Source organism: Pseudomonas fluorescens (genome assembly GCF_902497785.1).
GTDB classification, from domain to species: Bacteria; Pseudomonadota; Gammaproteobacteria; order Pseudomonadales; family Pseudomonadaceae; genus Aquipseudomonas; species Aquipseudomonas fluorescens_BO.
Map to the genome: position 1 here is coordinate 56,500 of NZ_CABVHK010000006.1, position 57,297 is coordinate 113,796.

The following is a 57,297-nucleotide window of genomic DNA, read 5'->3' on the forward strand; positions in this document are numbered from 1 at the left end:
CGGCCGAAACGGTGGTGAAAACCCCTGAAGGCAAATGTGGCGAAGGCAAGTGCGGCGATGCCTCGATGGCAAAAACCGATACCGACGGTGACGGCAAAGTGTCCCGCGCCGAATTTGTGAAAGTCGCGCCGAAGTCCAATTTCGACAAGATCGACACTAACCATGACGGCTTCATCGACGAGCAAGAGGCATTCGATAACGTGAAGGCCAACTACGAAGCCAACGGCAAGAAAATGCCAAAAGGCCTGTTCGAGCACTTGAAAGACCAAGACGGCGCCTAAGCTTCCGCGCATCAGGCCGCGCTTCTCTCATCGAGAGGCGCGGTTTTTTTTCGTCTGGCGCAAACGTAAAAGCGGTTTTTGACAGGCAAAAAAAATCCCCGCATCTTTCGATGCGAGGATTTTTAATATGGTCGGGGTAAGGGGATTCGAACTCCTGACATCCTGCTCCCAAAGCAGGCGCGCTACCGGACTGCGCTATACCCCGGTAAAAAAAAGGCGACCTTTGCAAGTCGCCTTCTTCGATCAGTGCTTTTGGCCTCTGATCTTAAGATCTGATCCCAGCGTTAACTGGTTTCAAAAATGGTGGGTCGTGTGGGATTCGAACCTACGACCAATTGGTTAAAAGCCAACTGCTCTACCAACTGAGCTAACGACCCAAAAATGGTCGGGGTAAGGGGATTCGAACTCCTGACATCCTGCTCCCAAAGCAGGCGCGCTACCGGACTGCGCTATACCCCGGTAAAAAAAAGGCGACCTTTGCAAGTCGCCTTCTTCGATCAGTGCTTTTGGCCTCTGATCTTAAGATCTGATCCCAGCGTTAACTGGTTTCAAAAATGGTGGGTCGTGTGGGATTCGAACCTACGACCAATTGGTTAAAAGCCAACTGCTCTACCAACTGAGCTAACGACCCAAAAATGGTCGGGGTAAGGGGATTCGAACTCCTGACATCCTGCTCCCAAAGCAGGCGCGCTACCGGACTGCGCTATACCCCGGTAAAAAAAAGGCGACCTTTGCAAGTCGCCTTCTTCGATCAGTGCTTTTGGCCTCTGATCTTAAGATCTGATCCCAGCGTTAACTGGTTTCAAAAATGGTGGGTCGTGTGGGATTCGAACCTACGACCAATTGGTTAAAAGCCAACTGCTCTACCAACTGAGCTAACGACCCAAAAATGGTCGGGGTAAGGGGATTCGAACTCCTGACATCCTGCTCCCAAAGCAGGCGCGCTACCGGACTGCGCTATACCCCGGTTTGAAATTGGCTCCGTGACCAGGACTCGAACCTGGGACCCAATGATTAACAGTCATTTGCTCTACCGACTGAGCTATCACGGAACTACATATTTCAATTTACAACTGTGAAGCTTGCTTCACCTCTTCGACCCGTTCGCATCGCTGCGTTCGTGTGTCTGAGGCGCGCTATTCTACAATCTTAAGCACCTCTGTCAACCCTTTAAATTGCATTCAAGTTAATGATTTGCAACTTATTTCAGATTCCTGCTTGGGGAGCAGAAACCCTTCCGGGTGACTTACTGCGGGGCGCACTTTACAAGCCTTTTCCTTTCAGTTCAACAACCTGACGAAAAAAAGGCCCCGCGATGCGGGGCCTCTTGCAGGAGCGAGCTTGCTCGCGAAAAAAGCCGGAACAACGCGTTCATCCAGACAGCGTGCGTTATCGTTGACGTCCATCGCGAGCGAGCTCGCTCCTACCGTAGTAAAAGTGCATCAGACGAAGACGATTTCGTCGTTGACCACGGTGCCTTTGGCGATATCGCCCGCCATGAACCGACCCGAAAGAATCAGCTGCGCCAGCGGGTTTTCGATCCAGCGCTGGATCGCTCGTTTCAGCGGCCGTGCGCCATAGACCGGGTCGTAACCCACCGCAATCAGCTTGTCCATGGCCTCAGGGCTGAGTTCCAGTTTCAGCTCGCGCTCAGTCAAACGACTGCGCAGACGACCCAACTGGATCTCAGTGATGCCCGCGATCTGATCCCGCGCCAGTGGCTCGAAGATCACCACTTCGTCGACCCGGTTGATGAACTCCGGCCGGAAGTGCGTGGAAATCGCATCCATCACCGCTGCACGCTGAGCCTCACGATCACCGACCAGTTCCTGGATCTGAACCGAACCCAGGTTGGAGGTCATGACGATGACCGTGTTTTTGAAATCCACGGTGCGACCATGACTGTCCGTCAGGCGGCCATCTTCCAGCACTTGCAGCAAGATGTTGAACACATCCGGGTGGGCCTTCTCGACCTCATCCAGCAGGATCACCGAATAAGGCTTGCGACGCACCGCCTCGGTCAGGTAACCGCCTTCTTCATAACCTACGTAGCCTGGTGGCGCGCCAATCAGTCGGGCCACGGAATGTTTCTCCATGAACTCGGACATATCGATCCGCACCATCGCCTCTTCGGTATCAAAGAGGAACTCGGCCAGTGCCTTGCACAGCTCGGTTTTACCGACACCGGTCGGGCCGAGGAACATGAACGAACCGCTCGGACGATTCGGGTCGGACAACCCGGCCCGCGAGCGACGCACCGCGTTGGAAACGGCGATCACCGCTTCGTCCTGGCCGATCACGCGTTGGTGCAACAGGCTTTCCATCTTCATCAGCTTGTCGCGCTCGCCTTCGAGCATTTTCGACACGGGAATGCCGGTCCACTTCGACACGACTTCAGCAATTTCTTCCTCGGTCACCTTGCTGCGCAGCAACTGGTTTTCACTTTTGCCGTGCTGGTCGACCATTTGCAGGCTGCGCTCCAGGTCCGGAATCACCCCGTATTGCAGCTCGGCCATGCGGTTCAAGTCGCCTTTACGGCGGGCGGCTTCCAGTTCCTGACGGGACTGCTCGATTTTCTGCTGGATCTGCGCAGAGCCCTGAACTTCGGCTTTCTCCGCGTTCCAGATTTCTTCGAGGTCCGAATACTCACGTTCGAGCCGAGCGATTTCTTCCTGGAGTTTTTCCAGACGCTTCATCGCCGCTTCGTCGCTTTCTTTTTTCAGCGCCTGGGATTCCACCTTCAGCTGAATCAGACGACGCTCCAGACGGTCGAGCACTTCCGGCTTGGAGTCGATCTCCATGCGGATACGGCTGGCGGCTTCGTCGATCAGGTCGATGGCCTTGTCCGGCAACTGACGATCGGTAATGTAGCGGTGGCTGAGCTTGGCCGCCGCGATGATCGCGCCGTCGGTGATCGCCACTTTGTGGTGAACTTCATAGCGTTCTTTCAGGCCACGCAGAATGGCGATGGTGTCTTCTTCGCTCGGTTCGTCCACCAACACTTTCTGGAAGCGCCGTTCGAGGGCCGCATCCTTCTCTATATATTGGCGGTACTCGTTGAGCGTGGTCGCGCCGACGCAATGCAACTCGCCGCGAGCCAGTGCGGGCTTGAGCATGTTGCCCGCATCCATCGAGCCTTCGCCTTTACCGGCGCCGACCATGGTGTGCAGTTCATCGATGAACAGAATGATCTGCCCTTCCTGCTTCGACAGTTCGTTGAGCAGGGATTTCAGGCGTTCTTCGAACTCGCCACGGTATTTGGCACCAGCAATCAACGCCCCCATGTCGAGGGACAACAGGCGTTTGCCTTTCAGGCCATCCGGCACTTCGCCGTTGATGATGCGTTGGGCCAGACCTTCGGCGATCGCGGTTTTACCGACGCCAGGTTCACCGATCAGTACCGGGTTGTTCTTGGTGCGGCGTTGCAGCACCTGAATGGTCCGGCGAATTTCGTCGTCCCTGCCGATCACCGGATCGAGCTTGCCGTCTTCGGCGCGCTTGGTCAGGTCGACAGTGTATTTATCCAGCGCCTGACGCGACTCTTCGTGGTTGGCGTCGTTGACGGCTTCGCCACCGCGCAGGTTGTTGATCGCGTTTTCCAGGGCTTTCTTGCTCACGCCCTGGCCGAGCAACAATTTGCCGAGCTTGCTGTTCTCGTCCATGGCGGCGAGCAACACCAGTTCGCTGGAGATGAACTGATCGCCTTTCTGCTGGGCCAGTCGATCCGCCTGATTGAGCAGGCGCGCCAAATCCTGCGCCATGTTGACGTCGCCGGTCGGGTTCTGGATTTTTGGCAGCTGGTCGAGCTCTTTGGTCAGCTCTTTACGCAGGCTGTTGACGTCAAAACCGACCTGCATCAACAGGGGTTTGATCGAACCACCCTGCTGTTCAAGCATGGCTTGCATCAAGTGCGCCGGCTCGATGCCGGGATGGTCAAGGCCGACGGCCAGCGATTGGGCGTCGGATAGAGCTAACTGTAATTTGCTGGTTAAACGGTCTATACGCATGGGTCACCTTCCTTTTGAGCAGGCCGGACCTATAAAACATCCTGAATGAAGAAACCTGCCAGATACCTCATAAGATGTGGTCGATTCTGGGAGTTTCAAGCGTCATGACGTTGATGCAGATCAGGAGAGTCTAGCGTTCCAGCCAGACCAGGGAGGCGAACCGACCGGTGCGAGGGCTGCGGCGGTAAGAAAAGAATCGAGGATCGGTCACGGTACAGAAACCGCCACCGTAAACAGCGGTGACACCGCGAGCCGCCAGGCGCAAACGCGCCAGCTCATAGATGTCAGCCAGGAACTTGCCGGCGTTTTGGCTGGGCGCGAAGGCTTTGGCAGCTTCGGGCAATTGCTCGACGAAGGTTTCCCGCACTTCCGGGCCGACTTCAAAGGCTTGCGGGCCAATGGCCGGGCCGAGCCACACCAGCACCTCTTCGGGCGGTACGGCCAGCGTATCGAGGGTCGCTTCCAGCACACCCGACGCTAACCCGCGCCAACCGGCATGAGCGGCCGCGACGCGCGTGCCGGCACGGTCGCAAAACAGGGCAGGCAAACAATCGGCGGTCATCGCCGCACAGGCAATGCCCGGTGTCGCGGTCCAACTGGCATCAGCGGTCGCTGTCACGCCCGGGTCCGCGTGAGCCACGGCAATGCCGTGAACCTGCTGTAACCAAGCCGGTTGAATAAAAAAATGATCGTTAAGACGCCGACGATTTTCGGCAACAGCCTCAGGGCTGTCATCGACGTGATCGCCGAGGTTGAGGCTGTCGAACGGCGCCAGACTGACGCCGCCCGAACGGGTGGTGACGCAGGCTTTCACCCCGGCAGGCGCAGGCCAGTCGGGAATCAGCCAGTCACTCATCCGATGAACGCCTCGCGGTCTTGCTTGAGCAGGGTCAGCAACCAGACGAAATCGTCCGGCAATGGCGATTCCCAGCTCATGCGTTTACCGGTGGTCGGATGATCCAGCTCCAGGAACCGCGCATGCAGGGCCTGGCGCGGGAACGCCTTCAACGATTCGACCATGGTCACACTGGCCGCCGGTGGAATGCGGAAGCGACCGCCGTAGGCAGGGTCTCCGACCAACGGGTAGTTGATGTGAGCCATGTGCACACGAATCTGGTGCGTACGACCGGTTTCCAGCTTGACCCGCACATGAGTGTGCGAGCGGAAACGCTCGAGCACGCGGTAATGGCTGACGGCTTGCTTGCCACCTTCCATCACGGCCATGCGCTGGCGTTGCTGGCCGTGACGACCGATGGGCGCGTTGATCTTGCCGCCCGCCGTCACCACACCGATCACGATGCATTCGTAGATCCGGCTGACGCTGCGGCTCTGCAACTGTGTTACCAGCTGCGTCTGGGCCTGAATGGTCTTGGCCACCACCATCAGACCGGTGGTGTCCTTGTCCAGGCGATGCACGATACCGGCGCGGGGCACATTAATAATGTCCGGCACGTGGTGCAGCAAGGCGTTGAGCAAGGTGCCATCAGCGTGACCGGCAGCCGGGTGCACCACCAGGCCCGCAGGCTTGTTGATCACCAGGATGTCGTCATCTTCATAGACGATGTCCAGCTCGATGTCCTGAGCGATCCATTCGCCCTGAGCTTCCTGCTCGGCAGTCAGCTCAAGAATGGCGCCACCGTGAACGATGTCTCGCGGGCGGATTACCGCCCCATCCACAGTCAGGCGGCCGTCTTTGATCCAGGCGGAAAGGCGCGAGCGCGAGTGCTCAGCGAATAATTGTGCGGCGACTTGATCGAGGCGTTGGCCGCCCAATTCGGACGGCACCTCTGCGCGAAGTTCAATTTTATCGGACATGCTCGGACTAGGCGTCGGCACAGCCTTTGGTTTCGGCTGCGCGCTTGTGGTTAAATACGGCGTCTTTTGCCCCGAGGCTATTCAACGGGGCGCTCATCATAACAGGACGGCCCCGCCCAAGACAGCGGCCGTCATAGGGACGCAAGCCGCCATGCAAGTGAAACACCTGCTGCTGATCGCCATCCTCGCATTGACCGCTGCTTGCTCATCGAAGGAAGTCGTAGACGAAAACCTTAGCGAAGTCGAGCTGTACCAGCAGGCTCAGCAAGATCTGGACAACAATAGCTACACCGCTGCCACAGCCAAGCTGAAGGCACTGGAGTCGCGTTATCCGTTCGGTCGCTACGCTGATCAGGCTCAACTCGAGCTCATCTACGCCAACTACAAGAACACCGAGCCTGAGGCTGCGAAGTCTGCTGCCGAGCGATTCATTCGTTTGCACCCACAGCATCCGAACGTGGATTACGCGTACTACCTCAAGGGTCTGACCTCCTTCGACCAGGACGTGGGCCTGCTGTCGCGTTTCCTGCCGCTGGACATGACCAAGCGTGACCCGGGCGCTGCCCGCGACTCTTACAACGAGTTCGCCCAGCTGACCAGCCGCTTCCCGAACAGCCGCTACTCGCCGGACGCCAAGCAGCGCATGATTTATCTGCGCAACCTGCTGGCGGCCTACGAGATTCACGTCGCCGACTACTACCTGACGCGTCAGGCTTACGTCGCTGCCGCGAACCGTGGTCGTTACGTGGTGGAAAACTTCCAGGAAACACCGGCAGTCGCTGACGGCCTGGCGGTGATGACCGAGGCGTACCAGCGTCTGCACCTGGACGAACTGGCCAACACCAGCCTCGAAACCCTGAAGCTCAACTACCCGAACCACCCAAGCCTGGTGGACGGTCAGTTCGTGCCGTCGGTGGATGAAGCCGACAACCGTTCGTGGCTGAGCAAGGCTACCCTGGGCCTGATCGAGTCCCGTCCGCCGCTGCCGCCGGGCGAAACCCGCGCCAACCAGGACGTGCAGAAGCAATTCCAGGACGCCAAGGACGCAATCCCGAGCGATCTCAAGCCTAAAGACGAAAATGGCGACGTGATCGAAGAAGAGGAACACGAAGCGGAAGGCAACAACAGCGACCGTTCGTGGTTCAGCTACATGACCTTCGGCGTGTTCGACTGACACCTTGGGTTGTGCAAAAGGGAGACGCTTGCGTCTCCCTTTTTATTTCCGCGATTTATTACGCTGTGCTCCCGTCATGTCCTTGGCTAAACTGCTGAATCACTCGTCATAAAGCAGCTCGCCATGCTTCGTTTATTGTTCTGGATCGCCCTGATTGCCGCCGCGGTATGGTTGTGGCGCAAGTTCAAGGGGCAGGCCTCCGCGCCCAAATCCTCTGCCGAACCCGAATCGGCACCCATGGTTCGTTGCGCCCATTGCGGCGTACACCTGCCCCGCGACCGCGCGCTGAACCTTCAACAACAGTGGTATTGCAGCCAGGCTCACCTTGAGCAAGGCCCGGGCTCCAGTGATCGCTGAGACCTCCAGTCCCGGCAGAAAACAGGCCCAGCGACTGCTGCGCCTCTATCATTTCTACCGCTTGAGTGTCGGCATCACCCTGGTGCTGCTGATCTCCAGCAACCTCGACAATCAGTTGCTGACGTTCACCAACGACGACCTGTTGCGCGGTGGCAGCTGGCTGTATCTGGTGCTGAACCTTTTATTGGTGGTGTTCCGCGAAAACACCCGCCGCCCGGCGCAGTTGTTCAGCCTGGCATTGATTGACGTCCTGCTGCTGTGCGTCCTGTTTTACGCCGCAGGGGGTGTCGCCAGCGCCATCGGCAATCTGCTGATCGTCTCGGTTGCCATCAGTAATGCCTTGTTGCGCAGGCGCATCGGCCTGCTGATCGCCGCCGTCGCTTCACTTGGCATCGTCGGGCTGAGCTTTCTCCTGAGCTTCAGCCATGCCGCCAGCCCTAACGATTACCTGCAAGTCGGCACGCTCGGCGCCCTGTGCTTTGCCGCGGCATTGCTGGTGCAAGGCCTGATCCAGCGCCTGGAAGTCAGCGAGACCCTCGCCGAGCAACGGGCCAGCGAAGTGGTGAGTCTAGAGGCCCTTAATGCGCTGATCTTGCAGCGCATGCGCACCGGCATTCTGGTGCTCGACGACCAGCGGCGGGTGCAACTGGCGAACCACAGCGCGTTCGCCCTGCTGGGCCAGGACACGCTGGAAGGCCAACGGATCGACGACTGCTCGCCCGCCCTGGTCGAGCGCCTGCAATTGTGGCTGAACAACCCGACGCTGCGCCCCCAAAGCCTGAAAATCAGCGGCAGTGGGCTGGAACTGCAGCCCAGCTTCATTGCCCTGGACCAAAGCACCCACCGCCAGACCCTGGTCTTCCTCGAAGACCTTGCGCAAATCGCCCAGCAGGCCCAGCAACTCAAGCTCGCGGCCCTGGGTCGCCTGACCGCCGGCATCGCCCACGAGATACGCAACCCGTTGGGCGCCATTAGTCATGCCGCCCAGCTATTGCAGGAATCCGAGGAACTGAACGGCGCGGATCGCCGTCTGACCCAGATTATTCAAAATCACTCTCAGCGCATGAATCGGGTTATCGAAAACGTCCTGCAACTGTCCCGCCGCCAGCAAACCGTACCGCAACGGCTCGATCTGAAGCCGTGGCTGGAACAGTTCGTCGCCGACGTTCGGGAAGCGGCAATCGAGCGCCAGCAGATTCATCTGCGCATTGGATCAGGCAACTTCAACACCCTGATGGACCCGAACCAACTGACGCAGATTCTCGACAATCTGTTGCGAAACGCCTGGCGCCATAGCGCTCAGATCCACGATCAGGCGCAGGTCTGGCTCGATTTATTTATCGACCCCGACAGCCAACTGCCCATCATCGAGGTGCTGGACGATGGCCCCGGTGTGGCGCCGGATCAGCAGGTGCATTTGTTCGAACCGTTTTTTACCACCAGCGCCCAAGGAACGGGGCTGGGGCTTTATCTGTCCCGTGAGCTGTGCGAAAGCAATCAGGCCCGCCTAGACTTCAAGCCACGCCAAGACGGCGGTTGCTTTCGCATCACCTTCGCTCACGGACGGAAACACGTTTGAACAACAGCTCACGGCAAAAAGTTCTGATCGTCGACGACGAACCGGATATCCGCGAACTCCTGGAAATCACTCTGGGACGGATGAAACTCGACACCTTCAGCGCCCGCAATATTGCCGAAGCGCAGGCCCTGTTGAAGCGCGAGACGTTCGATTTGTGCCTGACCGACATGCGCCTGCCCGACGGCACCGGTCTGGAACTCGTGCAACATATCCAGCAACGCTACGCCCAAGTGCCCGTCGCCATGATCACGGCCTATGGCAGCCTCGACACCGCAATCAATGCGCTCAAGGCCGGCGCGTTCGATTTCCTGACCAAACCGGTGGACCTCGCCCGCCTGCGCGAACTGGTCACCAGCGCGCTGCGTATGCCCGCGCCGGGCGGCACCACTGATCGTCTGTTGCTGGGCGACTCGTTGCCCATGCGCAGTTTGCGCAAGCAGATCGACAAGCTCGCCCGCAGTCAGGCGCCGGTGTACATCAGCGGAGAGTCCGGTAGCGGCAAAGAGTTGGTGGCCCGGCTGATCCACGAGCAAGGCTCGCGCGCCCATCAGCCGTTTGTCCCGGTGAACTGCGGGGCCATCCCTTCAGAACTGATGGAGAGCGAATTTTTCGGCCATCGCAAAGGCAGCTTCACCGGCGCCATCGAAGACAAACCCGGACTGTTCCAGGCGGCCCATGGCGGCACGCTGTTTCTCGATGAAGTGGCGGATTTGCCGCTGGCGATGCAGGTCAAGCTGTTGCGGGCGATTCAGGAAAAAGCCGTTCGCAGTGTTGGCGGGCAACAGGAAACCGTGGTCGACGTGCGCATCCTCTGCGCGACCCACAAAGACCTCGACGGCGAAGTCGCCGCCGAACGTTTTCGTCAGGATTTGTATTACCGGCTCAACGTCATCGAACTTCGGGTGCCACCCCTGCGCGAGCGCCGTGACGACATTGAGTCATTGGCCGGTCATGTCCTCCAGCGTCTGGCAGCCGGCAGCGGCCAGCCCGCCACGACACTCCACTCGCAAGCCCTTGAAGCGCTGAAAAGCTACCGTTTCCCGGGCAATGTACGGGAACTGGAGAACATGCTCGAACGGGCTCACACGCTGTGCGACAACCATCAAATCGAAGCCAGTGACCTGCGACTGGCCGAAGGCAACTGCTCCGCCGACAGTGGCGTGCCGGACCTGACGCAGATCGACAACCTGGAAGATTATCTGGACAACATCGAACGCAAACTCATCCTCCAGGCGCTGGAAGAAACCCGCTGGAACCGCACGGCGGCGGCTCAGCGGTTGAATTTGTCGTTTCGCTCGATGCGGTACCGGCTGAAGAAATTCGGGTTGGATTGAAGCCCTCTTCGCGAGCAGGCTCGCTCCCACAAGGTTTAGTGTGAACTCTGTGGGAGCGAGCCTGCTCGCGATAGCGATCCGGCGGGCACCCAGCATCTAACGGTCAGAGCCGCCCGGCCGGTGCATACGGCGCCGGATCAATGATCGGCGCCCTGCCCAGCAACACATCCGCAAACAACTGACACGACGCCGGCGCCAACACCAGGCCGTTACGGTAATGCCCGCAGTTGAGCCACAGCCCCTCAAACCCCGGCACCCGGCCAATATACGGAATGCCTTCCGGCGAACCCGGTCGCAGGCCGGCCCAGTGCCCGACCACTTCGGCCTCCGCCAGCGCCGGAATCAATTCCACCGCAGATGCCTTCAGGCTCTCCAGCGCAGAATCGGTCGGCGTCTTGTCGAAGCCCTCATGCTCCAGCGTGCTGCCAATCAGAATGTGTCCGTCCCGGCGAGGAATCGCGTATCGCCCCTTCGCGAGCACCATGCTCGGCAGGAAATCCGCCGCGCACTTGTAGAGAATCATCTGCCCTTTTACCGGCTCGACCGGCAATTCCAGCCCCAGGCCTTTCAGTAAATCGCCGCTCCAGGCGCCCGCAGTCAGCACCACCTGATCACCGCGGATAACCCCCGTCGGCGTCTGCACACCGACAACCTTATCGCCTTCGCGAACAAAACCACTGACTTCACATTGTTCATGCAGGGTCACATTCGGCAACGCCAGCAGAGCAGCCTTGAGGGACTTCACCAACCGCGGATTGCGCACATTGGCCACGTCAGCCATGTAGATCGCCCGGGAAAAACCAGAGCCCAAAACAGGCACGGCATCGTGCGCCGCCGAGATATCCACAGCCCGCAACGGACGGTTTTCACGCTCGGCCCACGCCAGCGCTTCGGCCTCATCCTCCAGATCCAGCCAGTACAGGCCGGTGGTGTGGACTTCGGGATCAACCCCGGTCGCGGCGAACAGGCGCTCGCCGAGCTGTGGATAAAAGTCTTGGGACCAGTGGGCCAGCGCAGTGACCGCCGGGCTGTAACGCCATGGGTAGAGCGGTGAAACGATGCCGCCACCGGCCCATGACGATTCCTGACCGACGTTCGCACGGTCCAGCAGCACAACGCTCTGTACTTCGGACGCGAGATTGAACGCTGTCAGCAGGCCAATCACACCGCCGCCGACTATCACCACTTGCTGTTGCAGGCTCATGTTCTGATCCAACCGTTAAATAGACAGAGGGCGCAAAAGGCGCCCGAAAAACAAACTCAGCGACCCCAGCAATCTTTGTTGGCAACGCCGGCCGCCGCACTGCCCAGGGTTCTGACGCCGGTGTTGGTGATGATGAAATCGCCACACTTGTCGGTTGCCATGGCACTGCCGGCCTTGCGCGTGGCGGTCAGCACAAAGGTCTGGTCAGTCAGGGTCGGGATGATGGTGTAGTAGTCATTGCCGGCACTCAGGCCGGTGGCCGCGGTGTAAACATTGTTCTTCGAGTAGAACCGTTCGAGAATTTGCGCCTGCTCGGACAGCAGACCGGCCACTTCTGCCCGTCGCCCCTTCTTCACGTATTCGGTAAGGCTCGGGTAGCCAATGGTGATGACGATCCCGATGATCGCAATCACAATCAGGATTTCGATCAGGGTAAAACCTCGGCTGGATCTGCGCATGGATCAACTCTCACTTACTGAATTTGTCGCCACATGATGCGACGGCTACCACTGCCGCTGCCGCCACCAATCGGGAATGATTTGATGTTGCCACTGGAGTCGCTCGCTACGACGATCCTGCCGCCATTGACGCTAGCGTTTAGCGTCGGAATACCGCCAGAAAAGACTACGCCGCTGGATATCGTGTCAATGTTGGCGACCACACCATCATTATTGGTGTCGAGCACCGCATAGTTGAGCATCTTACCGCTGAACGCTTCGAGCACGACCAGCTTGCCGGTGCCGAAGCTGGCGCACGGGTCCGTGGTGTCCACACTGGCAGTGGTAAACAAGATTCGCCCCAGCGACAGGATGGCCTGGTTGATCACCCGCTCGCCGGTCAATACGCTGTTGTAACTCAGTGGCAGATACCAGCCCTTCTTCGCCGGATAGGTCACTTCGTTCTGGCTGGTGGTGATGAATTGCCCCGCGCTCCCCGAAAATGTGCCGGTGACCGACTGAGCCTGCAAACTGGCCGTGGTGATCTGGCCCGAGCCTCCGTCCGCGTCCCACACCGCATAAAACGCCTGCAGATCCTTGTTGGTCTTGTCGGCGGTCTCGTTGAACTTGCCGGTGCCGAAAAATACCACCTTGCCACCCAGGGTATTGTCCGCCAACAACGGCTGCGCGGTAATCGGCTGTGTTGCACCGCCCGCGGCCGTGAACAAAGGCTTGCCGGAAAACGCCACGCCCCACTTGTCCGGGCTGGAGGCGCTCAAATCGAACTTCCACAGCCGTCCCTTCAGATCTCCGCCATAAGCAGCCTGCACCACATTCTGCGAGTTGACCTTGAGTTTCACCGATGACAGGCCATTGCTGGTATCCGTGCTGTCGACGACGATTTTCTTGATCAGTGATCCGTCTTGCAGATTCACCACATACAACGCCGCCAGACCCGAACTGCTGCCATAGCCGTTGGAAATGAACGCCGCCCAACTACCATCGTTCAAGCGTGCCACTTCCGGACGCGCGTAGGCATAACCCAGATCATTGAAAACGTTCGCCGGATTTGCCGGCACCGGCGCACTGATCTCCCAAAGCGCCTGGATCGCGTTGCTGGGCGAAGCGTCAAACAGCTGAAGCGCGTAGAACGTTTTACCACCCGCGCCTGTCCCGCCGACCGCCAGGGTTTTCCAGACATTGTCGAGCCGGGCGTCGAAAACGCCGACCTGGCCATCGACCAGAAATTTGTGGCCGACGCCGTTGATGTAATTGGTGTCGGCGATGGTGCGCAACGATGGCAGCACGCTGGAGGGCATGTAGGCGTAGCGTCTGGCACCGTTGCCAGGGTTGATGACGCTGACAAAACCATCGTTGGCGTTGACCACCAGATTGCTGTCCATTTTGCTGGCCTTGAGGGCCAGATAGGTGCTGTAGCTGATGTCATTCACCAGATCAGCCGCGGTTTGTTCGGTTGGCGAGGCCAGCACCAAGGGTGAGTTGATGATGTCGCCGAGCAACGCACTGCGTACTCTCAAGCCGTTCTTGTTGGTGCCTTTGCTCCACTCCACCAGATCGGCACCCTTGATTCCGTTGGGCAGCCCCTGATTCAGAACGCTCTTCTGCGCGGATGAGAAATTGCCGTAAGCCAGGGAGATGGCCGTATTGCTTTCGCTTTGCCACGACTGGTAAATCGGCGCCGTCGCGCCGGGTACGATGGCGGTGTCAGTGCTCCAGAGCACCGAGGCCGTATTCACCTGACCTGTGGCGGTGAATCCAAATGATTTGATGGTGCCGCGCCAGTCCTTGGGGTCGTAAGTAGTCTGGTAGAAAGCGGAACCCACGCCGACTATCGGGCCGCTCGTGGTGCCGCCTCCCCCTGACCCGGCTTTCGAGGTGATGTCGCTCAGGGCAGATGCCAGCGCGATATTGAGCCCGGTGCTGTCGGTCGCCTGGTAGTACTTGCCCTGACCGTAGGTCGCGGCGCTCGATAACATTTGGTTCGCGGCGGTGAAACCGACGGTGTAGGTGTTCATGTTCTGGACGGGGAAATCCACGTCCCAGTTTTTGCCGCTGGCATCTGTACCGGTACTGCGCATGTCGATGTCGAAGGCGAATTTGGCAATGTCATCCAGGTACAGCGTGTCGCCCTCACCATCACCGTTGAGGTTGTCACCGTCGTTGGCGCTGTTGCCGTCCCAGTTCGGCAAGCGGGTGCCACCGAGCGGATCGTTGGTCGGGAAGGTCCGGTCAAACGTCGGCAAGCCGTCGGTGACCACCACGCCGTAGTTTTTCTGGCAGCGATACTGGATCGGGCTGGTGTAAGTCGTCGGCGAGGAGTTGTAGTACGGCGCCATGCCGCGCATGTACCGCGTAATTTCGTAATAGGTTTCTGCCAAGGGCGTATTGGCGATTGCACTCAAACCGTTGATCGAGGAAATCAACGCGTTGTAGTTGCTGTCGGCCTGGGCCTGGGTGACGCTGCCACTGACTGGAGAAAGGTCACTGACCGCGCGGGCGATAAAACCGCCCGGCCCCGAGTTATTGCCGGTGGGCGGATTGAAGGTCGCCAGGCCTATGCGCAACGAGCGGTTACTGGTGACCAGCGAGGTGGAGACGTCTTGCGCAACACTCATGCGGTAATCATTGGGAATCGCATTATTACCGTTGGTGTAGTCCCTGTTCGAACCGTTCGCCTCTTTCACCAGGTATGACAGGTAGTTCGCCGTATAACGCGTGTTTTCATTACCCACAGGGTCGGGCAGTTTCAGGCATATAGAGGACAGCCCCAGGAACCCGCGATAAAAACCGTACCAGTTGCCGTTGCTGGAGCAGCCTCCCCGATTGAGGCTGGACAAGGCGATATTGGTATCGCTCATGTCCAGACCCTGGCCGCTGATGCATGAGAAGTTGGAGCTGCAATTGGCAATTTGCGGGTAGTTGTCCGCCGGTTTGAAATCCGCCGCCCAGATGATGTTGTTCATGCTCCCCGAATCATCGATCAGCAGCACAACGTTGGGAGGGACTGCTGCCGCACTCAACAGCGGAGATTCCGAAGGTGCGAATGCGTAGGCCGGCGCCGCCAGATAAAAGCCAAGCACAACGCCCATCAACCATTTCCACACCCCGCAGCACCTATCAATACTTGGCATAGATGCTCTCCACCACGCTGCGAACGTTATTGCCGACGATGGCCACTGCCGTGACCCGATAAAGCGTCGCAGAGGTGTTGCTCGGCACATTCACCGCGTTCAAGGTGGTGCCGATGTTTTGCACGCCGTAGAAGCCGTTGCCGGCCGCGACCCAAGTGACACCCGAGGTGGCATTGAAACCCGCGCCGGTGATTAACGCTGACTCGGCCGGCGGTGCACACTGCGTGGTGCCACTGCAAACCGCCAGCGTATAGGTGCCCTGTTGCACTGCACTTTCGCCCATGCGCAACGCGGCCTCGGCGTTCTGGAACGACTGATTGCGCAGGGTCACGCTGTTGGCCATTTTTTCCTGCAAGGTGGCGTTTTGCATCGATGAAAGGCCGATCAGCGTCAGCAACAGCAGAAATACCAGGCTGACCAGCAACGCCATGCCGCGCTGGCCCTTAGAGTTTGCAGAAGCAAATTTCATCAGCCCTTCCCTCATGGCAAGCGGTTGCGCAAGGCGGCAACTACGTTGAAGGTTTGATCGCGCACCCGGCTGTTCGGGTCTCTCAGGGTCAACGTCAGGCGCACGCTGCGGATACGCGCCGGGTCGGTGGGATTCGTGCTGTAACTGGAAGCGGAGGCTTCCGAGGCCGAACTGGCGAGGCCGAAACTGACGCTGAAGGCACTGACGTTGTCGACGAGTACCGCTTGGGCGGGCGTGCCGACGCCGACGCCCATCGTCAGCTGGTTGTTCTTGAGGCTGTAGATCAATCGTCGAATCGGAAACGCCACCTGCCCCGATGTCAGCGCCGGTGGATTGGAGTACGCCGTTGCAGTGGTTCGGCAATCGGAAACTACCGTCCAGGTCGGCGTCCCGCCGCCCGTTCCGACATCGGCGGATACCAGGGTGAGCTTGAGATTGGCATTGTCCCAACTGATCGGCGTGGTATGGCTGGCATTGAAACTGCCCCCGATGCTGGCGTCAGTGATCGTCCCCAGACACCCGAACATCCCCACCATACGGATTTCCTGAATCATTTTGCTCAGCACGAAACGCGCATCTTCCTGCATGTTCGCCGATGCGTTCTGACTGATGTAGGTGTTCTTCGCCGCAATAAATATCTGCGCCACGCCCAGCACCACGACCAGGCTCAATGCCAGGGCGATGAGCAATTCGATCAGACCAAAACCCCGGTTGCGCCGGATCATGGTTTCGCCACCGGATCGACGGCGGCGCGACTGGTCAGCACAAAGCTGCGACGGGAATTGGCGATGTTGGCGGCACGGGAGTCGTCCCAGGTGATGGTGACGGTGTACACCCGCTGATTGAGGGTGACGCTGCCGGTGGCAGTGGTGCCCAGGATATTGACGATGTTGGAAGTGAAGTCGTAGAGATCCTGATCCCGGGCGACGTTGAGATTGCCCGACGTCGGTGGCGTGACGGTGTAGTCGGCACCGGAGTTGGCGCGGATACGGTCCATCATGTCGTAGGCGATAAAACTCGCCTGGCTGGTCATCCGCGAGCTGTCGGTGTACTTCAGCGCATTGAGCTGAAATGCCGCCGCCCCCAACAGACCCACACTCAGAATCAACAACGCAACCAGCACCTCGATCAGCGTCATGCCCTCCTGTGCACGTTGGCTCCATCCCCTCATCCGCAACTTCCACCCAATAGAATTCGTCCGTTCAAACACACATTCAGCGTCCTGCTTTGCGCCCCCAGAACGTAGCTGATCACCACCGCCGTGGACGGTGCCGCCAGACCGCCCAGATTGTTGAAATCAATGGGGGTCACTCCTGAGGTTAGCGTCAGAGTCGCGCCGCTGCTCATGGCGGGAACAACCCGCAATACATTGGCCAGAGTGCCATTACCGTCATAAACCGCCAACTCCCCGCTCCAGACGCCGCCGACCGTCGTCGGACGTACACGGGTGGTAACGCCTCGGTTGATCGCTTCCAGCCTGGCGTAATTCAGCGCCCGCTGCAGGTCGTTGATTTCGGTGTCAGCCTTGGAGCCTTGCACCGAACGGGTAAACGCCGGCACCGCCATTGTGATGAGTATCAGAAAAACCGCGAGCGCGACCAGCAACTCGATCAGCGTGAAACCTTTTGTACGATGATCCATCGGTGCCCTCCGTCGCCGTCGGCTATACCTGTTGTTACACGCTAAAACATTCGACCGACAGATGTACGGTTGTTTTGCCATCACTTGCGCAAGGATTGCGCGGGCTGCTGCATTCCAGGGAGGGATATTTCATGCGCCAGCAAGGTTTCACGCTGATTGAACTGCTCATGGGACTGATGATTGCCGGGATTGTTCTGCATCTGGTCAGTCCGGCTTATGCAGCGCTAACGGAATCGAATCATCGCGAGGTGACGGCGCAGTCGTTGGCCAGCGCTATACGCAACGCCAGAACTCTTGCCCTCTCGCGCAACCAGAGCGTTGTGATTCACAGTATCAACGGCGACTGGAGTAAAGGCTGGAGAGTCATTCTCGACATCAGTGGCAAAGGACCGGAGGACTTGAATAATCCGATACTGGTCGAGCACGCGAGCGCCACCAGAGTGCCGATAGTCGGCAATTGGTTGGTCAAGCGTTACATACGTTTCAGCAGTCTCGGCGAGCCGCTGATGCCCAAAAAAAACTTTCAAGCCGGCACGCTGCACCTTTGCGATGTTCGTGAGCCCATCAGCCAGCTTCAGGTGGTGCTGGCCGCAACCGGTCGCGTCAGCCTGCGCAGCGACAAGGCTGCACAGGCGCTGTGCGAGAAAGGAACTCAATCAAAGCAACGAACGAACACGTAACTCTTTCGGCATGGAGAACGTGATGTTCTCCTCGCGACCGGCCAACTCATCGGCGCCGGTAGCGCCCCACGCCTGCAACTGCTGAATCACCCCACGCACCAGCACTTCCGGTGCAGAGGCGCCTGCGGTGATGCCGATACGCTCGACGCCATCGAACCAGCTCTTTTGCAGGTCTTCGGCGCCGTCGATCAGGTAGGCCGGGGTGGCCATGCGCTCGGCCAGCTCACGCAGGCGATTGGAGTTGGAGCTGTTCGGGCTGCCGACCACCAGCACCACGTCGCACTCATCAGCCAGGGTCTTGACTGCGTCCTGACGGTTTTGCGTGGCGTAGCAGATGTCGTCCTTGCGCGGGCCACCAATGGCCGGGAAGCGCGTACGCAGGGCGTCGATGACGCGACTGGTATCGTCCATGGACAAGGTGGTCTGGGTCACGAACGCCAGTTTTTCCGGGTTGTTCACCTGGAGCGCGGCAACGTCTTTCTCGTCTTCCACCAGATAGATCGCACCACCATTGCTGCCATCGTACTGGCCCATGGTGCCTTCGACTTCCGGGTGACCGGCGTGGCCGATGAGGATGCATTCACGGCCATCGCGGCTGTAGCGCGCGACTTCGATGTGCACCTTGGTCACCAGCGGGCAGGTCGCGTCGAACACTTTGAGGCCACGGCCGGCGGCTTCGGTGCGCACAGCCTGGGAAACGCCGTGGGCACTGAAGATCACGATGACGTCGTCCGGCACCTGGTCCAGTTCTTCAACGAAGATCGCCCCGCGAGCACGCAGGTCTTCGACGACGAATTTGTTGTGGACCACTTCGTGGCGCACATAAATCGGCGGCCCGAAGACTTCCAGGGCGCGGTTGACGATTTCAATCGCCCGGTCCACACCGGCGCAGAAGCCACGGGGGTTGGCGAGTTTGATTTGCATGCTGTGCCTCGTGTCTTGCGCGCGAAAACAATGAATAACCACTGTGGGAGCGAGCTTGCTCGCGATGGCAGAGTGTCAGTCAACATCAAGGTTGAATGTCAGGCACTCATCGCGAGCAAGCTCGCTCCCACAGGGTCCGGTGGCAACAGGAGCGGCCCCGTAATGCCTCAGAGAGATTTGACGCTGATGATCTCGACGTCAAAGGTCAATGTCTTGCCCGCCAACGGGTGGTTGAAGTCGATGGTCACTTGCTCTTCATCGAACTCTTTTACCACGCCCGGCAGCTCAGTATTCGCCGCATCGTTGAAGATCACCAGCAAGCCCGGCGACAGGTCCATGTCCTTGAACTGCGAGCGCGGGATGATCTGCACGTTCTGCGGGTTCGGCTGACCGAACGCGTTTTCCGGCTGAATCGTCAGCGTACGCTTGTCGCCCGCCTTGAAGCCGAACAGTGCCGCTTCGAAACCTGGCAACAGGTTACCGTCACCGACCTTGAAGGTCGCCGGGGCTTTGTCGAAGGTGCTGTCGACGGTGTCGCCGTTCTCCAGGCGCAGTGCAAAGTGCAACGTGACTTCCGTGTTCTGGCGGATGCGTTGCTCAGCCAATACCTGTTCAGTCATGAACGGCTTCTCCGGTTTTCTTGCTTTTGAACATGTCCAGCGCAAGCATCACGGCGCCGACAGTAATTGCACTGTCGGCAAAGTTGAACGCCGGGAAATACCAGCGGTTCTGCCAATGCACCAGAATGAAATCGATCACATGGCCGTAGGCAATGCGGTCGTACAGATTGCCCAGCGCGCCGCCGAGCACCAGGGCCAGCGCGATGGCCAGCCAGGTTTCGTTGCGCCCCAGACGCTTGAGCCACACCACCAGCACCGCACTGACCACCACCGCGATCAGGGCGAACAACCAGCGCTGCCAGCCGGAGCTGTCGGCCAGGAAGCTGAACGCCGCGCCAGTGTTGTAGGCCAGGGTCCAGCTGAAGTAATCGGGGATCACCACGATCTGCTGGTACATCTTCAACGAGCCTTCGAAGTAGAACTTGCTGGCCTGGTCAATGACCAGCACCAGCAAGCTCAACCAGAGCCAGCCCAGCCGTCCGAAACGGCCAATGGCATTAGGCATAGTGACGAACCTCGCCAGCGCCGCTGATGTTATCGACGCAACGACCGCAGATTTCCGGATGCTCCGGGTTCACGCCGACATCTTCACGGCAGTGCCAGCAACGGGCGCACTTGGCGAAGGCCGACTTGACGATTTGCAACTTCAGGCCGCTGACTTCAGTGACCACCGCATCAGCTGGCGCCTGCACGAAGGGTGCAACGCTGGCCGTCGAGGTAATCAGAACAAAGCGCAGTTCATTGCTCAGCTTGGCCAGGTCGGCGCTCAGCGCTTCTTCGGCGAACAGCGTCACTTCGGCTTGCAGGTTGCCACCGACAGCCTTGGCTGCGCGCTGGATTTCCATTTCCTTGTTGACCGCGACCTTCACCGCCATGATCCGCTCCCAGTAGGCGCGGCCCAGTTCGACGTTGTCCGGCAGTTCGGTCAGGCCTTCGTACCAGGTGTTGAGCATCACCGATTCGTTACGCTCGCCCGGCAGGTATTCCCACAGTTCGTCTGCGGTGAACGCGAGGATCGGCGCGATCCAGCGCACCAGCGCTTCAGAGATGTGGTACAGCGCGGTTTGCGCCGAACGGCGGGCCTTGCTGTTGGCGCCAGTGGTGTACTGACGGTCCTTGATGATGTCGAGGTAGAAACCGCCCAGCTCCTGCACGCAGAAGTTGTGGATCTTGGAATAGACGTTCCAGAAACGGTATTCGCCGTAGTGCTCTTGCAACTCGCGTTGCAGCAGCAGCGTACGGTCCACGGCCCAACGGTCCAGCGCGAGCATTTCTTCAGCGGGCAGGATGTCGGTGGCCGGGTTGAAGCCGGTCAGGTTGGAGAGCAGGAAACGCGCGGTGTTACGGATGCGCCGGTAGGCGTCCGCGCTGCGTTGCAGGATCTGCTCGGAAACCGCCATCTCGCCCGAGTAATCGGTGGAAGCGACCCACAGACGCATGATGTCGGCGCCCAGCGTGTCGTTGACTTTCTGCGGCGCGATCACGTTGCCCAGGGACTTGGACATCTTGCGGCCGGACTCATCGACGGTGAAGCCGTGAGTCAGCAACTCGCGATACGGCGCGTGGTTGTCGATGGCGCAACCGGTCAGCAACGACGAGTGGAACCAGCCACGGTGCTGGTCCGAGCCTTCCAGGTACAGGTCGGCACGCGGACCGGTCTCGTGGCCCATCGGGTGCGAACCGCGCAGGACGTGCCAGTGCGTGGTGCCCGAATCGAACCAGACGTCGAGGGTGTCGCTGATCTTGTCGTACTGCGGCGCTTCGTCACCGAGCAGTTCGGCAGCGTCCATCTTGAACCAGGCTTCGATGCCTTCGACTTCGACGCGCTTGGCCACTTCTTCCATCAGCTCGGCCGTGCGTGGGTGCAATTCGCCGCTTTCCTTGTTCAGGAAGAACGGGATCGGCACGCCCCAGTTGCGCTGACGGGAGATGCACCAGTCCGGACGGTTGGCGATCATCGAGTGCAGGCGCGCCTGGCCCCAGGCCGGGACAAACTTTGTTTCTTCGATGGCTTTGATCGCCCGCTTGCGCAGGGTATCGCCAGTGACGGGCTCTTTGTCCATGCCGATGAACCACTGCGCGGTGGCGCGGTAGATCAGCGGGGTCTTGTGACGCCAGCAGTGCATGTAGCTGTGTTCGATGATCGTGGTGTGCAACAGCGCGCCGACTTCGGTCAACTTGTCGACGATGGCCGGGTTGGCCTTCCAGATGAACTGGCCGCCGAAGAATTCCAGCGAGGTCGCGTAAACGCCGTTGCTTTGCACTGGATTGAGGATGTCATCGTTGACCATGCCGTATTTCTTGCAGGTCACGAAGTCGTCCACGCCATAGGCCGGCGCGGAGTGAACCACGCCAGTGCCAGCGCCCAGCTCAACGTACTCGGCCAGGTACACCGGCGACAGGCGATCGTAGAACGGGTGACGGAAATTGATCAGTTCCAGCTCTTTACCGGTGGTGGTCGCGATGACCGAGCCTTCCAGGCTGTAGCGGGCCAGGCACGACTCGACCAGCTCTTCAGCCAGTACCAGCAGTTTGTCGCCGACATCTACCAGCGCGTAGTTGAATTCCGGGTGAACGTTCAGCGCCTGGTTGGCCGGGATGGTCCACGGGGTGGTGGTCCAGATCACGATCGAAGCCGGCTTGGCCAGCGTCGCCAGACCGAAAGCGGCAGCCAGTCTGGCTTCATCGGCAATCGGGAACGCTACGTCGATGGTGGAGGACTTTTTGTTCTCGTACTCGACTTCCGCTTCAGCCAGGGCCGAACCGCAGTCGAAGCACCAGTTCACCGGCTTCAGGCCCTTGAACACGAAACCGCCCTTGACGATTTCGGCGAGTGCGCGGATTTCACCGGCCTCGTTCTTGAAGTCCATGGTTTTGTACGGGTTGGCGAAGTCGCCCAACACGCCCAGCCGGATGAATTCGGATTTCTGGCCTTCGATCTGCTCGGTGGCGTAGGCCCGGCACAGTTCGCGGGTCTTGTCCGCGCCCAGGTTCTTGCCGTGGGTCACTTCGACTTTGTGCTCGATCGGCAGACCGTGGCAGTCCCAGCCCGGAACATAAGGCGCGTCGAAACCCGACAGGGTTTTCGAGCGGATGATCATGTCCTTGAGAATCTTGTTCAGCGCATGACCGATGTGAATCGTGCCGTTGGCGTACGGAGGGCCGTCGTGCAGAACGAACTTCGGACGATCCTTGCCAATTTCGCGCAACTTACCGTACAGGCCAATGCTGTCCCAGCGCTGCAAAATCTGCGGTTCGCGCTGAGGCAGGCCGGCCTTCATTGGGAAGGCGGTGTCCGGAAGGTTTAGCGTGGCTTTATAGTCGGTCATTTAAGGCTCTTCATTAGCGATTGGCGCTAGGTGCGACAGGGCACGGGCGGCGGCGACATCCGCATTGATCGCCGTCTTAAGCGCCTCCAGAGAGGCGAAACGCTGCTCTTCACGCAGCTTGTGGTGGAAACCCACCGTCAAACGCCGGTCGTACAGATCGCCGGCAAAATCTAAAAGATGCACTTCGAGATGGGCTTTGCCATCCCCTTGGACCGTTGGCCGCACGCCGATATTGGCAACGCCTGGCCAGGTCTTGCCGTCGATGTCGACGTTGACCAGATACACCCCGGTCAGCGGCACGCGACGACGCTTGAGTTGAATATTGGCGGTCGGCGTGCCCAGTTGGCGCGCCAGCTTCTGACCGTGCAGGACTCGTCCGGAAATTTGAAATGGTCGACCCAGCAGGCGTTCGGCCAAGGCAAAATCAGCCGCAGCCAGGGCATTACGCACCTGCGTGCTGCTGACCCGAATGCCGTCCAGCTCGACGGTTTGCGCCGCTTCCACGGTGAAACCCTGCATGACGCCGGCCTGTTGCAGGAAATCGAAATCCCCTACCCGGTCACAGCCGAAACGGAAGTCGTCACCGACCTCCAGATGCTGCACGCCGAGGCCGTCCACCAGAATGGTATCGACGAATTCGCTGGCGCTGAGCTTGCTCAGACGCTGGTTGAAGGCCAGGCACAGGACCCGGTCGACACCTTCGTCAGCCAGCAGCTGCAGCTTGTCACGCAGACGGGCGAGGCGCGCGGGCGCGGTCTCCGGGGCGAAAAACTCCCGGGGCTGCGGCTCGAAAATCACCACGCAGCTGGGCACGCCCAACTCGAGCGCGCGCTCACGCAGCCTCGCCAGGATTGCCTGGTGGCCACGGTGTACACCGTCAAAGTTGCCAATAGTGGCGACACAGCCCCGGTGCTGGGGGCGCAGGTTGTGGAGGCCTCGAACCAGCTGCATAACGCGCTTCTTGCTCATAAAGTGGTCGATTATAACCACACCCGGCGGCCGACGACAGGCAACACCGTAACCAAAGTGATCGAGCCGACAAAACCGCCGGCTCGCCCGTGTTTATCGAGGTAACGACCTCAGCTCAATGCCTTGCGATTAAAATCGCGCAAACGGAAGCCCATCAACAGCAACATGCCGAAATACGAGACCACCCCGGCACCGACCAAGGCGCCCAGGCGCAGGAATCGCTCAAGCATGTGCCCTTGATCCCAGACCGGCATAAAATGCATTCCGACTAGCAATACCACTGACATCACCAGCACGGCGACCACGAGTTTGGCACCAAACTTCGCCCAACCCGGTTGCGGCTGATACATCTGTTGTTTGCGCAGCTGATAAAACAGCAGCCCGGCGTTGAGGCAGGCACCGGCGCTGATGGCCAGGGCCAGACCAGCGTGGGCCAGCGGACCAACCAGCACCAGGTTAAACAACTGCGTGACGACGAGGGTGAAAATCGCGATTTTTACCGGAGTGCGGATGTTTTGTTGCGCATAAAAGCCGGGCGCCAGCACCTTGATCACGATAATGCCCAGCAGTCCGACTGAATAAGCGATCAGCGCCCGTTGCGTCATCGAGGCATCAAAGGCGCTGAACTGACCGTACTGGAACAGCGAAACAGTCAGCGGCTCAGCCAGAATCCCCAGCGCCAGCGAGCACGGCAACACCAGCACGAAGCACAGGCGCAGGCCCCAGTCGAGAATGCGCGAATACTCTGCGCGGTCCTTGCTGGCGTAGGTCTTGGCCAGGGTCGGCAGCAGAATCGTACCCAATGCCACGCCCAGCACGCCGGACGGCAATTCCATCAAGCGGTCGGCGTAATACATCCACGACACCGATCCGGCCACCAGAAACGACGCAAAAATGGTGTTGATGATCAACGAAATCTGGCTGACCGAAACGCCGAGAATCGCCGGCAGCATCTGCTTCATGACGCGCCAGACGCCGCTGTCACGCAAATTAAGGCGCGGCAACACCAGCATGCCGATTTTTTTCAGGTGCGGCAGCTGATAGAGCAACTGCGCCAGGCCACCCGCCAGAACCGCCCAGCCCAGGGCCATGACCGGCGGATCGAAATACGGCGTCAGGAACAGCGCAAAGATGATCATGCTGACGTTCAGCAGGGTCGGCACAAACGCCGGCACCGAGAAGCGGTTATAGGTATTGAGGATCGCCCCCGCCAGGGAAGACAGGGAGATCAGCAATATATAAGGGAAGGTCACCCGCAACAGATCGGAGGTCAGCTGGAATTTTTCCGGGGTATCGGTGAAACCCGGCGCCGTCGCCCAGATCACCCACGGCGCTGCGATCATGCCCAACGCAGTGACCAGCGCCAGCACCAGCGTCAGCAAGCCTGAGACATAGGCAATGAAGGTGCGCGTCGCCTCTTCGCCCTTCTGGTTTTTGTATTCGGCAAGAATCGGCACGAATGCCTGGGAAAATGCGCCCTCGGCGAAGATCCGGCGCAGCAGATTGGGCAGTTTGAAGGCGATAAAGAAGGCATCGGTCGCCATCCCCGCGCCGAATGTCCGGGCAATTAACGTGTCACGAACGAACCCCAGAATCCGGGAAAGCATCGTGATAGAGCTGACGGCGGCCAACGATTTGAGCAGATTCATTGAAAGAGTGTGTGCCTGTCGATAAACAGCAGGCGAACAAAGCGCCTACTTATGCGATACTCCGCGCCGCAGCAGCACAGAGCCAAAGCTCGCGAGTTTACAGGTCAAGCGCCGGAAATAAATATCCCGCCTCTTTATACCTACCACTTAGCGGAACGTCTCAACCGCCCTTGACAAGACATCAACTCATCGGCATGATTCGCGGCCTATTTTGTTTGCTATTTCCTAAAAAGTCTTTCGAGGAGCTCGACGGTGGCCAACACACCTTCCGCCAAAAAACGTGCAAAACAGGCTGAGAAGCGTCGCAGCCACAACGCCAGCCTGCGTTCCATGGTTCGTACCTACATCAAGAATGTAGTTAAGGCCATCGACGCAAAAGACGCTGAAAAAGCTCAAGCTGCTTACGTTCTGGCCGTGCCAGTTATCGACCGTATGGCCGATAAAGGCATCATCCACAAGAACAAGGCTGCTCGTCATAAGAGCCGCCTGAACGGTCACGTCAAGGCTCTGAACCTTGCTGTTGCCGCATAAGCGATAAGCTTGTTGAAAAACCGACCCCAGGGTCGGTTTTTTATTGCCTGTGATTTAACAAACACCACGCAAAAAAATGTGGGAGCGAGCTTGCTCGCGATAGCGGACGTTCAGCCAACAGAGATGTTGAATGCTAGTCACTTATCGCGAGCAGGCTCGCTCCCACATTTTGGATCTTCGCTGGATTATTGAGCGTGGGCCCACGGCAGGATCGGGATTGCCGTGACGGCATTCTGCGGACTGCCCTCGATCAAGCGGTCGCTGTACACCAGATACACCAGCGTATTGCGCTTCTTGTCGAGGAAGCGAACCACCTGCATGGTCTTGAACACCAGCGACGTGCGCTCCTTGAACACCTCATCGCCATCTTTCAGCTCACCCTTGAAACTGATCGGTCCGACCTGCCGACACGCGATAGAAGCTTCAGCGCGATCCTCGGCCAGCCCCAGACCGCCCTTCACCCCGCCCGTCTTGGCCCGGGACAGGTAGCAGGTCACGCCCTCGACCTTCGGATCATCAAACGCCTCGACCACGATGCGGTCATTCGGGCCGACGAATTTGAACACCGTCGACACTTGGCCAATTTCCTCGGCCGAGGCCATCAGCGGCATCGCCAACAGCAGGCCCAACAATCCTTTTGCAACACGCATTCAGGTATTCCTTCAGACCAGAATCAGGTTATCGCGGTGAACCAGCTCCGGCTCCGCCATGTAACCCAGCAAACCGACAATCGCCTCAGACGACTGACCGATGATTTTTTGTGCTTCCAGCGCGCTGTAGTTGGCGAGGCCGCGGGCGATCTCACGACCGTCCGGCGCCACGCACACAACCATTTCACCGCGACGGAAGCTGCCCTGGACCAGTTTGACGCCAACGGGCAGCAAGCTTTTATTGCCCTGGGACAGCGCCGTCACCGCGCCCGCGTCCAGCACCAGCGTACCGCGGGTTTGCAGGTGCCCGGCCAGCCATTGCTTGCGCGCCGCCAGCATGCCGCGCTCCGGCGACAGCAGAGTGCCAATGCGCTCGCCAGCCTTGAGGCGATCCAGCACACGCTCAAGACGCCCGCCGACGATGATGGTGTGCGCACCGGAACGCGCCGCCAGACGCGCAGCGCGCAACTTGGTCTGCATGCCGCCACGACCCAGCGCACCGCCCGTGCCGCCGGCCACCGCGTCCAGCGCCGGATCATCCGCCCGCGCTTCATAAATCAGCTTGGCATCAGGGTTATTGCGCGGATCGGCGTCGAACATGCCGTCGCGGTCGGTAAGAATCACCAGCAAGTCAGCTTCGACCAGGTTAGCCACCAATGCCGCCAGCGTGTCGTTGTCGCCGAAACGGATTTCGTCGGTGACCACGGTGTCGTTTTCATTGATCACCGGGATGACTTTCAACTCGACCAACGCACGCAGGGTGCTGCGGGCGTTCAGGTAGCGCTTGCGGTCGGACAAGTCGTCGTGGGTCAGGAGGATCTGCGCGGTGTGCCGGCCATGCTCGGCAAAGCTCGACTCCCAGGCCTGCACCAGACCCATCTGACCTATGGCAGCAGCGGCCTGCAGCTCGTGCATCGCACTGGGTCGTACGCTCCAGCCCAAACGGCTCATGCCCGCCGCTACAGCCCCGGAGGACACCAGCACCAGCTCGACGCCCGCTTCATGCAAGGCCACCATCTGCTCAACCCAGACACCCATTGCCGCGCGATCCAGGCCCTTGCCGTCCGCCGTCAGCAAAGCGCTGCCGATTTTCACGACCCAACGCTGCGCACCTGTCACCTTGCTCCGCATGATCTTCAACCTTAGCTTGAGGACAGCACGACCCGGCGCTGTCCGTAACGTTATTCGTGACTACCGATTTCCAGATACTAAAACGCCGCTCGATTGAGCGGCGTTCAAGTTTATCGCAACGAATCAGTCACGCACGTAAATGATTTCCGGACCATCTTCGTCATCCACGTCTTCTTCGTCCCAATCATCGTCGCCGATGTCATGGACCGACTTGACGCCACTGCGACGCAGGGCACGCTGATCATCCAGCGCCTGCAACTGAGCACGAGCTTCGTCTTCGATGCGCTGATCGAGTTCGGTCAGCTCTTCTTTGTAAGCCGGGTCGTTCGCCAGGCGATCGGCACGATCTTCCATGTACCGCATGATGTCGTGGCACAGACGCTCGGTGCCGAGCTTGGAGATGGCGGAGATCACGTATACCGGACCGGTCCACTCCAGACGATCGACGATTTCCTTGACGCGAGCATCGTGCTCTTCTTCAAGGATCTGATCGCACTTGTTCAGCACCAGCCAACGATCACGCTCAGCCAGGGACGGGCTGAATTTGGTCAGTTCGCTGACGATCACTTCAGCGGCATCCGGCGCACTGGTGTCATCCAGCGGCGCCATGTCCACGAGGTGCAGCAGCAAACGGGTACGCGACAAGTGCTTGAGGAAGCGAATCCCCAGGCCCGCGCCGTCGGAAGCACCTTCGATCAGGCCGGGAATGTCCGCGACCACGAAGCTCTTCCAGCGATCGACGCTGACCACACCCAGGTTCGGCACCAGCGTGGTGAACGGGTAGTCGGCAACTTTCGGCTTGGCGGCCGACACCGAGCGAATGAAGGTACTTTTGCCGGCGTTCGGCAAGCCCAGCAGGCCGACGTCAGCCAACACCTTCATTTCCAGCTTCAGGTCACGCGCCTCGCCCGGCTTGCCCGGAGTAGTCTGGCGCGGAGCACGGTTGGTACTGGATTTGAATCGGGTGTTACCCAAACCGTGCCAGCCACCATGCGCGACCAACAGCTTTTGGCCAGCCTTGGTCAGATCGCCGATCACTTCCTGAGTGGCCGCGTCGATGACCGTGGTGCCTACCGGCACACGCAGCACCAGCTCTTCACCTTTCTTGCCGGTGCAGTCGGTGCTGCCGCCGTTGGAACCGCGCTCGGCATCGAAGTGCCGGGTGTAACGGTAGTCCACCAGGGTGTTGAGGTTTTCGTCGGCGAGCATATAGACCGAGCCGCCATCACCCCCATCACCGCCGTTCGGGCCACCGTTCTCGATGAATTTCTCGCGACGGAAGCTCATGCAACCGTTGCCGCCGTCGCCGGCCTTTACTCGAATCGATACTTCATCAACAAACTTCATAACAGAACGCCTCTCGCCATACGGACGAGCCGAAAAAATCCAGACATAAGACTCTTGCAAAAATGAGCGCAGCGACCTCAATCAACGACCGCAAATCCAGCGCTGGAGCTCATTACAAACAGCTTTGCAAGAGACTCACCCCACAAACGAAAAAGCCCCGTCGCGAGACAGGGCTTTTCCAGCATCTACGTAATTATGCCGCGACGACTTCAGTCTTCGGGACAATGCTTACGTAACGGCGATTGAAAGCGCCTTTTACTTCGAACTTGATCACGCCGTCGATTTTAGCGAACAGAGTGTGATCTTTACCCATGCCAACACCGTAACCGGCGTGGAATTGGGTGCCGCGCTGACGCACGATGATGTTGCCCGGAATGATAACCTGGCCGCCATACATCTTCACGCCAAGGCGTTTGGCTTCTGAGTCGCGACCGTTACGGGTACTACCACCAGCTTTTTTGTGTGCCATGAGTCAATTCTCCTAGTGAGGAATTAGGCTGAAATTAAGCCTGAATACCGGTGATTTTGATCTCGGTGTACCACTGGCGGTGGCCCATACGCTTCATGTGGTGCTTACGACGACGGAACTTGATGATGCGGATTTTATCGTGACGACCTTGGGAAATCACTTCAGCCACAACGGTAGCGCCTGCAACAACTGGAGCGCCGATGTTCACGTCGTCGCCATTGGCGACCAACAGAACGCGATCAAAAGTAACGGATTCGCCGGTAGCGATTTCCAGTTTTTCGATCTTCAGGTATTCACCTGGGGCGACCTTGTATTGCTTGCCACCAGTAACAATTACTGCGTACGACATGGTATTTCTCCGATAATCCTGCTCACCCAGCTCTTTATAAGAAGAGGTATTGGCTGGCATGGCTGCATAAGGCTGGAAGGCCTGTTTGCAATTGCGTAAGGCAGGTGCTGCCCAGGAAGTTCAGGGTGCGCGATTGTACGCAAGCTGCCGGGGCGATGCAAGAGGCCGTCCATCGCGCCTTGACACCCGCCGACGTGGGTCCTAGCATGCCGCGCAACCCTTCTGGAGCAACTGTCGCTGATGCAACCCCAAGCTTTCTACCGCGCGGTGGCGGACGATTTTAACGCCGTCGACGGCATCATCAAGAAGCAGCTGACTTCCCGAGTGCCGCTGGTATCGAAAATCGGCGACTACATTACCTCGGCTGGCGGTAAACGCCTGCGTCCTTTATTAGTGCTGCTGTGTGGGAAGGCCCTGGGCCGCGAAGGCGACGACCTGCGCCTGTTGGCTGCGACCATCGAGTTCCTGCACACCGCCACCCTGCTGCACGACGACGTGGTCGATATGTCCGGCATGCGCCGTGGCCGCTCGACCGCCAACGCCATGTGGGGCAACGCGCCAAGCGTGCTGGTGGGCGATTTCCTGTATTCGCGCTCCTTCGAAATGATGGTCGAACTGGGCTCCATGCCGGTGATGAAGATCCTTTCGCAAGCCACACGCATCATCGCCGAAGGCGAAGTGTTGCAGCTGTCCAAGGTTCGCGACGCCAGCACCACCGAAGAAACCTATATGGAAGTCATCCGCGGCAAAACCGCGATGCTCTTCGAAGCCTCGACCCACAGCGCCGCAGCGCTGTGCGAAGCGACGCCCGAACAGGCTGAAGCCCTGCGCACGTTTGGCGACCACCTGGGTGTAGCCTTCCAGTTGGTAGACGACCTGCTCGACTACAAAGGCGACGCCGAGACCCTGGGCAAGAACGTCGGTGACGACCTGGCCGAAGGCAAGCCGACCCTGCCGCTGATCTACACCATGCGCGAAGGTACGCCGGAACAGGCTGCCCTGGTGCGCAAGGCGATCCAGAAAGGCGGTATCGAAGACCTGGAGAGCATCCGCGAAGCAGTTGAAGCGTCCGGTTCTCTGGAATACACCGCGCAACTGGCCCGCGATTATGTGGCTCGCGCGATCAAATGCCTCGACGCGCTGCCCGCCAGCGAATATCGCGATGCGTTGGTCGAGTTGAGCGAGTTCGCGGTCGCCCGCACTCACTAAATCGATTACCTGTGGGAGCGAGCTTGCTCGCGATAGCGGACTTTCAGTCAACAAAGATGTTGAATGTAAGTGCCTCATCGCGAGCGAGCTCGCTCCCACAGGTTTCCCACCGCCACGCCCTCTCCCGGCTAAAACCCTATACAATGTGCGACTTTTATCGATCCTGAATCCAAGGAGCTTTAGTGAGCACGTTGCCACCCTGCCCGAAATGCAATTCCGAATACACCTACGAAGACGGCGCGCAGCTGATCTGCCCAGAGTGCGCCCACGAATGGTCCGCCAGCGGCGACGCTGAAGCTGCGTCCGATGAGGCCGTGAAAAAGGATTCGGTCGGCAACGTCCTGCAGGACGGCGACACCATCACCGTGATCAAGGACCTTAAAGTCAAAGGCACGTCGCTGGTGGTCAAGGTCGGCACCAAGGTCAAAAACATCCGTCTGTGCGATGGCGATCACGACATCGACTGCAAGATCGACGGCATTGGCCCGATGAAGCTTAAATCCGAGTTCGTCAGAAAAGTCTGAACCTGTTGTATTCCATCCCGCGCCCGGCGTGGGATGGTGCGTTCCCCTCCCGCGCCGCGCCCAGCATTCCCTCGCAGTAGCCAAGTGCCAGCCGCTTTGACCTTACGCACGATTGACCTGCAAAAAATCACAAACCGCCAATAGATCCTTGCTATTTGGTGAATAAGAATTATTCTCATTGAAAACCATCAATGGAGATGAGACCCATGACTTATTTGATCGATGCCTGGCTGGACCGCCCACACCCGTACCTCAGGATCCTGCATCGGGAAACCGGGGAAGTCTGCGCAGTGCTTGAAGAAGAAGCCTTGAACGAGCTGCAGGATCAGGGGGATCTGGACGTCAACAGCTTGAGTTCGAGCGAGCCGATGGTGCTCAAGGAGCTGGTGCGCAATTTGTTTCTGTTCTGTTATGCCCGGGCGTTGCGCCCCTCGCATGAATTGCAGCACAAGCTGGAACTATGAAACACCGACAACACTGTGGGAGCGAGCCTGCTCGCGAAGGGTGTAACAGCCAACGATGATGTTGAATGTAACGCCCCCTTCGCGAGCAGGCTCGCTCCCACATTAGCCCAAGGTGAATTCGGGTCAGGTATTACAGAACGTCGAGCAGTTCGACGTCGAAGACCAGTACGCTGTGCGGCGGAATGCTGCCAACGCCTTGAGCGCCGTAAGCCAGTTCGTTCGGCACGTACAGACGCCATTTGCTACCGGCGTTCATCAATTGCAGGGCTTCGGTCCAGCCAGCGATCACGCCGCCTACCGGGAATTCTGCCGGCTGACCACGATCGTAGGAGCTGTCGAACACAGTGCCGTCGATCAGGGTGCCGTGGTAGTGAGTACGCACGGTGTCTTCGCGGGATGGCTTGGCGCCTTCACCGGCGGTCAGCACTTCGAATTGCAGGCCGGAAGCCAAGGTGGTGATGCCATCGCGCTTGGCGTTATCGGCCAGGAACGCCAGGCCTTCGCCAGCCGCGGCTTCAGCTTTGGCCGCCGCTTCGGCTTGCATGATGTCGCGGATGACCTTGAAGCTGGCGGACATTTCTTCCTGGCCCACGCGGCTTGGTTTACCGGCGAAAGCGTCGGTCAGGCCAGCCAGGATCGCGTCCAGGCTAACGCCCGGTGGCGGGTTGTCGCGCAGTTGGTCGCCCAGCTGACGGCCAATGCCGTAGCTGACGCGGGTTTCGTCGGTGGACAGATTTACTTCGGACATGACAATGCTCCGCTGTGCGGACGGCCCGGGATACTGCCGTGCGTGCACAGCGCGCCCCGAAGCGCCCAAACCAAAAGGGCCAGCAGACTAGCACAGATGTCGTTGTACTGATGAGGGGCGTCAGCGCTGCCACGAAGTACGGAAGGCGATCGGCACCTTCAGGCTTTCTTCCGCACTGGCGCCAAGCCCGCACATTTCGTCATGAACCGAGGTATGCACAAGGTTGAACGGCAAGCTGGGGCAAGCGTGGAGAATTTCCCGCGCATGCTCGACCGAGCGCAGATGAAACATCTGGCCACGGGCGTCGCTCAGTGGATACGCCGCGCCGTGCATGCGCGCCTCCAGCAGGTAGATCCCGCCTTCCATGGAGATCAGGTTCAACTCATCGACCTTCCCGGCGATGGCATAGGCATTCAACTCTTGCAGGTTCATGAACGCACCTCACGCAGTGGCGAGCCAGCATTCTTACAGACATAGGCTTCACTGCATCAAAGTACAAGCCATGAACCGCACCGCCCGTCTGTTTCACTCTTCCCCTGTGGGAGCGAGCCTGCTCGCGAAGGCATCAACCCGCTCTGACATTAGACCGCGGTGGAGCTTTCGCGAGCAGGCTCGCTCCCACAGGAAGAACAGTGGTAATCAATGCTTGGTGAGCTTGTCCAGATAACCCATGGCAAACGCCGATACCACAAACGTCATGTGGATGATCACGTACCACTTCAAGTGCTCGGGATCGAGGTTCTGGGCGTCCATGAACACCCGCAACAGGTGGATCGACGAAATCGCCACGATGGACGCCGCGACTTTCATCTTCAATGACGACGAATCCATGGTGCCCAGCCAGTTGAGCTTTTCCTTGCTGTCGTCAATGTCCAGTTGCGAAACAAAGTTCTCGTAGCCGGAAATCATCACCATCACCAGCAAGCCGCCCACCAGCGCCATATCGATGAGCGACAGCAACACGAGAATCAGGTCCGATTCGGCCATCGAAAACACGTTGGGAATGACGTGGAACACTTCCTGGAAGAATTTCAGCGCCAGGGCCAACAGTCCGAGGGACAGGCCGAAGTAGATCGGCGCCAGCAACCAGCGAGAGGCGTACATTGCATTTTCGATAAAGCGTTCCATTGAATCTCACACGTGGTCTGGAAATGGCCGCGAGTATAACAGCCACCCGCGTCTACCCAGAAGCCGCCAGAAACAGTCGGAAAATCCGCAACCTGCGCGGGGGTCCCGGGGTTTTTCTGCTAGTGTCCAAACCATTGACAGCTCAGCGACAGTGGACAGGAAGACGGGAAATGGATGTGCGATTGCCTTTTACGAGCGCCGGAATTTACCTGGCACTGCTGCTGAGCGGCTGCTCACCCGATGATGACCAGCGCCAGGCCAGCCTCGATGAAAGGACTGCGCAGTTCGAACAGTCGCTGGCGACGATTCAGGACCCGAAACTCAAGGATGCCGTGGCGCAACTCGGCGGCTCGCTGCTGTTGCTCGAGCGCGCGCAACTCAAACTCGACAGCAAACCGGTGGATACCGAATACAGCGAAGACGTGCTCGCCGTGCTCAAGCACTACCCCACGCCACAGGCCCTGGTCGACACGTATATCAACGGCCTGTTCGTGCTGCACAAGGATTCCGGTTCGGATTACCTGACCGATCTGCAACCGGTCTTTCCGTTCAGCTTCAACATTCCCGATACCTTTCTCTTTCCCCATGGCCTGGAATGGCAATCGGTAACCCTGAGCGATAAGCGCGTGATCCCGTTCCAGCCGGAATGGTCTGAAACCGATCCCGGCATTCAGCTGAGCCCGTCGAGTTCCAACCTGACCAACCCGGACGATCTCACGGTGACTTACCCGTTCATCGACGGGCTGGACGTGGATAACAAGCACCAGCCGCAGCCGGTGAGCCTGCAAGGCAAAGTGCACGTCATCGCGCCGCGCCGGCTCTACAGCTTCGACCTGACGAAAAAGGACGTTGGCCAGACCCGCACCAACGACAACCTCAGCGTCACCCTGCTGACACTGACGAACAACTACGCGGAAATCGAATTCAGCAACAGCGCACCGCTGGCGCCAGAGGTCGGCGAAACGTCGCTCAACCCGCTGATCGTGCAGGCGCGGGATAACACCGGGCAATTTCTTTCGCGCTCGGGCTCGATCAACGAGACTGCCGCGCAAATTGCGGTTTATCAAAAACAACTGGCGACCCTGCAACAGCAAAAAACCTGGAGCGACGCCTTGGAGAAACAGCTCGAAGAAAAACAGCGCGCCTTCGAGAAGCAACAAAAAAACCATTACTCCAAGGTGTACTTCAATGGCCCGATAGAGACGCTTGAAGTCAGCCTGCTGGATTTCTCCGCCGCCACGGTGACGCACAAGGACCTCGACTTGCCGGTCCGTCGCTTCGACCCGCACACCACGGGAAAAACCATCCAGCCGCTGACATTGCCAGTGGTGGTTTACGACGATCAGGCGCCCGCCTGGCTCAAAGGCGCAACGCTGAGCGAGGAGCAACTGAAGAACAGCGTCAGCATCCATCAGTCGGTGGATGACCCGAGCGCCGCGCGCATCGAGTTCGATCACATTAAAAGCTTCAATGATGAACTGCTGGGCACCGCCTTCAACCCTGGCGATAGCCCGGTCAGTTTCTTTACCGAAGACAGCAGCGGTAAACGCGATGAGCCGATCGAGTTGGCGCCAGAGGCCTATCAGATTGATCCACTGCGCGGCACCATCACCTACGACTTGAACCTGTTCGCGCAAACCCCGGCGTTCGCGGTGGGTTCCATGCCCTTGTTTCTCGCGACAATCGACAAGCAGGCACTCGACATCCAGTCACTGCCCAAGGGCCTGGAATTGAAAGGCAATGCGCTGGTGGTGGACTTGAAGCTGTTTCCCGCCCAGGACTGGCGCTTTTTCGCCAAGGATGACAGCGGTCACTACCTCAAAGAGATTCTTTCGGTCAGTCACGACGCGAGCGCAGAAGGCCCGGCGTTGTTCGGCGTACTTTATTTTTACGGCCAGCCCACACACCTGGAAACCTATCAGCGAACCGAGCTCACCACCGTGCAGTATGGTTTTGAGGTCAAGCTCGACAAGGCTGACACGTCCAGCCTCGATCAGTAATTAACTCAATGATCCGGACGAAACTCGAAGCCACCCGGGCTGCGGCAGCGACCGCCATTAATTTCCCGCAGCTGGGCTTGCAGGTGCAGGCACCAGATTTGCGGGTCATCGGCCAACTCGTAACCGTGCAGGGTCAGGCTTTCAACAATGGTGTCGAGGATCGATTCCGCCACGAACGGGCCATGAAACGGGCCCTGGGCTTTGATGGCTGAGGGTTGTTCGCCGGCCATTCCGGCAGCGAACAGCAGGGTCCACATGCCCGTATCCCCCGCCAATGGGCGGATGGCACACTCGATACGGGTCACAAGGCCCAGGCATTGACGGGTGAGGCAGAGGTTGCGCGACATGGCGGCGACCCTCGTTAGATCCGGTATTCAGCCCCCACGGGAGAGCTGTCTCGATCCAGTGATTACTGTCGATATCCTTGAGCTCAGAATAGAAGAAAAGTCTGACCAGCACGTCAACTGAGACCAGAAGGCGCCGAATGGTCATTGTGTGAATATTGACGCCAGACTTGTGGCGAAATGATGGCTCTGAAAAGATCGCAGCCTGCGGCAGCTCCTACATGGGAACGCGTTAGGCGTAGGAGCTGCCGAAGGCTGCGATCTTTTGTTTCACATCACGCCGGCTTGGCCTCGACCAGCGCTTCCAGCGCCGCTTCTTTCTCGGCTTCCTTGAGGTCTTCCTCGCTGATCATTTCCGCGATCACCCGCAAGCGTTCCACCACCCGCGCATTGACGCTGCCTTCAGGGAATTCGCCATTTTCGTCCGGCGCACCCGCCGGCTCGCCGACCAACAGGCTCAGGGCTTCGTCGGCCTGACGCACCGCGTACACATGGAACTGCCCGGCGCGCACCGCCGCCAGCACTTTTTCGTCGAGCATCAGCGTCGCGACGTTGGCCTGAGGAATGATTGCCCCCTGCTCACCGGTCAGCCCACGGGCTTCGCAGAGGCGGAAGAAGCCTTCGATTTTCTCGTTGACCCCACCCACCGCCTGCACCTCACCGAACTGATTGATCGAACCGGTGATCGCAAAGCACTGCTTGAGCGGCGTTTTCGACAACGCCGAGATCAACGTGCACGCCTCGCCCAGCGACGCACTGTCGCCATCGACATAACCGTAAGACTGCTCCAGCGCGATGCTCGCGGAAATCGCCAGCGGGAACTCCTGGGCGTAACGGCTGCCCAGATAACCGGTGAGGATCATCACGCCTTTGGAGTGAATCGGCTGACCGAGGTTAACTTCGCGCTCGATGTCGACGATGCCGCTGCCACCCGGATACACCGTCGCGGAAATCCGCGCCGGCACACCGAACGCCGAATCTCCGACTTCCAGCACCGTCAGCCCGTTGCACTTGCCGACGGCCGCGCCATCGGTGTCGATCAGGATAATCCCGGCCAGCATGTCATCGAGAATCCGCGCCGAGACGCGCCCGGTACGAGTTGCCTTGGCCTTGAGCGCGCGTTCGATGTGGCCGGCGTCAGTCATTTCATCGCCGGCCAGGTGACGAATGAAATCCGCCTCGCTGACCAGCTGAAACAGATCACCGATGCGCGCCGACAAACGCCCCTGGTGCTCGGCCAGACGTGCGCTGTACGTAGCCAGCCGCGCCACCGCATCGGCGGTCAGCGGGGCCATGCCTTCTTCGGAGGTGCGGGTTTTCAGCAACTGGGCAAACTGCTCCAGGCTTTCATCGACCATCGGGATGTCTTCGTCGAAATCCACCAGGACGCGGAACATCTCCTGGAAGTCCGGATCGAGGTCTTGCAGCGTGTAATAGAGCTGACGCGCACCGATGATGATGACTTTGACCTGCAACGGGATGTGTTGCGGCGTCAGGGTCACGGTGGCGAAACGGCCCATCTCGCCGAGGGGCGATTCCATTTTCAGCTTGCGCGATTGCAGGGCGCGCTTGAGCGCATCCCAGACAAACGGCTCGCTGAGCATTTTGTCTGCTTCAAGGATCAGGAAACCGCCATTCGCACGGTGCAGCGCACCCGGACGCAACTGGCGATACGTGGTGTAAAGCGCGCCCTGATCAGTGCTGTATTCGATGCGGCCAAACAGGTTTTCGTACGTCGGGTGCGGCTCGAACACCACCGGCGCACCGCCGCTGGCGGAGTGCCCGACCACCAGACTCGGCGCGTATTGCTCTTCGAGCATCTTGCGAGCGACGGCGTCGACCTTGCTGTCGTCGACCAATTGCTCGACGACCGTCTTCAGCAGGTACACCTGCATCGCTTGCAAGTAACCGCACACTGCCGCGTTCTCGGCGTATTTTTCCGACAAGGGTGACAGCAACGGCTGCAAGGCCAGGGTGATGGTTTCTTCGTTTAGGTGGCGCAGTTGATTGCTCGACTCGCGCTTCCATTGCGGCAGGCTGGCGAGTTCTTCGTTAAGGCGCTCTTCCAGACCGGAGATGTCATCGTGGAAGCGCTCGCGATCGGCCTCCGGCAACTGGGCGAATTCCGCTTCGTCCAGTGCCTTGCCTTCGCTCATCGGGGTGAACGCGATGTTGCTGGCGTCGCGATACAGCGCGACTTCCTTTTCCAGGGCCAAGCGCTCGATGATGTCCAGCGCCTTGTCGTAACGCTGGTTGAAGGCGCGGTCGATCGCACTTTTCTTTTGCTGGTAGGACGGGTGTTCGAATACCGCCGGAAACGTCGCCAGCAGGTTGTCGATCAGCCCGTTGATATCACTTATGAAAGCGCCGGCCGTTCCCGACGGTAGCTCCAGAGCGCGAGGCTCGCGGGGCTCGTCGAAATTGTTGACGTAGACCCAGTCGGCCGGTGTCTGCAGGCGTTTGCCTTCAGCCTTCAGGTAGCGTTTGACGAAGGAAAACCGGCCGGTGCCAGGCTCGCCCATGACGAATACGTTGTAACCGGGGCGTGGCATGGCCACACCGAACTGCAAGGCTTCGACCGCACGTTCCTGGCCAAGCACACCGCGAAAGGGCTCCAGATCATTGGTGGTAGAGAAGCTGAACTGTTCAGCGGAAAACGGACGAGTCAGCGCTTCGGGCGCTAGACGCAAGCTGGCAGCAACAGGATCAGGCATCGGGCTTCCTTACATCAGGCGGGGCAGATGCGGCATTCTGGCGCTGCCAATACCCCACTTGCAAGGTGCGCCTTTAGCCAAAGCATCGTCAAAGCGGCATCCCCAGTCGGGCCGGGGCTAAATCAATGTTTTCAACGAATGTTTCGTAAAAAATCACGGAACCCTTGGAACGTGCCTAAACTCCAAATTGCGCGGCTGGAACAATAACCGGCCCACTGGCGCCAGATCGGGCCAGACCCTGTCCATTGGTATGCACATAAAGAGAACAAAGCTATGAAACGGATTCTTCTCGGTACTCTCTTCACCGCTGTATCCATCAACGCCATGGCTCAAGCGCCAGGCGGCCCGGATTGCGGTTGGGGCAACATGCTGTTCGAAGGTCAGCGTGGCACTCCGGCTCACTTCCTGGCATCCACCACCAACGGCACTTCCGGCAACGCAACCTTCGGTATGACGTCTGGTACCAACGGTTGCTCGACTAATGCGTCGCTGACTTATGGCGGCAAATCCTGGCTGGCCATGAATGGCATGATGAACGAGCTGTCTGAAGACATGGCTAAAGGTAACGGCGAAGCGCTGACTACCTACGCCGTGGTACTGGGCGTGGCGCCGGAAGACCGTGCGCACTTCGCTGCTGTGACCCACGAGCACTTCCAGCAAATCTTCAGCAAGGCTGACGTGACCGCTGAAGACGTGCATACCAACACGCTTGCTATCCTGAAAAACGATCCTCGTCTGGTCAAGTACGCAACTCAAGCTTAAGCTCGACCCGCCCGTTCCTTTCGGGGAGCGGGTTTTATTTTTTGAACCTGGCCCTTTTGGCCTGCCCCTTCGGGTCTTTGTTTCTTTCGACTTAAGTTGCCCACTATGCTCAAACGCCTTGCCTGGCTGGCGCTCTGTGTCTGCGCCCCGCTGTCTGCTGCGCCTCACATCGACAATCAACGTTTGCAGCATCTGGCCAACGATCCCTTCTGGATTTCCCTGGGCCATTACGAAACTGCCAAGCTCGGCGGCTGGCGCAGCTATGTCAGCGACAGGAAATTCTTCCTGGCGCCCGACGGCAACGAACATCCCGACCGTGAACTGGCCGCCACCGTGCAGGCCCTGTACGCCCCGGTCAGTGCCGGCGAACAGCACGCCCAATGCGTCTACCCGGCGCGCACCCGCTGGCTGACGGCGCAGCTCAACCTGACTGATTTGCCGGCACCTGACTGCGCTGAATTCAAGCAGTGGTTCAAGGATGTCTCGCCCCACAGCGCCGTGATGATTTTCCCGGCCGCGTATCTGAACAGCCCGTCATCAATGTTCGGCCACACCTTGCTGCGGATCGATCAGGCGGATGTACAGAGCGACAAGACCGCACTCCTCAGCTATGCGATCAACTTCGGCGCCTACATCGAAGGCTCGGACAACAGCATCCTTTATGCCTGGAAAGGCTTGATGGGCGGCTATCCGGGTCTGTTCGCGCTGGTGCCGTATCAGGAAAAACTCTCGGAATACCGCAGCCTTGAAAATCGCGACCTGTGGGAATACCGGCTGAACCTGACGCAGCAGGAAACCGAACGGATGGTCGAGCACGTCTGGGAACTCAAGCAGATCCAGTTCGACTATTTCTTCTTCGACGAAAACTGCTCCTATCGCCTGCTCGAATTGCTCCAAGTTGCGCGTCCGGGCCTGCGCCTGACCGAACAATTCCCGCTGACCGCGATTCCCACCGACACCGTCAAGGCCGTCAAAGAAGCCGGGCTGGTGGAGTCGATTCAGTATCGTCCGTCTCGCGAGCGTGAGTTGCTGAGCCGCGCCGAACCGTTGAATCCTGAAGAACAGCAATGGGTGCTGAAAGTCAGCGCCGACCAGAAGCAATTGCAGGACCCAGCGTTCAAGGCGCAACCGCGCGAGCGTCAGGCGCTGATCATCGACGCGGCGTACCGCCTCGAACGCTACCGCGCCAACGGCCAGGAGCGCGACCCGCAACGGGCGCAACGCAGCTTCGAATTGCTGCGGGCGATCAACCAGAACCCGGCGCCGGAGCTGGACATTCCGCAACCCGGTCTGCCCGAAGACGGCCATGAATCGCGCACCTGGCAAGCCGGCATCGGCACTCGAGGAGACCAGGCTTTTGGCGAATATGGCCTGCGCATGGCTTATCACGATCTCAATGACAACGCGGAGAGCTTCCCCCTCGGCGCGCAGATCGAAATCCTGCAGATGAAGCTGCGCCAGTACGAAGGCAATCACTGGCAATTGCAGCAACTGGACCTGGCGACCATTCGCTCGCTGACCCCGCGCAATGAGCTGTTGCAACCATTGTCGTGGCAAGTCACCGGCGGCCTGGAGCGGGTGCCGGGCAAACACGACGATGAAACGCTGGTCAGTCACGTCAACGGCGGTGCCGGCGGCACGTGGCAACTGAGCGAGGACATGCTTGGTTTTGCCTTGGGCACTGTGCGCGTCGAGCATAACAACGACTTCGCCGAATTCATTTCTCCGGCGGCCGGTTTCAACAGTGGCGTGTTGTGGAAGAACCCGCTGGGTAACTTCAGCCTGGAGGCCAAGGGTGACTTCTTCACCAATGGCGAAGTGCGCCGTAGCGTGAGTCTGAACCAGCAGTGGGAATTGTCGCGCAACCTCGGTTTGCGCCTGAGCGCCCAGCGCGAATTCAGCCACCTCGCCTCACCCGAAAACGAAGTGATGCTTGAGGTGAAGTGGTATCACTATTGACCTGACACACCCTAAACCCTGTGGGAGCGAGCTTGCTCGCGATGAGGCCATAACATTCAACGTCTTCGTTGCCTGTTATGCCGCCATCGCGAGCAAGCTCGCTCCCACAGTTGATTTGCGTTACCTCACAGATTAATCACACGCTTTTCACGAACATCCGACGGTTCGCCCCCTAGACTTCCCCCATAGGCCATCGAACGGCCGGGAGTGCGAGATGTGGCGTTGCGTGGGTGTGGCGGGTTTTTTGATGTTGCTCGCGGGCTGCCAGACGACCCACGAAGATCTGATCGCCAAAGGGTATCCGCCGGCATTTGCCGATGGCTTTGACGACGGTTGCAGCAGTGGTCGACAAGCCGCCGGGGCGATGACCGGTGAGTTTCGCAAGAACGTCCCGCGCTATCTCAAGGACAAGCGATACGCCGAAGGCTGGAGCGACGGCTTTCGTCAGTGTCAGGCCATGCGCGAAAGCGAGGACCGGGACGACTATCGCAGTCATCACTGGGACGAGCGTGAAAAAGCCTGGCAACAGCAAAAAGATCAGGACAGCGCTCGTGCGTTTCGCTCGCAGTGAGTCGCTGCCAGACATCCGCCGAAACTAAATGACTGCGACCATGGCCCAAACCCTATAACGGGAGGAAACCATGAGTCGTGCCTTCGTCAATGAAGATAACGCCGCCGCGCAAGCCGATCAGCCTGTCGAACGGCAGGTCAGCGCGCAGCCCAATTACGTCACGCCCGCAGGGTTTTCCCAGTTGCAGGCGAAAGTGGCCGAGCTGCAACGGCTGCACAGCGAGCAATCGGCCAAAGGTGAACAGGCGGACAAGCAGCGTCAGGTCGACCTCGAACGGGATTTGAGGTATTTCAACCAGCGCCTGCAAAGCGCTCAAGTCGTGACCGCCGCCCACTCGACACAGAAAGCGCAGATCGGCAGTCGAGTGACGTTCGCCGACGAACACAACACCGAGCAAACCGTACAACTGGTCGGTGAAGATCAGGCCGACGCGGCGGTGGGCCTGATCAATTGGGGTTCACCGCTGGGCCGGGCGTTGCTCGGGGCGCACATCGGCGACGAGGTGCTGTGGCAACGCCCGGCCGGCGATCAGATGATCGAAATCATCCGCATCGAACCGGCTTAGACCACGCCCTGGGCCAACATGGCGTCGGCGACTTTGACGAAGCCGGCGATGTTTGCGCCTTTGACGTAGTTGATCCGGCCGTTTTCTTCGCCGAAATGCACGCAGGCATGGTGGATGGATTGCATGATCGCGTGAAGTTTGCTGTCGACCTCGCCGCCGGTCCACAACAGGCGCATGGCGTTCTGCGACATTTCCAGCCCGCTCACGGCGACACCGCCGGCATTGGATGCCTTGCCCGGCGCGAACAGAATTCCCGCTTCGATAAACAGGTCCACGGCTTCCAGAGTGGTCGGCATGTTCGCGCCTTCCGCCACGCACAGGCAGCCGTTGCGCAGCAATGTGCGGGCGGCGTCGGCATCGAGTTCGTTCTGGGTCGCGCACGGCAGCGCGATGTCGCACGCCAGATCCCATGGGGACTGGCCCGCACGGAACTCAAGAGCGAAACGTGAGGCCAGCTCGCTGATTCGTCCGCGCTTGACGTTTTTCAGCTCCAGCAGCGCCAGCCATTGGTCTTCGGTCAGACCGGCCTCACAGTACAGCGTGCCTTCGGAGTCCGAGAGTGAAATCACCTTGCCGCCCAGGTCCATGACCTTGCGCGCCGCGTACTGCGCAACGTTGCCGGAACCCGAGATCGCCACGCGTTTGCCTTCGACCGCTTGACCGCTGCGCTTGAGCATTTCCTCAGCGAAATAAACGCAGCCGAAACCGGTGGCTTCCGGGCGAATCAGGCTGCCGCCGTAGCTCGGCCCCTTGCCGGTCAACACGCTGGTGAACTGGTTGCTCAGGCGTTTGTACTGGCCGAAGAGGAAACCGATCTCGCGGGCCCCGACGCCGATATCGCCCGCCGGCACGTCAACGTCTGCGCCGATATGGCGGTACAGCTCGGACATGAAGGCCTGGCAGAAGCGCATGACCTCCCCATCGCTTTTGCCTTTCGGATCAAAGTCCGATCCACCCTTGCCGCCGCCCATGGGCAATGAGGTCAGCGAGTTCTTGAAGGTTTGCTCGAAGGCGAGGAATTTCAACACGCCGAGGTTCACCGAAGGATGGAAGCGCAAACCGCCCTTGTACGGACCAATCGCGCTGTTCATCTGCACGCGAAAACCGCGATTGACCTGGACTTTGCCCTGATCGTCGACCCAGGAAACCCGAAACACGACCGCCCGCTCCGGCTCGCAGATCCGCTCAAGAATGCCTGAGGTCAGGTAATGCGGATTGGCTTCAAGAAACGGCCACAGGCTACGCAGGACTTCTTCCACAGCCTGGTGGAATTCAGGCTGGTCGGGGTCGCGTTTTTTCAGTCGGGCGAGGAAGGTGTCGACGGATTCAATCATGGAAAAGTCTCGGCAAATTTATTGTCGTTGGAAGCGATTGAGCCGGACTTTACCAAACAGAATACGCACCGTGACAGCGCAAAATGTCGCATTTGTGAAATTAAATGGTGCGCAGGATATAAATACACCCCGACTTTGAATCAATTTTGCACCTAAAAAGGGAATCGAAATTCAAGTTCTGCACCGTCATGAAGACCGCTTTCGCTGGCAAGCCAGCTCCCACAGGTTTTGTGGAGTTCACACGTCCCGAGCATTACTCCTTCCCTGTGGGAGCTGGCTTGCCTGCGATGGGTACACCGCGGTTTCACTAAAACTGCGCGCAAAAAAAACGGAGCCCCGAAGGCTCCGTTTTTTCATGCTACCAACCCGATATCAGGCCAGTTTTTTGTGCCGTACGCGGTGCGGCTGGGCAGCGGCTTCGCCAAGACGCTTTTTACGGTCGGCTTCGTACTCGGTGTAGTTGCCTTCGAAGAACACGGCTTGCGAGTCGTCCTCGTAGGCCAGGATGTGCGTCGCGACGCGGTCAAGGAACCACCGATCGTGAGAGATCACAATGGCGGCGCCCGGGAAGTCCAGCAGGGCTTCTTCGAGGGAACGCAGGGTTTCAACGTCGAGGTCGTTGGACGGTTCGTCGAGCAGCAGGACGTTGCCGCCCTCTTTCAAGGTCAGGGCCAGGTGCAAGCGACCGCGCTCACCACCGGACAGGTCCTTGACGAACTTCTGCTGATCGCCGCCCTTGAAGTTGAAGCGACCGACGTAGGTACGCGACGGAATCTCGTAGTTGCCGATGCGGATCTGATCCGAACCGTCGGAGATTTGCTGGAACACCGTCTTGCTGCCGTCCAGGTCCTCACGGCTCTGATCCACACAAGCGAGCTGCACGGTTTCGCCGACTTCGATGCTGCCCGAGTCCGGCGTCTCTTTGCCCATCAACATGCGGAACAGCGTCGATTTACCGGCACCGTTACCGCCGATCACGCCAACGATGGCGCCTTTAGGCATGGAGAACGACAGGTTGTCGATCAACACGCGATCGCCGTAGCCCTTGGAGACGTTCTTGAATTCGATGACCTTGTCACCCAGGCGCGGACCGGCCGGGATGTAGATCTCATTGGTTTCCGAACGCTTCTGGAATTCCTGCGACTGCATTTCTTCGAAGCGTTGCAGACGCGCCTTGGATTTCGACTGGCGGGCCTTGGCGCCTTGGCGCACCCACTCCAGTTCTTCCTTCATGGCTTTTTCGTGGGCCGACTGCTGCTTGGATTCGGCAGCGAGACGATTGGACTTGGCTTCAAGCCAACCCGAATAGTTACCCTCGTACGGGATACCGGCGCCGCGGTCGAGTTCGAGGATCCAGCCGGCGACGTTGTCCAGGAAGTAACGGTCGTGCGTGATCGCTACGACAGTGCCCGGGAAATCGTGGAGGAAATGCTCCAGCCAGGCGACGGAATCGGCGTCCAGGTGGTTGGTCGGTTCATCGAGCAGTAGCATGTCCGGTGCGGACAGCAGCAGGCGGCACAGGGCCACGCGACGCTTTTCACCACCGGAGAGGAATTCGACCTTGGCATCCCAGGCCGGCAGACGCAGCGCATCGGCGGCGACTTCCAGTTGACGCTCAAGGTTATGACCGTCGCTGGCCTGCAGGATGGCTTCGAGCTTGGCCTGTTCAGCGGCCAGTTTGTCGAAGTCGGCATCTTCTTCAGCGTAAGCGGCGTAGACCTCGTCCAGGCGCGCCTGAGCGTTCTTGATCACGCTGACCGCTTCCTCGACCACTTCACGCACGGTTTTGGTCGGGTCCAGGATCGGTTCCTGCGGCAGGTAGCCGATGTTCAGGTCCGGCATCGGACGGGCTTCGCCTTCGAACTCGGTGTCGACGCCGGCCATGATTTTCAGCAGCGTGGATTTACCCGAACCGTTGAGGCCGAGCACGCCGATCTTGGCGCCGGGGAAGAACGACAGCGAAATGTTTTTCAGGATTTCCCGCTTCGGCGGAACAACTTTGCCCAGCCGATGCATGGTGAAGACGTATTGAGCCATGGAGAACCTTGGGTCAGTGACAGATGAATGATTGGAGCGCGGGCGATGCCCGGCCAGACTGTGCGCGTCGTCCGGTTGATAGCGATCAATACGGGCGCGCTGAAAAAGCCTGATTCTAGGAGCTGGAACGCCCCCACGTAACCGGCAAAGCTACCTTATTGACAGATGGCAGTCCAGCCGGCAGGGACTGGCACTTTGCCACAACTCAAGGCATGCTAGCCGCCCTTCGGGCGTCCGGCTTATAGTGCACGTCGCGCCAGTCCAGCCAAACCGCAGGATTACAGTTTGTCCAATGTCACTCCGCCCCTGACCTCACGTGCACCCACGGTTGCGCCCGGCTCTTCGCTGCGCGGAACCTTGAAGGGCGCGCTGGCGATGCTCGTGCTGTTTTTGCTCGCGCTGCTGTTCTGGCAGTTGCTGGATCAGCTTCGCGAAACCCAGAAAAACCAGCGCCAGTACACCATCGACTACACCGCCGACCTGGCCGCGCAAGTCAGCCTGAACATGGCGCTCAATGCGCAGATCGCGCTCAATCTGCTACCGATCGTCGAACAACCGCAAAGCGACGACGAGCAGCAGGAGCTGCTGCGCAAGTTGCAAAGATCCATGCCTGATCTGCGCAGCCTTGCCCTGTTGAGTCCGTCCGGAAAAATCCTTAGCGACAGCGCCGCCGACAGTGAAGACGCCGACTATCTGGCCGAGCTGGTACGCCGAAGCCGGGCCCAGGCGCACTATTTCAGCAATGCCGACAACGGTTCGATGGTGCACCTGCTGTTGCATCAAGCCAGCGGCAGCAGTCGCGGCTACTGGGCGTTGCGCCTGACGCCGAACTTCTTTTCGTCGCTGACCCAACAAAACGACAGCGGTATCCGTCCGTTGTGGCTGGTGGAGAACCGCGTCAATCACCAGGTCATCAGCCGGGATGAATCGCGGCCCTCGGCCAGGCCGGGCGAGCTGACCGAGGACGATGTCGCCAACAGCGTATTGACCGTTCCGCTGTCCAGCAGCGATTGGCAATTGCGCGGCTTGTTCGACCGCCAGCGAGTGATCGAAGAACTGCTGCCGGCGTTCATTGGCAAATGTCTGCTGGGGCTGGCGTTTTCTCTGCTACCGCTGATTGCCCTGCTGAACATGCGCCGACGTCAGCGCCAAGTGACTGAAGGCCGCCGACGCTATCAGGATATTTTCGAAGGCACCGGCGTTGCGCTGTGTGTACTTGACATGTCGGGCCTCAAAAGTGTGCTCGACAAGGCCCGGCTGCACAGCAGCGAACAATTGCGTGACTGGCTGCAAATCACGGAACAACGCCAGCAACTGCTGCATGAACTGCGCATCACCGAGGTCAACCAGGTCGCCCTGCAACTGCTCAACGTCAACAGCTGCGAACAAGCCTGGCAATTGCTGATCGACGGCAACCCGCAGGACGGGACGGCCATCGGCAACCGAGTGCTTGAAGCCGTACTCAACCAGCACCATCAGCTGGAGCTGGAAATAAAGCTGCAGGACGCCAAGGGCCGCGACCAACACCTGTGGCTGGTACTGCGCCTGCCGGAAAACCAGGACGACTATAAAGCGGTCATCCTGAGCATCAGCGACATCACCAGTCGCAAGCTGATCGAGCTGTCACTGCTCGAGCGCGAAGGATTCTGGTCCGACGTGGTGCGCACCGTGCCGGATCATCTGTACGTGCAGGACGTGATCAGCCAGCGGATGATTTTCAGCAACCACCACCTGGGACAGACGCTCGGTTACGACCGCACTGAACTGCACCAGATGGGCGAGTACTTCTGGGAGATCCTGTTGCACCCTGAAGACGCCGACTACTACCACCGTTCGCGCCAGACCCAGCGTCATGGCGGCTATACCCAATTGCTGCAATGCCAGTTGCGCTTCCGCCACCGGGATGGCGCATGGCGACGTTTCGACATCCGTGAGCAAGCGCTGGCGCGGGACAAGCATGATCAGGTCACGCGGATCATCGGCGTGGCCAAGGATGTCACCGAGCAGATCGAAGCCAGTGAATCCCTGCGGGACAGCGAGCGGCGTTACCGCATGCTCGCCGAGAGCATCAGCGACGTGATTTTCTCTACCGACAGCAGGCTCTCGCTGAACTACGTCAGCCCGTCGGTGCAAGCCGTGCTGGGCTACGACGCCGACTGGATCTTCCAGAACGGCTGGCAGTCAACCATTGCCAACCCTCAGCAACTGTCCGGCATTTACGCCCTGATGGACCGCGTCAGCAAGGCGCTGGATAAACCCGAACAACTGGCGCAATTGCGCAGTGAGGTCCAGACCCAGCTGTACTTGTTCGACTGTCTGCGCGCCGACGGGCGCAAGATCCCGATCGAGTTGCGCCTGGTGCTGGTCTGGGATCAACACGGCGCGTTTGAAGGTGTGCTCGGTGTCGGTCGCGACATCAGCCAGCAGCGCCGCGCCGAGAAAGACCTGCGCATGGCGGCCACGGTATTCGAACACTCGACGTCGGCGATCCTGATCACCGACCCGGCGGGCTACATCGTCCAGGCCAACGAAGCCTTCAGCCGTGTGAGCGGCTATGCGGTGGAGCACGTGCTCGACCAGTTGCCGAACATGCTGACGGTCGACGAGCAGCAGGACGCCCACCTTCGGTATGTGCTCAAACAACTGAATCAGCACAGCACCTGGGAAGGCGAAGTCTGGCTCAAGCGCCGCAACGGCGAGCATTACCCGGCGTGGGTCGGCATCACGGCGGTGCTCGACGACGAAGGCGATCTGGCCAGTTACGTGTGTTTCTTCAGTGACATCAGTGAGCGCAAGGCCAGTGAACAGCGGATTCACCGTCTCGCCTACTACGACGCCCTGACCCATCTGCCCAACCGCACGCTGTTCCAGGACCGCTTGCACACCGCGCTGCAATCGGCGGAACGGCAGAAGTCCTGGGTGGTGCTGATGTTCCTCGACCTCGACCGTTTCAAGCCGATCAACGACTCCCTCGGCCACGCCGCCGGCGACCGCATGCTCAAGGAAATGGCCACGCGCCTGCTCGGTTGCGTCGACGATGACGACACCGTGGCGCGCATGGGCGGCGATGAATTCACCCTGCTCCTGCAACCGCGGATCAACCGCGAAATCGCCTTGAACCGGGCGATTCATGTGGCGGAACAGATTCTCGCCAGCCTGGTGAAACCCTTTGTGCTCGAAGGTCGCGAATTCTTCGTCACCGCCAGTATCGGCATTGCCTTGAGTCCGCAGGACGGCAACGAACTCAGCCAGCTGATGAAGAACGCCGACACCGCGATGTACCACGCCAAGGAACGCGGCAAAAACAACTTCCAGTTCTATCAGGCCGACATGAACGCCAGCGCCCTGGAACGTCTGGAGCTGGAAAGTGATTTGCGTCATGCCCTGGAGCAGGACGAATTCGTGCTGTATTACCAACCGCAGTTCAGCGGCGACGGCAAACGCCTGACGGGCGCCGAAGCCTTGCTGCGCTGGCGTCATCCGCGCCGTGGCCTGGTGCCGCCGGGGGATTTCATTCCGGTGCTCGAAGAGCTCGGGCTGGTGGTGGATGTCGGCGACTGGGTGATCAGCGAAGCCTGCCGTCAGCTCAAGACCTGGCATCAGGCCAAAGTGCGGGTGCCTAAGGTGTCGGTGAACATCTCGGCCCGGCAGTTTTCCGATGGCCAGCTCGGCATGCGAATCGCCACCATCCTCAAGGAAACCGGCCTGCCGCCGGCGTGCCTGGAGCTGGAACTGACCGAAAGTATCCTGATGCGCGAGGTCAGCGAGGCCATGCAGATTCTCGCCGGACTGAAAAACCTAGGGCTGAGCATCGCGGTCGATGACTTCGGCACGGGTTATTCGTCGCTCAACTACCTCAAGCAATTCCCGATCGACGTGCTGAAAATCGACCGCACCTTTGTCGATGGATTGCCGTCGGGCGAACAGGATGCGCAGATTGCCCGGGCGATCATTGCGATGGCGCACAGCCTCAACCTGGCGGTGATCGCCGAGGGCGTGGAAACCAACGAGCAACTGGACTTCCTGCGCGAGCATGGCTGCGATGAGGTTCAGGGGTATCTGTTCGGGCGGCCGATGCCGGCCAGCCAGTTTGAGGCGCAGTTCAGCAATGATGCGCTGTTCATGTTTGATTGAAGAGCAACCACTGTGGCGAGGGAGCTAGCTCCCGCTTGAGTGCGCAGCGCTCACAAGATTTTTGGGGCCGCTTCGCGCCCCAGCGGGAGCAAGCTCCCTCGCCACAGGTCTGCACTATCACCGCTGATCCCGTCATGAAGCCCACTTGTCTGCGACATGATGTCCTTTCATATGCCATCTAAAACCCGTTGGGTTAGAATGCCCCCCTTTTCTGCCCCGATCCTTGAGGACCGCCATGTTCAGCCGTGATTTGACTATTGCCAAGTACGACGCCGATCTCTTTGCCGCCATGGAGCAAGAAGCTCAGCGCCAGGAAGAGCACATTGAGCTGATCGCTTCGGAAAACTACACCAGCCCTGCGGTGATGGAAGCTCAAGGCTCGGTATTGACCAACAAGTACGCCGAAGGCTATCCGGGCAAGCGCTACTACGGTGGTTGCGAGTTCGTCGACATCGTCGAGCAGCTGGCCATCGATCGCGCCAAAGAGCTGTTCGGCGCCGATTATGCCAACGTTCAGCCACACGCCGGCTCGCAAGCCAACAGCGCCGTTTACCTGGCTCTGTTGTCGGCGGGCGACACCATTCTGGGCATGAGCCTGGCCCATGGCGGTCACCTGACCCACGGTGCCAGCGTTTCTTCGTCGGGCAAGCTGTACAACGCCGTTCAGTACGGCATCGACGCCCACGGCCTGATCGACTACGACGAAGTCGAGCGTCTGGCAGTTGAGCACAAGCCGAAAATGATCGTGGCCGGTTTTTCTGCCTACTCGCAGATTCTCGACTTCCCGCGCTTTCGCGAAATCGCTGACAAGGTTGGCGCCTATCTGTTCGTCGACATGGCCCACGTGGCCGGTCTGGTCGCCGCTGGCGTCTACCCGAACCCGGTGCCATTCGCTGACGTCGTGACCACCACCACGCACAAGACCCTGCGCGGTCCACGTGGCGGCCTGATCCTGGCTCGCGCCAACGCCGACATCGAGAAGAAACTCAACTCCGCCGTCTTCCCGGGCGCCCAGGGTGGCCCGCTGGAGCACGTGATCGCCGCTAAAGCGATCTGCTTCAAGGAAGCGCTGCAGCCTGAGTTCAAGACCTACCAGCAACAAGTGGTGAAAAACGCCCAGGCCATGGCCAGCGTGTTCATCGAGCGCGGCTTTGACGTAGTTTCGGGCGGTACTGAAAACCACCTGTTCCTGCTGTCGCTGATCAAGCAGGAAATCTCCGGTAAAGACGCCGACGCCGCATTGGGCAAAGCGTTCATCACCGTGAACAAGAACTCCGTGCCAAACGACCCACGCTCCCCGTTCGTCACCTCCGGCCTGCGCTTCGGCACACCGGCTGTGACCACTCGTGGCTTCAAGGAAGCAGAGTGCAAGGAACTGGCCGGCTGGATCTGCGACATCCTGGCTGACCTGAACAACGAAGCGGTGATCGACGCCGTTCGTGAAAAGGTCAAGGCCATCTGCAAGAAGCTGCCGGTGTACGGCGCTTAATCAGCCCGTTCAACTGCAGCAATAAAAAACCGGCCAGTGATGGCCGGTTTTTTTTCGCCCGGTGTTTGTGTCCGCCACAACACCTGTGGGAGCGGCGGTGCGACGATTCGACTTGCCCGCCATAGCGTCATCACTGCCGCAACAAGTACTTCAGCCAGCCGCCACCCGCGCAAACCCCTCGCGAATCTTCTCTTCCGGCAAATCATCGGCAATGAACACGATCACGCTTTCACGCGTTTCATCGTCTGCCCACTCCGTGTCCCAATCGAACCCGTAGAGTTTCAATACACCCTGAAACACCATGCGCCGTGGCTCGCCCTGGATGTTCAACACGCCTTTGTAGCGCAGCAATTGCTTGCCATGATCTTCCAGCAGTTCGTTCATGAACTCACTGAGTTTGTCGAGATCCAGCGGTTTGTCGGTACGCAGCACCAGGCTGGAAATGCGATCAATCGACGGCGCCTTGCTCACCGGGCGCAAACTCACGCCACCACCAAGGTCGGCATTGAGATTGAAACCACGCACGTCGAGCAATTCGGCCAGGTCGATCTTCCCGTGGTCTACCGCGCGGATGGGCGCACGACGGTTGATGCGGGTCAGGCGCTCGCTCAACGCGGTGAAGGTCGGCTCGTCCACCAGATCGCGCTTGCTCACCAGCAAGCGGTCGGCAAAGCCGATCTGCGCCTGGGCAATGGTTTGGGTCAGGTGCACATCGGCGTGCGCCGCATCGACGAGGGTGATGATGCCGTCGAGGATGTAGCGCTCGCGCAGCTCTTCGTCAATGAAAAAGGTTTGCGCCACGGGTGCCGGATCGGCCAGGCCGGTGCATTCGATCACCAGTCGGTCGAAAGCGATTTCGCCGCTGTCCAGTCGCTCGAGCAACAGGTAAAGCGCCTTGGTCAGGTCGGTGTGGATGGTGCAGCAGACGCAGCCGTTGGACAGCGTCATAACTTGTACCGGCTCGTCGCCCAACAGTTGGGTGTCGATGCCGGCGTCGCTGAATTCGTTCTCGATCACGGCGATTTTCAGGCCGTGCTCGGTTTTGAGCAGATGGCGCAGCAGCGTGGTTTTGCCCGCGCCGAGGAAGCCGCTGAGGATTGTTACTGGAATGGGAGAGGACAAACTGAATCTCCTGACTCACTAAATAAAAGTATCAACACAAAAACAAATGTGGGAGCGAGCTTGCTCGCGATGGCGGCTTAACATCCAACATCACTGTTGATTGACAGTCCGCCATCGCGAGCAAGCTCGCTCCCACAGGTATTGCGGTTAATCCGACAACCGGATCAACAGCACTTCGGCCCACCCTTGCCACCGTAACGAGCTTCCTGACGTTCCCGGAAGAACATCTCGTAGCTCATCACCGGTTTGTCCGGGTGGTTGGTTTGCATGTGCTCGACGTAGTTGTCGTAGTCGGGCATGCCGACCATCAAGCGCGCGGCCTGACCGAGGTATTTACCCAGGCGACTCAGGTCATTGAACATGCTGCACTCCTCGATCAAGCATCGGGCAAGGCCTGGAATGGCGATTCTTTATCCGTACGTTCTTTTTGACCCCAGGCGGCAATGCCGACCTTGAGCGCATAGAACAGGATACTGAAGACCACGAACAGGAACAGCGCCGTCAGCGTTGCGTTGGTGTAGGCGTTGAAGATCACGTGCTGCATCTGGGTGATGTCCTTGGCCGGGGCGAGGATCTGACCGTTGGCCAGCGCATCGCTGTATTTCTTCGCCAGCGACAGGAAGCCGATCGCCGGGTTAGCGTCGAACAGCTTGATGAAACCGGCCGTGGTGGTGCAGATCAGCAGCCAGACAGCGGGCAGCATGGTCACCCAGACGTAGCGTTGGCGTTTCATTTTGATCAGCACGACGGTGCCGAGCATCAACGCGATACCGGCCAGCATCTGGTTGGAGATACCGAACAGCGGCCACAGGGTGTTGATACCGCCGAGTGGATCGACCACGCCCTGATACAGCAACCAGCCCCACATCGCCACACAACCGGCGGTGGCGATCAGGTTGGCGGTCCAGGACTCGGTGCGTTTCAGCGCCGGGACGAAGGAGCCGAGCAAATCCTGCAGCATGAACCGTCCGGCACGGGTGCCGGCATCCACCGCGGTCAGGATGAACAGCGCCTCGAACAGAATCGCGAAGTGGTACCAGAACGCCATGGTGTTTTCACCCGGCAGGACACTGTGCAGGATCTGCGCGATGCCGACCGCCAGGGTCGGCGCACCGCCGGCACGGGCCAGGATGGTGGTTTCACCGATGTCCTTGGCCACCGCTTGCAGCGCTTCCGGGGTTATTGCAAAGCCCCAACTGCTGACGGTTTGGGCCACCGATACCACGTCACTGCCGACGACAGCTGCCGGACTGTTCATGGCGAAATACACACCCGGCTCGATCACCGAAGCGGCAACCATCGCCATGATTGCCACGAACGACTCCATCAACATGCCGCCGTAACCGATGTAACGGGCGTTGACCTCGTTATCCAGCAGTTTCGGCGTGGTGCCGGAGGAGATCAGCGCGTGGAACCCGGAGACCGCGCCACAGGCAATGGTGATGAACAGGAACGGAAACAGACCGCCCTTCCATACCGGGCCGGTGCCATCGATGAACTGGGTCAGCGCCGGCATTTTCAGCTCCGGCGTGGTGATCAGGATGCCGATCGCCAGGGCAATGATGGTGCCGATTTTCAGGAACGTGGAGAGGTAATCCCGCGGGGCCAGAATCAGCCACACCGGTAGCGAGGCGGCCACGAAACCGTACCCGACCAGCATCCACGTAATCTGCACGCCAGTGAAAGTGAAGGCCTTGGCCCACACTGGATCGGCGGCGATCTGCCCGCCGAGCCAGATCGAACCGAGCAGCAGCAACACGCCGATCACCGAAATCTCGCCGATACGACCCGGACGGATGTAGCGCATGTAAATGCCCATGAACATCGCGATCGGGATGGTCGCCATCACCGTGAAAATGCCCCACGGGCTTTCGGCCAGGGCCTTGACCACGATCAGCGCCAGCACCGCGAGGATGATGATCATGATCAGGAAGCAGCCGAACAGCGCGATGGTGCCGGGGATGCGGCCCATTTCTTCACGAACCATGTCGCCCAGCGAGCGGCCGTTGCGGCGAGTGGACATGAACAAAACCATGAAATCCTGAACCGCACCGGCCAGCACCACGCCGGCGATCAGCCACAGCGTGCCGGGCAGGTAACCCATCTGCGCCGCCAGGACCGGACCGACTAAAGGCCCCGCGCCGGCGATAGCCGCGAAGTGGTGACCGAACAGGATGTGTTTGTTGGTCGGCACGTAGTCCAGACCATCGTTGTTGAGCACGGCGGGGGTGGCCCGTCGCGGGTCGAGTTGCATCACATTGTTAGCGATGAACAGACTGTAATAGCGGTACGCAACCAGATAAATGGCCACCGCAGCGACCACAATCCACAAGGCGTTGATCGCCTCGCCTCGGCGCAATGCCACTACGCCAAGGGCGCACGCTCCTACGATTGCCAGCAGCAGCCAGGGTAGATGGCGTAGCAGGCTATTATTATTTTTCATTTTATGATTCCAGCCAGGGTGGACAAGAAAGACAGCCACCCCGAGTTTAGCTCGCCTGACGGCAAAGGCCATACCCCGACATTAGTCGAGACGCCCGTCATCGCTGGCAGGCTTTGACAATGCGGGTCTATAGTCAGCGGACATTCAGAGGATAGCGCCATGAGCGAACACCCTGCCGATCGCCGCCGCTTCAAACGTATTGCGTTCGATGCCCGAACCGAGCTGAGCCAGGGGGCATTTATCTGGCCGGTGAAGCTGATCGACCTGTCACTGAAGGGGCTGCTGATCGAAAAGCCCGAACCGTGGCTGGGCGATCAGGCACAGGTGTTTTCCGTCGACATTCATCTGGATGAAGACGTCGAGATCAAGATGGATGTGCAACTGACGCACGACGAGGACGGCCAGCTCGGGTTTGTTTGCCGATACATCAGCCTGGAATCCATCGAGCGGCTGCGGCGCTTGATTGAGTTCAATCTGGGCGACCCGCAGGAACTGGAGCGGGAATTGGGTGCGCTGATCGAAGTCTGACGGCCCCACTGTGGGAGCGAGCCTGCTCGCGATAGCGGTATATCAGGCGACCTTTATTTCGACTGATACTCCGCTTTCGCGAGCAGGCTCGCTCCCACATGGGTCGGGTGTTTCCTGACGTTATTCGAAGAGTGCATCAAGGGCCTGTTCCAGGCGCGTGACGGCAATAATCTGCAACCCCGGCGGCGCTTCTTTAGGGGCATTGCCCTTGGGCACGATCGCACGTTTGAAGCCATGCTTGGCGGCTTCCTTTAAACGCTCCTGACCGCTTGGCACCGGACGCACTTCGCCAGACAAACCGACCTCTCCAAATACCAGCAGATCGTGGGGCAATGGCCGATTGCGCAAACTGGACATCACGGCCGCCATCAGCGCCAGGTCGGAGGCCGTTTCCAGCACCTTCACACCGCCCACCACGTTGAGGAACACATCCTGATCGTGGGTCGGAATGCCACCGTGTCGGTGCAACACCGCCAGCAACATCGCCAGACGATTCTGGTCCAGCCCCAGTGTGACGCGGCGCGGGTTGGCCAGATGGCTGTCATCCACCAGCGCCTGGACTTCCACGAGCATGGGTCGAGTCCCTTCCCACGTCGCCATGACCACACTGCCCGGGACTTCTTCCTGAGCACGCGTCAGAAAAATCGCCGAAGGGTTGGAGACCTCTTTCAGTCCCTTGTCAGTCATACCGAACACGCCCAGCTCGTTGACCGCACCGAAACGGTTTTTCACCGCCCGCAGCAAGCGCAAGCGGCCGTCGGATTCGCCTTCAAAATAAAGCACGGTGTCGACCATGTGCTCCAAAACGCGCGGCCCGGCCAAAGCGCCCTCTTTGGTCACATGGCCGACCAGGAAAATCGCCGTGCCGCTCTGCTTGGCATAGCGCACCAGCAAGGCCGCGCTTTCCCGCACTTGAGATACGCCACCCGGCGCCGATTGCAGTTGTTCGGTAAAGATCGTCTGAATCGAGTCGATCACCATGACTTTGGGTTTTTCGACCCGGGCGGTGGCGATGATCGTTTCGATGCAGGTTTCGGTCATGACCCGCAGTTGATCCTGGGGCAAACCCAGGCGACGGGCGCGCATGGCCACCTGTTGTTGGGATTCTTCGCCGGTGACGTACA

General features: G+C 59.3%; 50 protein-coding genes and 8 tRNA genes (2 of these 58 cut by a window edge). 18 read left to right on the plus strand and 40 right to left on the minus strand.

The genetic code is table 11. The annotated features are described in order from the left end of the window. Window positions 1-281: the 3' portion of an EF-hand domain-containing protein gene (locus F8N62_RS10430; RefSeq protein ID WP_150710894.1), read on the plus strand. It extends 118 nt beyond the left edge of the window; the window shows 281 of its 399 coding nt (coding positions 119-399); its start codon lies off the left edge, out of view; it ends in the stop codon at window positions 279-281. A 128-nt stretch (window positions 282-409) separates the two neighbouring features. Here F8N62_RS10430 and F8N62_RS10435 read toward each other — a convergent pair. From F8N62_RS10435 to rluD, 11 genes are all read right to left on the minus strand, one after another. Next, window positions 410-486: transfer RNA gene (locus tag F8N62_RS10435), tRNA-Pro, on the minus strand. A 96-nt stretch (window positions 487-582) separates the two neighbouring features. Then, window positions 583-658: transfer RNA gene (locus F8N62_RS10440), tRNA-Lys, on the minus strand. Between the two features lie 5 nt (window positions 659-663). Then, a tRNA-Pro gene (locus tag F8N62_RS10445) sits at window positions 664-740 on the minus strand. A gap of 96 nt (window positions 741-836) precedes the next feature. After that, window positions 837-912, minus strand: a tRNA-Lys gene (locus F8N62_RS10450). Window positions 913-917: 5 nt separating this feature from the next. After that, window positions 918-994, minus strand: a tRNA-Pro gene (locus tag F8N62_RS10455). A gap of 96 nt (window positions 995-1,090) precedes the next feature. Further along, a tRNA-Lys gene (locus tag F8N62_RS10460) sits at window positions 1,091-1,166 on the minus strand. A 5-nt stretch (window positions 1,167-1,171) separates the two neighbouring features. After that, a tRNA-Pro gene (locus tag F8N62_RS10465) sits at window positions 1,172-1,248 on the minus strand. Window positions 1,249-1,257: 9 nt separating this feature from the next. After that, window positions 1,258-1,333, minus strand: a tRNA-Asn gene (locus F8N62_RS10470). Between the two features lie 390 nt (window positions 1,334-1,723). Then, on the minus strand, window positions 1,724-4,288 hold the full coding sequence (clpB, locus tag F8N62_RS10475) for an ATP-dependent chaperone ClpB (RefSeq protein ID WP_150710895.1): 2,565 nt from the start codon (window positions 4,286-4,288) through the stop codon (window positions 1,724-1,726). 130 nt (window positions 4,289-4,418) lie between these two features. Beyond that, on the minus strand, window positions 4,419-5,144 hold the full coding sequence (gene pgeF / locus F8N62_RS10480) for a peptidoglycan editing factor PgeF (protein WP_150710896.1): 726 nt from the start codon (window positions 5,142-5,144) through the stop codon (window positions 4,419-4,421). Continuing rightward, a complete protein-coding gene (rluD, locus tag F8N62_RS10485) occupies window positions 5,141-6,103 on the minus strand; it encodes a 23S rRNA pseudouridine(1911/1915/1917) synthase RluD (protein ID WP_007942311.1) in 963 nt (320 codons plus the stop codon). Before rluD ends, pgeF begins: the two co-directional genes overlap by 4 nt. Before the next feature lie 151 nt (window positions 6,104-6,254). Here rluD and F8N62_RS10490 point away from each other — a divergent pair, with 151 nt between their 5' ends. The 4 genes from F8N62_RS10490 (at window position 6,255) to F8N62_RS10505 (ending at window position 10,547) form a co-directional block, all read left to right on the plus strand. Then, window positions 6,255-7,277 (plus strand): outer membrane protein assembly factor BamD, encoded by a 1,023-nt coding sequence (locus F8N62_RS10490; RefSeq protein WP_150710897.1) that lies wholly within the window; start codon window positions 6,255-6,257, stop codon window positions 7,275-7,277. A 123-nt stretch (window positions 7,278-7,400) separates the two neighbouring features. Continuing rightward, window positions 7,401-7,634, plus strand: a complete 234-nt coding sequence (locus F8N62_RS10495; RefSeq protein ID WP_150710898.1) for a PP0621 family protein — start codon at window positions 7,401-7,403, stop codon at window positions 7,632-7,634. Next, window positions 7,624-9,213 (plus strand): sensor histidine kinase, encoded by a 1,590-nt coding sequence (locus F8N62_RS10500; RefSeq protein WP_150710899.1) that lies wholly within the window; start codon window positions 7,624-7,626, stop codon window positions 9,211-9,213. Before F8N62_RS10495 ends, F8N62_RS10500 begins: the two co-directional genes overlap by 11 nt. Beyond that, window positions 9,210-10,547, plus strand: coding sequence for a sigma-54-dependent transcriptional regulator (locus F8N62_RS10505; protein ID WP_150710900.1), 1,338 nt, complete (start codon window positions 9,210-9,212; stop codon window positions 10,545-10,547). Before F8N62_RS10500 ends, F8N62_RS10505 begins: the two co-directional genes overlap by 4 nt. A gap of 103 nt (window positions 10,548-10,650) precedes the next feature. Here F8N62_RS10505 and thiO read toward each other — a convergent pair whose 3' ends face one another. From thiO to F8N62_RS10540, 7 genes are read right to left on the minus strand one after another with little or no spacing between them, the layout of a single operon-like run. Further along, window positions 10,651-11,751 (minus strand): glycine oxidase ThiO, encoded by a 1,101-nt coding sequence (gene thiO / locus F8N62_RS10510; RefSeq protein ID WP_150710901.1) that lies wholly within the window; start codon window positions 11,749-11,751, stop codon window positions 10,651-10,653. Window positions 11,752-11,807: 56 nt separating this feature from the next. Then, window positions 11,808-12,209 carry a type IV pilin protein gene (locus F8N62_RS10515; protein WP_150710902.1) on the minus strand — a complete coding sequence of 134 codons (402 nt, stop codon included), beginning with the start codon at window positions 12,207-12,209 and terminating at the stop codon, window positions 11,808-11,810. 14 nt (window positions 12,210-12,223) lie between these two features. Next, window positions 12,224-15,340, minus strand: a complete 3,117-nt coding sequence (locus F8N62_RS10520) for a pilus assembly protein (protein ID WP_150710903.1) — start codon at window positions 15,338-15,340, stop codon at window positions 12,224-12,226. After that, window positions 15,327-15,809, minus strand: a complete 483-nt coding sequence (locus tag F8N62_RS10525) for a PilX N-terminal domain-containing pilus assembly protein (RefSeq protein ID WP_150710904.1) — start codon at window positions 15,807-15,809, stop codon at window positions 15,327-15,329. Before F8N62_RS10525 ends, F8N62_RS10520 begins: the two co-directional genes overlap by 14 nt. Window positions 15,810-15,820: 11 nt before the next feature. Next, window positions 15,821-16,534: a PilW family protein gene (locus F8N62_RS10530; RefSeq protein WP_150710905.1), complete on the minus strand. Its 714-nt coding sequence runs from the start codon at window positions 16,532-16,534 to the stop codon at window positions 15,821-15,823. Beyond that, on the minus strand, window positions 16,531-16,980 hold the full coding sequence (gene pilV, locus F8N62_RS10535) for a type IV pilus modification protein PilV (protein ID WP_150710906.1): 450 nt from the start codon (window positions 16,978-16,980) through the stop codon (window positions 16,531-16,533). The genes F8N62_RS10530 and pilV overlap by 4 nt, the downstream gene beginning before the upstream one ends. Beyond that, entirely contained in the window at window positions 16,977-17,450 is a 474-nt protein-coding gene (locus F8N62_RS10540; protein ID WP_150710907.1) for a GspH/FimT family pseudopilin, read from the minus strand. Before F8N62_RS10540 ends, pilV begins: the two co-directional genes overlap by 4 nt. 131 nt (window positions 17,451-17,581) lie before the next feature. On the opposite strand from F8N62_RS10540, the gene F8N62_RS10545 reads away from it, so the two are divergent. Then, window positions 17,582-18,130: a GspH/FimT family pseudopilin gene (locus F8N62_RS10545; RefSeq protein WP_150710908.1), complete on the plus strand. Its 549-nt coding sequence runs from the start codon at window positions 17,582-17,584 to the stop codon at window positions 18,128-18,130. On the opposite strand, the gene ispH is transcribed toward F8N62_RS10545, so the two are convergent. From ispH to murJ, 6 genes are all read right to left on the minus strand, one after another. Further along, complete coding sequence (gene ispH / locus F8N62_RS10550; RefSeq protein WP_008028815.1) at window positions 18,107-19,054, minus strand: 4-hydroxy-3-methylbut-2-enyl diphosphate reductase; 948 nt, start codon at window positions 19,052-19,054, stop codon at window positions 18,107-18,109. The two genes, F8N62_RS10545 and ispH, sit on opposite strands and share 24 nt — an antisense overlap. A 167-nt stretch (window positions 19,055-19,221) precedes the next feature. After that, window positions 19,222-19,659: an FKBP-type peptidyl-prolyl cis-trans isomerase gene (gene fkpB, locus F8N62_RS10555; protein WP_191632374.1), complete on the minus strand. Its 438-nt coding sequence runs from the start codon at window positions 19,657-19,659 to the stop codon at window positions 19,222-19,224. Window positions 19,660-19,666: 7 nt separating this feature from the next. Continuing rightward, on the minus strand, window positions 19,667-20,179 hold the full coding sequence (lspA, locus tag F8N62_RS10560) for a signal peptidase II (protein WP_150710910.1): 513 nt from the start codon (window positions 20,177-20,179) through the stop codon (window positions 19,667-19,669). Then, window positions 20,172-23,003: an isoleucine--tRNA ligase gene (ileS, locus tag F8N62_RS10565; RefSeq protein WP_150710911.1), complete on the minus strand. Its 2,832-nt coding sequence runs from the start codon at window positions 23,001-23,003 to the stop codon at window positions 20,172-20,174. The genes lspA and ileS overlap by 8 nt, the downstream gene beginning before the upstream one ends. Continuing rightward, on the minus strand, window positions 23,004-23,954 hold the full coding sequence (gene ribF, locus F8N62_RS10570; RefSeq protein WP_150710912.1) for a bifunctional riboflavin kinase/FAD synthetase: 951 nt from the start codon (window positions 23,952-23,954) through the stop codon (window positions 23,004-23,006). Window positions 23,955-24,082: 128 nt separating this feature from the next. Next, window positions 24,083-25,621 carry a murein biosynthesis integral membrane protein MurJ gene (gene murJ, locus F8N62_RS10575; RefSeq protein WP_150710913.1) on the minus strand — a complete coding sequence of 513 codons (1,539 nt, stop codon included), beginning with the start codon at window positions 25,619-25,621 and terminating at the stop codon, window positions 24,083-24,085. A gap of 252 nt (window positions 25,622-25,873) precedes the next feature. Between murJ and rpsT the strand changes: the two genes are divergently transcribed. Continuing rightward, complete coding sequence (gene rpsT, locus F8N62_RS10585; RefSeq protein WP_008154937.1) at window positions 25,874-26,152, plus strand: 30S ribosomal protein S20; 279 nt, start codon at window positions 25,874-25,876, stop codon at window positions 26,150-26,152. Window positions 26,153-26,337: 185 nt separating this feature from the next. Here the strand turns inward: rpsT and F8N62_RS10595 are convergent, their stop codons facing one another. From F8N62_RS10595 to rplU, 5 genes are all read right to left on the minus strand, one after another. After that, window positions 26,338-26,802 (minus strand): CreA family protein, encoded by a 465-nt coding sequence (locus tag F8N62_RS10595; protein ID WP_150710915.1) that lies wholly within the window; start codon window positions 26,800-26,802, stop codon window positions 26,338-26,340. Window positions 26,803-26,814: 12 nt separating this feature from the next. Next, window positions 26,815-27,933, minus strand: a complete 1,119-nt coding sequence (gene proB, locus F8N62_RS10600; RefSeq protein ID WP_150710916.1) for a glutamate 5-kinase — start codon at window positions 27,931-27,933, stop codon at window positions 26,815-26,817. 123 nt (window positions 27,934-28,056) lie between these two features. Then, a complete protein-coding gene (gene cgtA / locus F8N62_RS10605; protein WP_150710917.1) occupies window positions 28,057-29,280 on the minus strand; it encodes an Obg family GTPase CgtA in 1,224 nt (407 codons plus the stop codon). Window positions 29,281-29,473: 193 nt separating this feature from the next. Further along, window positions 29,474-29,749, minus strand: a complete 276-nt coding sequence (gene rpmA / locus F8N62_RS10610; RefSeq protein WP_003215862.1) for a 50S ribosomal protein L27 — start codon at window positions 29,747-29,749, stop codon at window positions 29,474-29,476. A 34-nt stretch (window positions 29,750-29,783) separates the two neighbouring features. Continuing rightward, on the minus strand, window positions 29,784-30,098 hold the full coding sequence (gene rplU, locus F8N62_RS10615; RefSeq protein ID WP_003230856.1) for a 50S ribosomal protein L21: 315 nt from the start codon (window positions 30,096-30,098) through the stop codon (window positions 29,784-29,786). A 240-nt stretch (window positions 30,099-30,338) separates the two neighbouring features. On the opposite strand from rplU, the gene F8N62_RS10620 reads away from it, so the two are divergent. From F8N62_RS10620 to F8N62_RS10630, 3 genes are all read left to right on the plus strand, one after another. Next, complete coding sequence (locus F8N62_RS10620) at window positions 30,339-31,307, plus strand: polyprenyl synthetase family protein (protein ID WP_150710918.1); 969 nt, start codon at window positions 30,339-30,341, stop codon at window positions 31,305-31,307. 182 nt (window positions 31,308-31,489) lie between these two features. After that, window positions 31,490-31,831 (plus strand): zinc ribbon domain-containing protein YjdM, encoded by a 342-nt coding sequence (locus F8N62_RS10625; RefSeq protein WP_150710919.1) that lies wholly within the window; start codon window positions 31,490-31,492, stop codon window positions 31,829-31,831. 206 nt (window positions 31,832-32,037) lie between these two features. Further along, window positions 32,038-32,295 carry a hypothetical protein gene (locus F8N62_RS10630; protein ID WP_150710920.1) on the plus strand — a complete coding sequence of 86 codons (258 nt, stop codon included), beginning with the start codon at window positions 32,038-32,040 and terminating at the stop codon, window positions 32,293-32,295. A gap of 130 nt (window positions 32,296-32,425) precedes the next feature. Here F8N62_RS10630 and F8N62_RS10635 read toward each other — a convergent pair whose 3' ends face one another. The 3 genes from F8N62_RS10635 to F8N62_RS10645 all read right to left on the minus strand — a co-directional run bounded on the left by F8N62_RS10635 (window position 32,426) and on the right by F8N62_RS10645 (window position 34,171). Then, a complete protein-coding gene (locus tag F8N62_RS10635; protein WP_150710921.1) occupies window positions 32,426-33,043 on the minus strand; it encodes an FKBP-type peptidyl-prolyl cis-trans isomerase in 618 nt (205 codons plus the stop codon). 120 nt (window positions 33,044-33,163) lie between these two features. Beyond that, a complete protein-coding gene (locus tag F8N62_RS10640) occupies window positions 33,164-33,475 on the minus strand; it encodes a DUF6482 family protein (protein ID WP_150710922.1) in 312 nt (103 codons plus the stop codon). 207 nt (window positions 33,476-33,682) lie between these two features. After that, window positions 33,683-34,171, minus strand: a complete 489-nt coding sequence (locus F8N62_RS10645; protein ID WP_150710923.1) for a TIGR00645 family protein — start codon at window positions 34,169-34,171, stop codon at window positions 33,683-33,685. Window positions 34,172-34,341: 170 nt separating this feature from the next. Here F8N62_RS10645 and F8N62_RS10650 point away from each other — a divergent pair, with 170 nt between their 5' ends. Beyond that, the gene (locus tag F8N62_RS10650) at window positions 34,342-36,171 is read left to right on the plus strand and encodes a hypothetical protein (RefSeq protein WP_150710924.1); all 1,830 of its coding nucleotides are present in this window, start codon (window positions 34,342-34,344) and stop codon (window positions 36,169-36,171) included. Between the two features lie 5 nt (window positions 36,172-36,176). Here F8N62_RS10650 and F8N62_RS10655 read toward each other — a convergent pair whose 3' ends face one another. Together F8N62_RS10655 and F8N62_RS10660 are read right to left on the minus strand one after the other, a co-directional pair. Beyond that, window positions 36,177-36,518 carry a hypothetical protein gene (locus tag F8N62_RS10655; RefSeq protein WP_150710925.1) on the minus strand — a complete coding sequence of 114 codons (342 nt, stop codon included), beginning with the start codon at window positions 36,516-36,518 and terminating at the stop codon, window positions 36,177-36,179. A gap of 272 nt (window positions 36,519-36,790) precedes the next feature. Then, window positions 36,791-39,229 carry a Lon protease family protein gene (locus F8N62_RS10660; RefSeq protein WP_150710926.1) on the minus strand — a complete coding sequence of 813 codons (2,439 nt, stop codon included), beginning with the start codon at window positions 39,227-39,229 and terminating at the stop codon, window positions 36,791-36,793. A gap of 273 nt (window positions 39,230-39,502) precedes the next feature. Between F8N62_RS10660 and F8N62_RS10665 the strand changes: the two genes are divergently transcribed. From F8N62_RS10665 to F8N62_RS10685, 4 genes are all read left to right on the plus strand, one after another. Next, window positions 39,503-39,991 (plus strand): DUF3015 domain-containing protein, encoded by a 489-nt coding sequence (locus F8N62_RS10665; RefSeq protein ID WP_150710927.1) that lies wholly within the window; start codon window positions 39,503-39,505, stop codon window positions 39,989-39,991. Window positions 39,992-40,096: 105 nt separating this feature from the next. Beyond that, complete coding sequence (locus F8N62_RS10670) at window positions 40,097-41,950, plus strand: DUF4105 domain-containing protein (protein WP_150710928.1); 1,854 nt, start codon at window positions 40,097-40,099, stop codon at window positions 41,948-41,950. A gap of 214 nt (window positions 41,951-42,164) precedes the next feature. Then, on the plus strand, window positions 42,165-42,521 hold the full coding sequence (locus F8N62_RS10680; protein WP_150710929.1) for a hypothetical protein: 357 nt from the start codon (window positions 42,165-42,167) through the stop codon (window positions 42,519-42,521). Window positions 42,522-42,591: 70 nt separating this feature from the next. Continuing rightward, on the plus strand, window positions 42,592-43,086 hold the full coding sequence (locus F8N62_RS10685) for a GreA/GreB family elongation factor (RefSeq protein WP_150710930.1): 495 nt from the start codon (window positions 42,592-42,594) through the stop codon (window positions 43,084-43,086). Here F8N62_RS10685 and gdhA read toward each other — a convergent pair. Continuing rightward, on the minus strand, window positions 43,083-44,420 hold the full coding sequence (gene gdhA, locus F8N62_RS10690; protein WP_150710931.1) for an NADP-specific glutamate dehydrogenase: 1,338 nt from the start codon (window positions 44,418-44,420) through the stop codon (window positions 43,083-43,085). The two genes, F8N62_RS10685 and gdhA, sit on opposite strands and share 4 nt — an antisense overlap. 372 nt (window positions 44,421-44,792) lie before the next feature. Beyond that, window positions 44,793-46,457, minus strand: a complete 1,665-nt coding sequence (gene ettA, locus F8N62_RS10695) for an energy-dependent translational throttle protein EttA (RefSeq protein ID WP_150710932.1) — start codon at window positions 46,455-46,457, stop codon at window positions 44,793-44,795. A gap of 285 nt (window positions 46,458-46,742) precedes the next feature. Here ettA and F8N62_RS10700 point away from each other — a divergent pair, with 285 nt between their 5' ends. Both F8N62_RS10700 and glyA read left to right on the plus strand, forming a co-directional pair. Continuing rightward, a complete protein-coding gene (locus tag F8N62_RS10700) occupies window positions 46,743-50,591 on the plus strand; it encodes a bifunctional diguanylate cyclase/phosphodiesterase (RefSeq protein WP_150710933.1) in 3,849 nt (1,282 codons plus the stop codon). Between the two features lie 235 nt (window positions 50,592-50,826). Then, on the plus strand, window positions 50,827-52,080 hold the full coding sequence (gene glyA / locus F8N62_RS10705) for a serine hydroxymethyltransferase (protein ID WP_150710934.1): 1,254 nt from the start codon (window positions 50,827-50,829) through the stop codon (window positions 52,078-52,080). A 150-nt stretch (window positions 52,081-52,230) separates the two neighbouring features. On the opposite strand, the gene yjiA is transcribed toward glyA, so the two are convergent. The 3 genes from yjiA to F8N62_RS10720 form a co-directional block, all read right to left on the minus strand. Beyond that, a complete protein-coding gene (gene yjiA, locus F8N62_RS10710; protein ID WP_150710935.1) occupies window positions 52,231-53,202 on the minus strand; it encodes a GTPase in 972 nt (323 codons plus the stop codon). Window positions 53,203-53,366: 164 nt separating this feature from the next. Beyond that, window positions 53,367-53,564, minus strand: a complete 198-nt coding sequence (locus F8N62_RS10715; protein WP_028620750.1) for a YbdD/YjiX family protein — start codon at window positions 53,562-53,564, stop codon at window positions 53,367-53,369. A 14-nt stretch (window positions 53,565-53,578) separates the two neighbouring features. Continuing rightward, window positions 53,579-55,645 (minus strand): carbon starvation CstA family protein, encoded by a 2,067-nt coding sequence (locus F8N62_RS10720; protein ID WP_150710936.1) that lies wholly within the window; start codon window positions 55,643-55,645, stop codon window positions 53,579-53,581. 159 nt (window positions 55,646-55,804) lie between these two features. On the opposite strand from F8N62_RS10720, the gene F8N62_RS10725 reads away from it, so the two are divergent. Next, window positions 55,805-56,173, plus strand: coding sequence for a PilZ domain-containing protein (locus F8N62_RS10725; protein WP_150710937.1), 369 nt, complete (start codon window positions 55,805-55,807; stop codon window positions 56,171-56,173). A gap of 120 nt (window positions 56,174-56,293) precedes the next feature. Here the strand turns inward: F8N62_RS10725 and radA are convergent, their stop codons facing one another. After that, window positions 56,294-57,297, minus strand: partial view of a DNA repair protein RadA gene (gene radA, locus F8N62_RS10730; protein ID WP_150710938.1) — the 3' portion only. 364 nt of this gene lie beyond the right edge of the window; 1,004 of the gene's 1,368 nt are visible here — the last part of the coding sequence; the start codon falls outside the window, past its right edge; the stop codon is at window positions 56,294-56,296.

What these genes read in the sequence shown, in the direction of transcription:
- clpB (WP_150710895.1), bottom strand. Translation starts at nt 4,288, where the DNA reads ATGCGTATAGACCGTTTAACCAGCAAATTACAGTTAGCTCTATCCGAC.
- pgeF (WP_150710896.1), bottom strand. Translation starts at nt 5,144, where the DNA reads ATGAGTGACTGGCTGATTCCCGACTGGCCTGCGCCTGCCGGGGTGAAA.
- rluD (WP_007942311.1), bottom strand. Translation starts at nt 6,103, where the DNA reads ATGTCCGATAAAATTGAACTTCGCGCAGAGGTGCCGTCCGAATTGGGC.
- F8N62_RS10490 (WP_150710897.1), top strand. Translation starts at nt 6,255, where the DNA reads ATGCAAGTGAAACACCTGCTGCTGATCGCCATCCTCGCATTGACCGCT.
- F8N62_RS10495 (WP_150710898.1), top strand. Translation starts at nt 7,401, where the DNA reads ATGCTTCGTTTATTGTTCTGGATCGCCCTGATTGCCGCCGCGGTATGG.
- thiO (WP_150710901.1), bottom strand. Translation starts at nt 11,751, where the DNA reads ATGAGCCTGCAACAGCAAGTGGTGATAGTCGGCGGCGGTGTGATTGGC.
- F8N62_RS10515 (WP_150710902.1), bottom strand. Translation starts at nt 12,209, where the DNA reads ATGCGCAGATCCAGCCGAGGTTTTACCCTGATCGAAATCCTGATTGTG.
- F8N62_RS10520 (WP_150710903.1), bottom strand. Translation starts at nt 15,340, where the DNA reads ATGCCAAGTATTGATAGGTGCTGCGGGGTGTGGAAATGGTTGATGGGC.
- F8N62_RS10525 (WP_150710904.1), bottom strand. Translation starts at nt 15,809, where the DNA reads ATGAAATTTGCTTCTGCAAACTCTAAGGGCCAGCGCGGCATGGCGTTG.
- F8N62_RS10530 (WP_150710905.1), bottom strand. Translation starts at nt 16,534, where the DNA reads ATGATCCGGCGCAACCGGGGTTTTGGTCTGATCGAATTGCTCATCGCC.
- pilV (WP_150710906.1), bottom strand. Translation starts at nt 16,980, where the DNA reads ATGAGGGGATGGAGCCAACGTGCACAGGAGGGCATGACGCTGATCGAG.
- F8N62_RS10540 (WP_150710907.1), bottom strand. Translation starts at nt 17,450, where the DNA reads ATGGATCATCGTACAAAAGGTTTCACGCTGATCGAGTTGCTGGTCGCG.
- F8N62_RS10545 (WP_150710908.1), top strand. Translation starts at nt 17,582, where the DNA reads ATGCGCCAGCAAGGTTTCACGCTGATTGAACTGCTCATGGGACTGATG.
- ispH (WP_008028815.1), bottom strand. Translation starts at nt 19,054, where the DNA reads ATGCAAATCAAACTCGCCAACCCCCGTGGCTTCTGCGCCGGTGTGGAC.
- lspA (WP_150710910.1), bottom strand. Translation starts at nt 20,179, where the DNA reads ATGCCTAATGCCATTGGCCGTTTCGGACGGCTGGGCTGGCTCTGGTTG.
- ileS (WP_150710911.1), bottom strand. Translation starts at nt 23,003, where the DNA reads ATGACCGACTATAAAGCCACGCTAAACCTTCCGGACACCGCCTTCCCA.
- ribF (WP_150710912.1), bottom strand. Translation starts at nt 23,954, where the DNA reads ATGCAGCTGGTTCGAGGCCTCCACAACCTGCGCCCCCAGCACCGGGGC.
- murJ (WP_150710913.1), bottom strand. Translation starts at nt 25,621, where the DNA reads ATGAATCTGCTCAAATCGTTGGCCGCCGTCAGCTCTATCACGATGCTT.
- F8N62_RS10595 (WP_150710915.1), bottom strand. Translation starts at nt 26,802, where the DNA reads ATGCGTGTTGCAAAAGGATTGTTGGGCCTGCTGTTGGCGATGCCGCTG.
- proB (WP_150710916.1), bottom strand. Translation starts at nt 27,933, where the DNA reads ATGCGGAGCAAGGTGACAGGTGCGCAGCGTTGGGTCGTGAAAATCGGC.
- cgtA (WP_150710917.1), bottom strand. Translation starts at nt 29,280, where the DNA reads ATGAAGTTTGTTGATGAAGTATCGATTCGAGTAAAGGCCGGCGACGGC.
- rpmA (WP_003215862.1), bottom strand. Translation starts at nt 29,749, where the DNA reads ATGGCACACAAAAAAGCTGGTGGTAGTACCCGTAACGGTCGCGACTCA.
- rplU (WP_003230856.1), bottom strand. Translation starts at nt 30,098, where the DNA reads ATGTCGTACGCAGTAATTGTTACTGGTGGCAAGCAATACAAGGTCGCC.
- F8N62_RS10620 (WP_150710918.1), top strand. Translation starts at nt 30,339, where the DNA reads ATGCAACCCCAAGCTTTCTACCGCGCGGTGGCGGACGATTTTAACGCC.
- F8N62_RS10630 (WP_150710920.1), top strand. Translation starts at nt 32,038, where the DNA reads ATGACTTATTTGATCGATGCCTGGCTGGACCGCCCACACCCGTACCTC.
- F8N62_RS10635 (WP_150710921.1), bottom strand. Translation starts at nt 33,043, where the DNA reads ATGTCCGAAGTAAATCTGTCCACCGACGAAACCCGCGTCAGCTACGGC.
- F8N62_RS10640 (WP_150710922.1), bottom strand. Translation starts at nt 33,475, where the DNA reads ATGAACCTGCAAGAGTTGAATGCCTATGCCATCGCCGGGAAGGTCGAT.
- F8N62_RS10645 (WP_150710923.1), bottom strand. Translation starts at nt 34,171, where the DNA reads ATGGAACGCTTTATCGAAAATGCAATGTACGCCTCTCGCTGGTTGCTG.
- F8N62_RS10650 (WP_150710924.1), top strand. Translation starts at nt 34,342, where the DNA reads ATGGATGTGCGATTGCCTTTTACGAGCGCCGGAATTTACCTGGCACTG.
- F8N62_RS10655 (WP_150710925.1), bottom strand. Translation starts at nt 36,518, where the DNA reads ATGTCGCGCAACCTCTGCCTCACCCGTCAATGCCTGGGCCTTGTGACC.
- F8N62_RS10660 (WP_150710926.1), bottom strand. Translation starts at nt 39,229, where the DNA reads ATGCCTGATCCTGTTGCTGCCAGCTTGCGTCTAGCGCCCGAAGCGCTG.
- F8N62_RS10665 (WP_150710927.1), top strand. Translation starts at nt 39,503, where the DNA reads ATGAAACGGATTCTTCTCGGTACTCTCTTCACCGCTGTATCCATCAAC.
- F8N62_RS10670 (WP_150710928.1), top strand. Translation starts at nt 40,097, where the DNA reads ATGCTCAAACGCCTTGCCTGGCTGGCGCTCTGTGTCTGCGCCCCGCTG.
- F8N62_RS10680 (WP_150710929.1), top strand. Translation starts at nt 42,165, where the DNA reads ATGTGGCGTTGCGTGGGTGTGGCGGGTTTTTTGATGTTGCTCGCGGGC.
- F8N62_RS10685 (WP_150710930.1), top strand. Translation starts at nt 42,592, where the DNA reads ATGAGTCGTGCCTTCGTCAATGAAGATAACGCCGCCGCGCAAGCCGAT.
- gdhA (WP_150710931.1), bottom strand. Translation starts at nt 44,420, where the DNA reads ATGATTGAATCCGTCGACACCTTCCTCGCCCGACTGAAAAAACGCGAC.
- ettA (WP_150710932.1), bottom strand. Translation starts at nt 46,457, where the DNA reads ATGGCTCAATACGTCTTCACCATGCATCGGCTGGGCAAAGTTGTTCCG.
- glyA (WP_150710934.1), top strand. Translation starts at nt 50,827, where the DNA reads ATGTTCAGCCGTGATTTGACTATTGCCAAGTACGACGCCGATCTCTTT.
- F8N62_RS10715 (WP_028620750.1), bottom strand. Translation starts at nt 53,564, where the DNA reads ATGTTCAATGACCTGAGTCGCCTGGGTAAATACCTCGGTCAGGCCGCG.
- F8N62_RS10720 (WP_150710936.1), bottom strand. Translation starts at nt 55,645, where the DNA reads ATGAAAAATAATAATAGCCTGCTACGCCATCTACCCTGGCTGCTGCTG.
- F8N62_RS10725 (WP_150710937.1), top strand. Translation starts at nt 55,805, where the DNA reads ATGAGCGAACACCCTGCCGATCGCCGCCGCTTCAAACGTATTGCGTTC.